Annotated in this window: 33 protein-coding genes (2 of these 33 cut by a window edge); 17 read left to right on the top strand and 16 right to left on the bottom strand. The window is 42.6% G+C overall.

The window, feature by feature from the left end:
- The 6 genes from H8S63_RS13435 to lpxA form a co-directional block, all read left to right on the top strand.
- Positions 1-277, top strand: partial view of a DsbA family protein gene (locus tag H8S63_RS13435; RefSeq protein WP_007756315.1) — the end only. It extends 341 nt beyond the left edge of the window; the window shows 277 of its 618 coding nt (coding positions 342-618); the start codon falls outside the window, past its left edge; the stop codon is at positions 275-277.
- Between the two features lie 152 nt (positions 278-429).
- A complete protein-coding gene (locus H8S63_RS13430; RefSeq protein WP_186927081.1) occupies positions 430-3,537 on the top strand; it encodes a glycoside hydrolase family 2 TIM barrel-domain containing protein in 3,108 nt (1,035 codons plus the stop codon).
- A gap of 182 nt (positions 3,538-3,719) precedes the next feature.
- Positions 3,720-4,895 carry an efflux RND transporter periplasmic adaptor subunit gene (locus H8S63_RS13425; RefSeq protein ID WP_007756311.1) on the top strand — a complete coding sequence of 392 codons (1,176 nt, stop codon included), beginning with the start codon at positions 3,720-3,722 and terminating at the stop codon, positions 4,893-4,895.
- A gap of 16 nt (positions 4,896-4,911) precedes the next feature.
- A complete protein-coding gene (locus H8S63_RS13420; RefSeq protein WP_186927080.1) occupies positions 4,912-8,340 on the top strand; it encodes an efflux RND transporter permease subunit in 3,429 nt (1,142 codons plus the stop codon).
- 11 nt (positions 8,341-8,351) lie between these two features.
- Entirely contained in the window at positions 8,352-9,737 is a 1,386-nt protein-coding gene (locus H8S63_RS13415; RefSeq protein ID WP_186927079.1) for a TolC family protein, read from the top strand.
- A gap of 27 nt (positions 9,738-9,764) precedes the next feature.
- Positions 9,765-10,535 (top strand): acyl-ACP--UDP-N-acetylglucosamine O-acyltransferase, encoded by a 771-nt coding sequence (gene lpxA, locus H8S63_RS13410; protein ID WP_007756305.1) that lies wholly within the window; start codon positions 9,765-9,767, stop codon positions 10,533-10,535.
- A gap of 198 nt (positions 10,536-10,733) precedes the next feature.
- On the opposite strand, the gene H8S63_RS13405 is transcribed toward lpxA, so the two are convergent.
- Positions 10,734-11,375, bottom strand: a complete 642-nt coding sequence (locus H8S63_RS13405) for a carbohydrate-binding family 9-like protein (RefSeq protein ID WP_007749764.1) — start codon at positions 11,373-11,375, stop codon at positions 10,734-10,736.
- A 111-nt stretch (positions 11,376-11,486) separates the two neighbouring features.
- Between H8S63_RS13405 and H8S63_RS13400 the strand changes: the two genes are divergently transcribed.
- Complete coding sequence (locus H8S63_RS13400; protein WP_186927078.1) at positions 11,487-15,548, top strand: two-component regulator propeller domain-containing protein; 4,062 nt, start codon at positions 11,487-11,489, stop codon at positions 15,546-15,548.
- A 118-nt stretch (positions 15,549-15,666) separates the two neighbouring features.
- On the top strand, positions 15,667-17,202 hold the full coding sequence (locus H8S63_RS13395; protein WP_186927077.1) for a sulfatase-like hydrolase/transferase: 1,536 nt from the start codon (positions 15,667-15,669) through the stop codon (positions 17,200-17,202).
- Positions 17,203-17,496: 294 nt separating this feature from the next.
- On the opposite strand, the gene H8S63_RS13390 is transcribed toward H8S63_RS13395, so the two are convergent.
- The 10 genes from H8S63_RS13390 to H8S63_RS13345 all read right to left on the bottom strand — a co-directional run bounded on the left by H8S63_RS13390 (position 17,497) and on the right by H8S63_RS13345 (position 37,494).
- Positions 17,497-19,293 carry an alpha-L-fucosidase gene (locus H8S63_RS13390; RefSeq protein WP_255467664.1) on the bottom strand — a complete coding sequence of 599 codons (1,797 nt, stop codon included), beginning with the start codon at positions 19,291-19,293 and terminating at the stop codon, positions 17,497-17,499.
- 25 nt (positions 19,294-19,318) lie between these two features.
- Positions 19,319-21,742: a polysaccharide lyase family 8 super-sandwich domain-containing protein gene (locus tag H8S63_RS13385; RefSeq protein WP_255467663.1), complete on the bottom strand. Its 2,424-nt coding sequence runs from the start codon at positions 21,740-21,742 to the stop codon at positions 19,319-19,321.
- Positions 21,743-21,776: 34 nt separating this feature from the next.
- A complete protein-coding gene (locus tag H8S63_RS13380) occupies positions 21,777-24,065 on the bottom strand; it encodes a DUF4955 domain-containing protein (protein WP_186927075.1) in 2,289 nt (762 codons plus the stop codon).
- A 14-nt stretch (positions 24,066-24,079) separates the two neighbouring features.
- Complete coding sequence (locus tag H8S63_RS13375) at positions 24,080-26,362, bottom strand: DUF4955 domain-containing protein (protein ID WP_255467662.1); 2,283 nt, start codon at positions 26,360-26,362, stop codon at positions 24,080-24,082.
- A 99-nt stretch (positions 26,363-26,461) separates the two neighbouring features.
- Positions 26,462-28,390: a PL29 family lyase N-terminal domain-containing protein gene (locus tag H8S63_RS13370; RefSeq protein ID WP_186927073.1), complete on the bottom strand. Its 1,929-nt coding sequence runs from the start codon at positions 28,388-28,390 to the stop codon at positions 26,462-26,464.
- Between the two features lie 28 nt (positions 28,391-28,418).
- Positions 28,419-29,279 carry a PL29 family lyase N-terminal domain-containing protein gene (locus H8S63_RS13365; RefSeq protein ID WP_186927072.1) on the bottom strand — a complete coding sequence of 287 codons (861 nt, stop codon included), beginning with the start codon at positions 29,277-29,279 and terminating at the stop codon, positions 28,419-28,421.
- Between the two features lie 12 nt (positions 29,280-29,291).
- On the bottom strand, positions 29,292-31,253 hold the full coding sequence (locus tag H8S63_RS13360; RefSeq protein WP_186927071.1) for a PL29 family lyase N-terminal domain-containing protein: 1,962 nt from the start codon (positions 31,251-31,253) through the stop codon (positions 29,292-29,294).
- A gap of 20 nt (positions 31,254-31,273) precedes the next feature.
- The gene (locus H8S63_RS13355) at positions 31,274-32,425 is read right to left on the bottom strand and encodes a DUF5017 domain-containing protein (protein ID WP_186927070.1); all 1,152 of its coding nucleotides are present in this window, start codon (positions 32,423-32,425) and stop codon (positions 31,274-31,276) included.
- A gap of 43 nt (positions 32,426-32,468) precedes the next feature.
- A complete protein-coding gene (locus H8S63_RS13350; protein WP_186927069.1) occupies positions 32,469-34,277 on the bottom strand; it encodes a RagB/SusD family nutrient uptake outer membrane protein in 1,809 nt (602 codons plus the stop codon).
- 37 nt (positions 34,278-34,314) lie between these two features.
- Complete coding sequence (locus H8S63_RS13345; protein ID WP_186927068.1) at positions 34,315-37,494, bottom strand: TonB-dependent receptor; 3,180 nt, start codon at positions 37,492-37,494, stop codon at positions 34,315-34,317.
- 143 nt (positions 37,495-37,637) lie between these two features.
- Here H8S63_RS13345 and H8S63_RS13340 point away from each other — a divergent pair, with 143 nt between their 5' ends.
- Together H8S63_RS13340 and H8S63_RS13335 are read left to right on the top strand one after the other, a co-directional pair.
- A complete protein-coding gene (locus H8S63_RS13340; protein WP_186927103.1) occupies positions 37,638-38,582 on the top strand; it encodes a tRNA-dihydrouridine synthase family protein in 945 nt (314 codons plus the stop codon).
- Positions 38,583-38,636: 54 nt separating this feature from the next.
- Positions 38,637-39,893, top strand: a complete 1,257-nt coding sequence (locus H8S63_RS13335; protein ID WP_186927067.1) for a DcaP family trimeric outer membrane transporter — start codon at positions 38,637-38,639, stop codon at positions 39,891-39,893.
- 305 nt (positions 39,894-40,198) lie between these two features.
- Here H8S63_RS13335 and H8S63_RS13330 read toward each other — a convergent pair whose 3' ends face one another.
- The 3 genes from H8S63_RS13330 to H8S63_RS13320 all read right to left on the bottom strand — a co-directional run bounded on the left by H8S63_RS13330 (position 40,199) and on the right by H8S63_RS13320 (position 45,451).
- On the bottom strand, positions 40,199-43,276 hold the full coding sequence (locus H8S63_RS13330; RefSeq protein WP_186927066.1) for a chondroitinase family polysaccharide lyase: 3,078 nt from the start codon (positions 43,274-43,276) through the stop codon (positions 40,199-40,201).
- A gap of 46 nt (positions 43,277-43,322) precedes the next feature.
- Entirely contained in the window at positions 43,323-44,015 is a 693-nt protein-coding gene (locus H8S63_RS13325; protein ID WP_186927102.1) for a DUF6250 domain-containing protein, read from the bottom strand.
- A 116-nt stretch (positions 44,016-44,131) separates the two neighbouring features.
- The gene (locus tag H8S63_RS13320; protein WP_255467661.1) at positions 44,132-45,451 is read right to left on the bottom strand and encodes a DUF4842 domain-containing protein; all 1,320 of its coding nucleotides are present in this window, start codon (positions 45,449-45,451) and stop codon (positions 44,132-44,134) included.
- Positions 45,452-45,774: 323 nt separating this feature from the next.
- Between H8S63_RS13320 and H8S63_RS13315 the strand changes: the two genes are divergently transcribed.
- Genes H8S63_RS13315 through H8S63_RS13295 form a run of 5 tightly spaced genes read left to right on the top strand, consistent with a single transcriptional unit; the run spans position 45,775 to position 54,100 of the window.
- Positions 45,775-46,947: a HEAT repeat domain-containing protein gene (locus tag H8S63_RS13315; protein WP_186927065.1), complete on the top strand. Its 1,173-nt coding sequence runs from the start codon at positions 45,775-45,777 to the stop codon at positions 46,945-46,947.
- Between the two features lie 7 nt (positions 46,948-46,954).
- Positions 46,955-48,427 carry a glycosyltransferase gene (locus H8S63_RS13310; protein WP_186927064.1) on the top strand — a complete coding sequence of 491 codons (1,473 nt, stop codon included), beginning with the start codon at positions 46,955-46,957 and terminating at the stop codon, positions 48,425-48,427.
- Positions 48,428-48,450: 23 nt separating this feature from the next.
- A complete protein-coding gene (locus tag H8S63_RS13305; RefSeq protein ID WP_186927063.1) occupies positions 48,451-51,417 on the top strand; it encodes a hypothetical protein in 2,967 nt (988 codons plus the stop codon).
- Positions 51,392-53,545 (top strand): DUF4838 domain-containing protein, encoded by a 2,154-nt coding sequence (locus H8S63_RS13300; protein WP_186927062.1) that lies wholly within the window; start codon positions 51,392-51,394, stop codon positions 53,543-53,545. Before H8S63_RS13305 ends, H8S63_RS13300 begins: the two co-directional genes overlap by 26 nt.
- Positions 53,546-53,584: 39 nt before the next feature.
- Positions 53,585-54,100: a DUF1573 domain-containing protein gene (locus tag H8S63_RS13295; protein ID WP_186927061.1), complete on the top strand. Its 516-nt coding sequence runs from the start codon at positions 53,585-53,587 to the stop codon at positions 54,098-54,100.
- Between the two features lie 23 nt (positions 54,101-54,123).
- Here H8S63_RS13295 and H8S63_RS13290 read toward each other — a convergent pair whose 3' ends face one another.
- Together H8S63_RS13290 and H8S63_RS13285 are read right to left on the bottom strand one after the other, a co-directional pair.
- Positions 54,124-54,648 (bottom strand): hypothetical protein, encoded by a 525-nt coding sequence (locus H8S63_RS13290; protein WP_022274974.1) that lies wholly within the window; start codon positions 54,646-54,648, stop codon positions 54,124-54,126.
- A gap of 63 nt (positions 54,649-54,711) precedes the next feature.
- Positions 54,712-55,995 carry a DUF2851 family protein gene (locus H8S63_RS13285; RefSeq protein ID WP_186927060.1) on the bottom strand — a complete coding sequence of 428 codons (1,284 nt, stop codon included), beginning with the start codon at positions 55,993-55,995 and terminating at the stop codon, positions 54,712-54,714.
- 83 nt (positions 55,996-56,078) lie between these two features.
- On the opposite strand from H8S63_RS13285, the gene dapB reads away from it, so the two are divergent.
- Positions 56,079-56,843: a 4-hydroxy-tetrahydrodipicolinate reductase gene (dapB, locus tag H8S63_RS13280; RefSeq protein WP_186927059.1), complete on the top strand. Its 765-nt coding sequence runs from the start codon at positions 56,079-56,081 to the stop codon at positions 56,841-56,843.
- Between the two features lie 35 nt (positions 56,844-56,878).
- Positions 56,879-57,671 carry the 5' portion of a S26 family signal peptidase gene (locus H8S63_RS13275; RefSeq protein ID WP_186927058.1) on the top strand. 692 nt of this gene lie beyond the right edge of the window, so only the first 793 of its 1,485 coding nucleotides appear in the window; the start codon lies at positions 56,879-56,881; its stop codon lies off the right edge, out of view.

Genomic DNA, 57,671 nt, shown 5'->3' with positions numbered 1-57,671 from the left:
CAAAAAGGAAGTGGGCTGGCAAATGAGATTGGAACGCGGGGAGTCTTTCACCCGTCCGCATGGAAAAGGACACAGTGAAGAGGAATGTCTGACTATAGTCAATGACCATCTTGGGAAATATCCCTGTCTTACGCGTGCCGATTATTGTCGGTTGACAGGACATGACAAGCAGCGGGCGCTCAATGAACTGAATGCTTTTATCGAACAAGGGGTGTTGATGCGCTACGGGGCGGGGAAACAGGTGGTTTATACGAAGAAGTATCCATGTTCGGTATGATTCCCGGGAATGATGGCGTTTCGTCAGGTAAAAAGTTTATAATACAGTCAATTTATTAAAAACCATCCCTAATTGAATGATTTTTTGCCCTTCATTGAATAAAATAATCCTTATCTTTGGCTCCCGAAATTCAAACCTAATACAAAAAACCCATGAAGAAACAACTACTATCTTGCTGTCTGGCGGCATTGGGACTGACGGCAATTCAAGCACAAAGCTTCAACGAGTGGAAAGACCCGGAAGTGAATTCCGTAAACCGCTCTGCCATGCACACTAATTATTTTGCTTACGCATCGGCTGATGAAGCTAAAGCCGGCATCAAAGAAAACTCAGCGAATTTTATGACTTTAAACGGTCTTTGGAAATTCAACTGGGTGAGACACGCGGAAGCACGTCCGACAGACTTTTATCAGACTAATTTCAACGACAAGGGCTGGGATGACCTTCAGGTTCCCGGTGTATGGGAATTGAACGGCTACGGCGACCCTATCTACGTAAATGTAGGATATGCATGGAGAAACCAGTTCAAGAACAACCCACCGTACGTTCCGACAGAAAACAATCACGTAGGTTCTTACCGGAAAGAAATCATCGTTCCTGCCAACTGGAAAGGAAAAGAGATTTTCGCCCATTTCGGTTCGGTAACTTCCAATATGTATCTTTGGGTGAACGGACGCTACGTAGGATATAGCGAGGACAGCAAACTGGAAGCTGAATTCAATCTGACCAACTATCTGAAACCAGGTAAGAATGTGATTGCTTTCCAAGTATTCCGCTGGTGTGACGGCAGTTACCTGGAAGATCAGGACTTCTTCCGCTACTCCGGTGTAGGACGCGACTGCTATCTCTACGCACGCGACAAGAAATACATTCAGGATATTCGTGTTACTCCTGATCTGGACAGCCAGTACAAAGACGGTACGCTGAATATCGCTGTTGACCTGAAAGGAAGCGGTACAGTTGCCTTAGACCTGACAGATGCTCTAGGCAACAGTGTGGCTACTGCTGATTTAAAAGGTTCAGGTAAGTTAAACACCACTTTGAACATTTCCAATCCTGCTAAATGGACGGCTGAAACACCTAATCTTTATACACTGACCGCTACATTGAAAAACGGTAACAATACAATAGAAGTAATCCCCGTTAAAGTAGGTTTCCGCAAAATTGAACTGAAAGGCGGACAGATACTCGTCAACGGACAACCGGTACTCTTCAAGGGAGCCAACCGTCACGAAATGGATCCGGACGGCGGATATGTAGTTTCTATCGAGCGCATGTTGCAGGACATCAAAGTAATGAAAGAGCTTAATATCAATGCCGTACGTACCTGTCACTATCCGGACGACAACCGTTGGTATGACCTCTGCGACCAATATGGCATCTACGTGGTAGCTGAAGCGAATGTAGAGTCTCACGGAATGGGATATGGTGACAAGACATTGGCCAAGAACCCGATCTATGCCAAAGCACATTTGGAACGCAACCAACGCAATGTACAACGTAGCTACAACCATCCGTCCATCATTTTCTGGTCATTAGGCAATGAGGCCGGTATGGGACCTAATTTCGAAAAATGTTATACATGGATTAAAAATGAGGACAAGACCCGTGCCGTACAATATGAGCAGGCACGTACCAGTGAATTTACAGATATTTTCTGCCCGATGTACTATGGTTATCAGGACTGTATCAAATATTGTGAAGGAGATATCCAAAAACCTCTGATCCAGTGTGAATACGCACATGCGATGGGAAATTCGCAAGGAGGATTCAAGGAATATTGGGACATCATCCGCAAATATCCGAAATATCAAGGCGGCTTCATCTGGGACTTCGTAGACCAGTCTTGCCATTGGAAAAATAAAGACGGAGTGGCCATCTACGGTTATGGAGGTGACTTCAACAAATATGACGCTTCGGACAATAACTTTAACAATAACGGTTTAATCAGCCCGGATCGCATACCGAATCCACATGCTTACGAAGTGGCTTATTTCTATCAGGATATATGGACAACTCCTGCCGATCTCGCCAAAGGTGAAATCAATATTTTCAATGAGAATTTCTTCCGTGACCTGTCTTCATATTATCTAGAATGGCAATTGCTGGCAGACGGGGAAGTTGTGCAAACAGGCATTGTGCCGGATCTGAAAGTGGCACCCCAGCAAACCGTCAAAGTGCAGATTCCGTTTGACACAAAAAACATCTGTCCGTGTAAAGAGTTACTGCTCAATGTCAACTATAAACTGAAAACAGCCGAAACATTGTTACCCGCAGGAACAACCATCGCATACGAGCAACTGAGCATTCGTGACTATAAAGCTCCGGAGCTCAAGCAGGAAAACCGACAGGCTTCCAATCAGGCAATCACCGTACCCGGTATTCTGGATAACGACCAAAATTACCTGACCGTCAAAGGCGAAAACTTCTCTATGGATTTCAACAGACACAACGGCTATCTCTGCCGCTACGATGTGAACGGAATGCAAATGATGGAAGACGGTAGCGAATTGACTCCCAACTTCTGGCGTGCACCGACCGATAATGATTTCGGAGCAGGCTTGCAACGCAAATATGCAGTCTGGAAGAATCCGACATTGAAGCTTACTTCCCTGAAACATGCTATTGAGAATGATCAGGCCGTGATTCGTGCAGAATATGACATGAAGTCGATAGGAGGAAAATTATTCCTGACTTATATCGTCAACAACAAAGGAGCAATGAAAGTTACCCAAAAGATGGTAGCAGACAAGAGCAAGAAAGTGTCTGAAATGTTCCGTTTCGGCATGCAGATGCGTATGCCTGCCAACTTTAACGAAATAGAGTATTACGGACGCGGACCGATAGAGAATTATGCCGACCGCAACAATGCAGCCAAACTTGGCAAATACCGTCAAACGGTAGAGGAACAATTCTATCCGTATATCCGCCCACAGGAAACCGGAACGAAGACGGACATCCGTTGGTGGAGACTCTTGAATATCAGCGGAAACGGTTTGCAGTTTGTTTCCGAAGCTCCGTTCTCTGCTTCCGCACTGAACTATACCATTGAATCATTGGATGACGGTGAAGGCAAAGACCAGCGCCATTCCCCCGAAGTGGAAAAAGCAAACTTTACAAACTTCTGTATTGACAAGGCACAAACGGGACTAGCATGCGTCAATAGTTGGGGAGCTATACCATTAGAAAAATATCGTCTTCCATATCAAGATTATGAGTTCAGTTTCATAATGTCTCCCGTATCTCATAAACTAAAGTAAAAAACATAGTTAAAAAACACGGTATCAAAGAACAAGAATAGCGAAATTACTGTACTTTTGCAGCCGGAAACTGATTATTAATAATTAGTTTCCGGCTTTTTTGGCCTTTAAATCACTTATCGACATGAATGATGACACACCGGTAACAAACGCATTACATTAAAAACAGATAATTATTAAGTATGAAAAGTAGAATTGTTTTATTTGCATTTTGCGTAGCCCTTTTGTCTAGTTGTGGCAATAAGGGCAACGGAACGGGACAAGTCCCAGAATATGCAGTACAAGAGTTACAAAAGACCACTGCTAATTTAACGACTGCCTATCCGGCGACAATCAAAGGTAAACAAGACGTAGAAATCCGTCCACAGGTATCAGGCTTCATCACGAAACTATGTGTAGACGAAGGAGCAACTGTACGCAAAGGTCAAGTTCTATTCATCGTTGATCCGACACAATATGAAGCAGCAGTACGTACGGCTGAAGCAGCAGTCGCAACAGCAGAAGCGGCAGTGCGTACCCAACAGATAACAGTGGATAACAAACGTGAGCTGAACAAAAAGCAAATTATCAGTGACTACGATCTGTCAATGGCAGAAAACACATTGGCACAGTCTCAGGCACAATTGGCACAAGCGAAAGCACAGCTTATCACAGCCAGACAAAACCTCTCTTTCACACAAGTGAAGAGTCCTTCCGATGGTGTAATCAATGATATCCCCTATCGTTTAGGAGCACTGGTGAGCCCTTCTATCGCTACTCCGATGACTACAGTTTCTGAGATAGAAGAAGTATATGTATATTTCTCCATGACAGAAAAAGAATTGTTGGCGATGACTAAAACAGGCGGTACCATCAAAGAAGAAATCGAAAAAATACCGTCTATCAGGCTTCAGTTGATTGATGGTACAGAGTACAGCATCGAAGGTAAAGTGGACGCAATCACAGGAGTAATCGACCAATCAACCGGTTCTGTAAGTATGCGTGCCCTCTTCCCGAACAAAGAACACATCCTACGTAGTGGTGGAACAGCAAACGTACTGATTCCTTACACAATGGAGAATGTAATTACTATACCGCAATCAGCAACAGTAGAAATCCAGGATAAGAAATTCGTTTATGTCCTGCAGCCGGATAACACGGTGAAATATACAGAAATCACCATCTTCAATCTGGACAACGGAAAAGAATATCTCGTTACTTCCGGTTTGAACTCCGGAGATAAAATCGTCATCGAAGGCGTGCAGAATCTGAAAGATGGTGAAACCATACAACCAATCACACCTGCTCAAAAAGAAGCAAACTATCAACAGCATTTGAAAGACCAGCACGATGGTAATTTAGCTACTGCTTTCAATTAATAACTTAGATAATCGTATGAAGTTAGATAATTTTATTAACCGTCCGGTACTATCAACAGTTATTTCTATTTTGATAGTCATTCTGGGTGCTATCGGATTGGCAACATTGCCTATCACCCAATATCCGGACATTGCTCCCCCTACCGTGTCGGTAAGGGCCACTTATACGGGTGCCAGCGCATCAACCGTATTGAACTCCGTCATCGCTCCGTTGGAGGAACAGATCAATGGTGTAGAAAACATGATGTATATGACATCAACTGCATCCAATACGGGTTCCGGTGAGATATCCATATATTTCAAACAAGGAACAGACCCGGATATGGCCGCCGTCAATGTACAAAACCGTGTTTCTATGGCACAAGGTCTGTTGCCGGCCGAAGTAACCAAAGTCGGTGTAACCACTCAAAAACGCCAGACTTCCATGCTGGTAGTATTCTCTCTCTATGACGAGACAGATACATATAGCGAATCGTTTATTGAAAACTATGCTAAGATCAACTTGATTCCTCAAGTACAACGTGTACCGGGTGTGGGTGACGCCAACGTTTTGGGTCAGGACTATTCTATGCGTATCTGGTTACGACCGGACGTCATGGCACAGTACAAACTTGTTCCCGGTGATGTATCTGCAGCCTTGGCAGAACAGAATGTCGAAGCTGCTCCAGGACAGTTCGGTGAACGCAGTAATCAGACATTCCAATATACCATCCGCTACAAAGGACGTCTGCAACAACCGGAAGAATTTGAAAACATCGTTATCAAATCTCTGCCTGACGGTGAGGTACTCCGCTTGAAAGATATAGCAGAAATTCAATTGGATCGTTTGGGTTATAACTTTACAAACCGTGTAGACGGCCACAAGTCAGTAACCTGTATCGTATACCAGATGGCAGGAACCAATGCAACACAGACCATCAGTGATATTGAGCAACTGCTGGATGAAGCATCAAAAACCTTGCCTACCGGATTGAAGCTTAACATTTCCATGAATGCCAATGACTTCTTGTTCGCTTCTATTCACGAGGTGTTGAAGACATTGATCGAGGCATTTATCCTGGTGTTTATTGTGGTATATATCTTCTTGCAGGATTTACGTTCTACGTTGATTCCAACCATTGCCATTCCGGTAGCTCTTATCGGTACTTTCTTCATTCTGTCTTTGGTAGGATTCAGTTTGAACTTGCTGACATTATGTGCGCTCGTCCTAGCCATTGCGATTGTGGTCGACGATGCCATTGTGGTCGTGGAGGGTGTGCATGCCAAGCTCGACCAGGGTTATACTTCTGCCCGTCTGGCTTCTATCGACGCTATGAATGAACTGGGTGGTGCTATCGTATCTATTACGTTAGTCATGATGGCCGTGTTCGTCCCGGTAAGTTTCATGGGAGGTACGGCAGGAACATTCTATCGCCAATTCGGTATGACTATGGCTATCGCTATCGGTTTGTCTGCATTGAACGCTTTGACATTGAGTCCGGCTTTGTGTGCTATTCTTCTAAAACCGCATAAGAAGGAAGATGGAACGGAAGATTCGACATTGAAGGAACGTATGAAAGTAGCTTATACGGCGGCTCATACAACCATGATCAACAGATACACCGAAGCTATCGGAAAAATGCTACATCCGGGAATCACACTTACCTTCACGATTATTGCTATTCTCGGTATGATTTTCGGTTTCTTCAGTTTCAATCCGGTGGTTACCGCAATCTTTGTACTTCTTAGTATCCTGGCACTGATCGGAATGAGTACAAAGAAGTTCAAGAACAGATTCAACGATACATACGAGTCTATCCTGAAACGTTACAAAAAACGTGTATTGTTCTTTATTCAGAAGAAATGGCTGTCTATGGGATTAGTTACCGCCTCTATCGTACTGCTTATATTCTTCATGAACACCACTCCGACAGGTATGGTACCGAACGAAGATACCGGAACCTTGATGGGAGCAGTAACATTGCCGCCGGGTACATCACAAGACCGTTCTGAGAAAATCTTAGCACGCGTAGACAGTCTGATCGCTTCTGACCCTGCTGTATTATCACGAACCATGATTTCCGGATTTAGCTTCATCGGTGGTCAGGGACCTTCTTACGGTTCTTTCATTATCAAGCTAAAGGACTGGGATGAACGTTCTATGATACAGAACTCGGACGTTGTAGTCGGCTCCTTATATATGCGCGCACAGAAGATTATCAAAGAAGCACAGGTATTGTTCTTCGCTCCTCCTATGATCCCGGGATATTCGGCATCTACAGATATCGAGGTGAATATGCAGGATAAGACCGGTGGTGATTTGAACAAGTTCTTTGATGTAGTAAATGATTACACGGCAGCCTTGGAAGCACGTCCGGAAATCAACTCGGCAAAAACATCTTTTAACCCGAACTTCCCGCAATATATGATCGACATCGATGCGGCGGCTTGTAAGAAAGCTGGTATCAGTCCGAGCGATATCCTTACAACTATGCAAGGATATTATGGAGGTCTGTATGCATCTAACTTCAACCGTTTCGGTAAGATGTATCGTGTAATGATTCAGTCTGATCCATTGTCACGTAAGAATCTGGAATCTCTGAAGAATATCAAGGTACGCAACAGTGCAGGTGAAATGGCTCCGATCGCCCAGTTCATCTCTGTAGAGAAGGTATATGGTCCGGATATTATCAGCCGCTTCAACCTTTATACTTCCATGAAGGTGATGGTAGCTCCTGCCAGTGGTTATACCTCCGGTCAGGCACTGGCTGCTCTTGCAGAGGTTGCTCAAGAAAACCTGCCTACCGGTTATACCTATGAATTAGGAGGTATGGCACGTGAAGAGGCTCAGAGTAGCGGAAGTGCTACCGGGCTGATATTTGTGCTCTGTTTCGTATTCGTTTACTTATTATTGAGTGCGCAGTACGAAAGTTACATACTTCCATTAGCCGTATTGCTATCCGTTCCGTTCGGTCTGTTAGGTAGCTTCCTGTTTGTCAACGGTGTAAGTGCACTCGGTAATATCTCAGCGTTGAAGATGATTCTCGGTACGATGTCCAACAATATCTATATGCAGATTGCATTGATCATGTTGATGGGTCTGTTGGCAAAGAATGCCATCTTGATTGTAGAGTTTGCCCTCGACCGTCGTAAAATGGGTATGAGTATCACTTGGGCAGCCGTATTGGGTGCCGGTGCCCGTCTCCGCCCGATTTTGATGACATCCTTGGCTATGGTAGTCGGTTTGCTTCCGTTGATGTTTGCTTTCGGTGTAGGTGCTCACGGTAACCGTACACTGGGTACTGCTTCTATCGGAGGTATGTTAATCGGTATGATCTGCCAGATCTTTATCGTTCCTGTTTTATTCGTTATCTTCCAGTATCTGCAAGAGAAAGTTAAACCGATGGAATGGGAAGATATTGACAATACAGATGCTGTAACAGAGATTGAACAATACGCTAAATAATGAAATTCGATATGAAGAAACAGATTCTATATATGTTGTGTGCAACTGCTCTCCTGAGCAGCTGCCACATCTATAAGTCGTATGACAGACCCGAAGATATCACAACTTCCGGCCTGTATCGCGATCCGGTAGCGGATAACGATACACTGGTTTCGGATACGACCAACTTCGGTAATCTGCCGTGGAGAGAAGTCTTCACCGACCCGCAACTACAGTCTCTCATCGAAGCGGGACTGAACCAAAATACTGACCTCTTGTCTGCTGCGCAGAATGTGAAAGCCGCACAAGCCTCCCTGATGTCTGCACGTCTGGCTTATGCCCCATCTTTGGGATTGTCTCCGCAAGGAACAATCAGCAGCTTTGACAAGAATGCAGCTACAAAAACTTATTCATTACCGGTTATAGCCAGTTGGCAAGTCGATTTGTTCGGTCAGTTACTGAACTCAAAACGGAATGCACAAGTTACTTTGAAACAGGTTAAGGCATACCGTCAGGCTGTACAAACTCAAGTAATCTCAAATGTAGCCAATATGTACTACACGTTGTTAATGCTTGACCGCCAACTGGAAATAACTAAAGAGACGGCCGAAATTCTGAAGCGCAATGCCGAAACAATGGAAGCGATGAAAGATGCAGCAATGTACAACATCAATTCAGCCGGTGTTGAACAAAGTAAAGCTGCTTATGCACAAGTACTTGCTACCATTCCTGATATCGAACAAAGTATCCGTGAAACGGAGAACGCCCTGTCTACTTTTTTAGGAGAAGCTCCTCATGCCATCAAGCGTGGCGTATTGGAAGCACAAGTACTTCCGACCGAGCTTTCTGCAGGCATACCTATTCAATTGTTATCCAACCGTCCGGATGTAAAAGCAGCCGAAATGTCACTGGCAAGTTGCTACTATGACACCAACTCCGCACGTGCCGCTTTCTATCCGCAAATCACACTCAGCGGTTCGGCAGGATGGACAAACAATTCAGGAGCAGGGATCGTTAATCCCGGTAAATTATTGGCTTCCGTTGTTGGTTCACTGACACAGCCTTTGTTCTATCGGGGACAGAACATCGCTCGCTTGAAAGCTGCCAAAGCGCAGGAGGAACAGGCTAAATTATCTTTCCAACAGGCCTTATTGAATGCCGGTAGTGAGGTTAGCAATGCGTTAAGTCTATACCAAAAGACCAGCGAAAAGGTAGAATCCAGAAAAATGCAGGTAGAATCTGCCCAGAAAGCTTCGGAAGATACAAAAGAATTGTTTAACTTAGGAACCTCAACCTATCTGGAAGTACTGTCTGCACAACAATCCTATTTGAGTGCACAGCTCTCTCAGGTGTCCGACTGCTTTGATCAGATGCAAGCTGTAGTAAGCCTCTATCAGGCACTGGGTGGTGGAAGATAAGAATAACTTTAAATATATAATACTATTATGATTAGTCCGTTAGCTTACGTAGACCCCGAAGCAAAATTAGGCAAGAATGTAACAGTTCTGCCTTTTGCCTACATTGAAAAGAATGTAGAGATCGGAGATGATTGCATCATCATGTCTTACGCTAGTATCCTGAAAGGTACTAAAATGGGAAAAGGGAACAAGGTACATCAGAATGCCGTTCTCGGAGCGGAACCGCAAGATTTCCACTTTACGGGAGAAGAGAGCAGCCTGATTATCGGTGACAACAATGATATTCGCGAGAACGTAGTCATCAGCCGTGCTACATTTGCCGGCAATGCTACTAAAATAGGAAATGGCAATTATCTGATGGATAAAGTACATCTTTGCCATGACGTACAGATCAACAACAACTGTGTAGTTGGTATTGGTAGCACCATTGCCGGAGAGTGTACATTGGACGATTGCGTTATCCTAAGTGGTAATGTAACGTTACATCAATATTGTCATATCGGTAGCTGGACGCTCGTACAGAGTGGTTGCCGCATATCCAAGGATGTACCTCCATACGTTATCATGTCTGGAAATCCGGTGGCATATCACGGAGTAAATGCCGTGGTTCTGTCACAACACCGCAATACATCGGAAAGAATCCTCCGGCACATTGCCAATGCATATCGCTTGATTTACCAAGGTAACTTCAGTGTGCAGGATGCAGTGCAGAAAATTATCGATCAAGTGCCAATGAGTGAGGAGATCGAGAATATCGTAAACTTCGTGAAGAACTCGGAAAGAGGTATCGTGAAATAATACTCACCACAGAGGACGCAGAGGACACAGAGGTTTTAAAATAAAGATAGTAAAACCTAAGATACCAAAAAGCAGATTCATGTAGATTGCATAAGTATTAATCATTGCAATATCTACATGAATCTGCTTTTATTATATCCGGATTATGTACTTTTATCTTCCTTTTTCCGTGTCCTCTGCATCCTCTGTGGTGAGAAATTATTCAAACTCCAGTGTTCCGAAAAAGTCGGGACGATGGAAATCCGGTTTCTCTATTTCTATCGGATTCCATGACAGGAAATGGGGAGTCTGCAACTCATCACCACATTTATAGAAGTTAGCTTTTATCTCTTTTCCATCAAGGGAATCAATCTGATGTTTGAAGAACACTTTATAAGGGATAATCAAGGCTACTTCCCAACCGGATTCGTCAGCCTGCTCTTCAAAAGGCACATTACCCAAACTGGACCAGCGTTGCACAAGGGCGGTTATTTCTTTCGGAGCATGTTCACGGCCATTGCGTGCAGGACCTGCACCAATCAGAATCGTTCCGATACAATTACATTCGATATTATAATACACCCCGTCATCTGCCGGTATAGAAAAGAATTCTACACAGGAGTCGGTCCATACAGAACCATTATCTTCTCCATATCTGGCACGTATACTCTCTTCCTTTACCTTAAAATGCAACAAAATAGAGTCCTGCGTGTGAGCTATGCGAAAATTTACTTTAGGCTTGTAGGGATACTCAGCCCAATTAACACATTGAATGGGTTGGAAATCAATCTTTTCTTCATCGAACAATTTCGGAAGCGAACAAGCCTCTACGTTAGCCGCACTAATTTTCTTTACTTTCATATTTCTTTCGTTTGGATGATACAAATATAGTTACTTTCTTCTAATAAGGTTCACAGAAATCAAATAAAAACGATATATTTGCCAATAGTAATACCTTAAAAGAACGAATTAGTGAAAAAAGTAACCCTTTTATTTCTGCTGTTTTTAAGCATCTCTGCAGTCCATACACAAGGTCAAAACATCACTTTCAGTCATTTGACCACGGATGACGGCCTTTCACAGTTCTCTGTCAATAGCATGTATATTGACGAAAGAGGAATTATATGGATCGGCACACGCGAGGGACTGAACCGGTATAACGGTAACGATATCAAAAGTTTTAAACTCAAAAAAAATGATCCGAACAGCCTGTTCAGCAACACAGTATTGCGTATCACCGGAAATAAGAAGGGGAAAGTGTACCTGCTTTGTACCGACGGTATCGCAGAATTTGACCTGACTACTCAGCGGTTTAAAACACTACTGCAAGGGAATGTAGACGCCATCTACTATAATGAGAAACTATATATAGGTAAAAGAGAGGAAGTTTTCGTGTATAACGAAAGTACGGGCAACTTCGACCTTTATTATCATTTGGCGGGAAAGGATATCACTTTATCCTGCCTGCATCTGGACGATAAAAAGAACCTCTGGATGGGGACAACCGGCAACGGAGTTTACTGCCTGTCGGAGAACAAAACAGTATCCCAACCTATCACAAAAGGCAATATCACAAGTATCTATGAAGACTCCTCTAAAGAGTTATGGATAGGTAGTTGGGAGGAAGGACTATACCACATAACGACAGACGGTAACATCAAAAATCTTCGGCATGACCCCCAAAACCCGAACAGTCTATGTTCCGACTTTGTCAGGAGCTGTTGTGAAGACAATGCCGGTAATTTATGGATAGGAACATTCTACGGTTTGAACCGTTATGACAAAAGTAGCGGTCAGTTCCAGGTTTACACAGCCGATGACAGCAGACCGGACGGACTCACTCACTCTTCTATCTGGTGTATTGTAAAAGACGGTCAGGGAACCATCTGGCTGGGAACTTATTTCGGAGGTGTCAATTACTTTAACCCGGAGTACGAAATATACACTCGCTACAAAGTAGGAAACACAGAAAAAGAAGGTTTAAGCAGTCCGATTGTAGGAAGAATGACAGAAGACAAAGACGGTAATCTGTGGATTTGCACCGAAGGGGGAGGTGTCAATGTCTACAACCGGAAAAGCAATACCTACCGTTGGTATCGACATGAAGAAGGGGAAAATAGTATTTCGCACAATAACGTAAAAGCGATCTATTACGACCGGAACAACGACATCATGTGGATTGGTACACATCTGGGAGGATTAAATAAACTCGACTTGCGAACCAATCGCTTTACCATATATAGGATGAAAGCAGGAGATCCTGCTTCACTGCCATCGGATATTGTACGCGATATCGTACCCTACAAAGACAAGCTGGTCATCGCCACACAAAACGGAGTCTGCCTTTTCAGCCCGTCCACAGGTAGTTGCCGACAACTTTTTAAAGAGACCAAAGAAGGAAGAAATATCGGCATGGTGGCCAGCCTTTGCTTCGATAAAAATGGTACTTTATGGATTGCGGCCACCGGAGAAGGAGTTTACTCTTATCGCTTTGATAGCGGGGAGCTGACCAATTATTCACATAATCCGGCTACTCCGAATAGCCTCAGCAATAATAACATCAACAATATTACGCTGGATAGTAGTGGCAACCTGTGGTTCTCCACTTCCGGAAGCGGTCTTGACCGTTATCGTGAAGAGAGCAATGACTTCGAGAATTTCGATGTACAAAAAGATGGTTTATCCAGCGATTGCATCTATGAAGTATTCGAATCATCTATCCAAAAAGGAAGTTTATTATTAATCACCAATCAAGGATTCTCACAGTTCGACTATCCGCACAAGAAGTTCTACAATTATGGTACGGAAAACGGATTCCCGTTAACAGCCGTCAATGAGAATGCCCTATTCGTAACCCACGATGGAGAAGTATTTTTGGGAGGTATTCAGGGAATGATCTCTTTCTGGGAGAAGAAGTTGCATTTCACACCGAAATCATATAGTATTATTCTTTCACGCCTGTTAGTCAACGGTAAAGAAGTACTTCCCGGAGATGAGACGGGAATTCTCAAACAATCCATCTGTCATACTCCCAAAATCAGTCTGAAATCAGATCAATCCATGTTCAGTCTGGAGTATGCAACATCCAATTTCATTCCCGCCAATAGAGACGAGATAGTCTACCGCCTTGAAGGTTTCTCCGACGAGTGGAACCATACATACCGCCAACAGACGCTTATCACATATACCAACCTGAATCCGGGCAAGTATACATTAATCATCAAATCGCAACGGGACGGCATCGAAGAGGCACGGCTCCAGATTCTGGTACTTCCTTCCTGGTACGAGACATGGTGGGCTTATCTGATCTATACAGTCATTACAATCAGCCTGTTCTGGTTCCTTATCCAGAACTACAATTCACGTATCAAGCTGCGGGAATCATTGAAATACGAAAAGAAGCATATCGAAGACCTGGAAGCACTGAACCAGTCCAAACTTCGTTTCTTTACCAATATCTCCCATGAGTTCCGTACCCCGCTTACCCTGATTGTAGGACAAGTGGAAACGTTGTTACAAGTACAGACATTTACTCCTAATATATATAATAAGGTATTAGGAATCTATAAGAACAGTCTACAGTTGCGGGAACTGATTACAGAATTACTTGATTTCCGTAAACAGGAACAGGGACACATGAAAATAAAGACGAGCAAGCATAATTTGGTGGAGTTCCTCTACGAGAATTATTTGCTCTTCTTAGAGTATGCAAGCAGCAAGCAGATAAACTTCAACTTCATCAAGCAAACAGATGACATTGAAGTATGGTATGACCAGAAACAGATGCAGAAAGTAATCAATAACCTTCTATCCAATGCTCTGAAACATACCAAAGCAGAAGATACGATAACAATCAAGGTGTCGCAGGAGCAAGACCATGCCATCATAGAAATAAAAGATACCGGTTCGGGTATTGCTGCTGCCGAAATCGATAAGATATTCGACCGTTTCTACCAGACCGAACATCTGAACTCATTGAACACCGGAGCCGGAACAGGCATTGGTCTGGCGCTGACAAAGGGAATCGTAGAACTGCATCACGGCACTATCCGTGTGGAAAGTGAACCCGGCAAGGGAAGCAGCTTCATCATCACCCTCAAGCTTGGGAACCAACACTTTACGGAAGAGCAGATCGTCAGGGAAGATGTAGAATCCACCATTCAGCAACCAACAGACGTGTTCGTTCCTTCGGTTGAGGTATTGCCCGATACCGAATGGAAAGAAGAAGAGAGCAACAAGCGTATTGAGGATGCCAAGATGTTGATTGTGGAAGACAATGAATCTATCAAGCAAATGCTAGTCAGCATTTTCGAAACATTCTATCAGGTCACAACCGCATCCGACGGTGAAGAGGCTTTGGAAAAAGTGAGGGAAGAGATGCCTAGCATTATATTAAGTGATGTCGTCATGCCCCGTATGTCCGGAACAGAACTTTGCAAACGAATCAAGACAGACTTTAATACCTGCCATATTCCGGTGGTACTGTTGACAGCCCGTACTGCGATAGAACATAATATTGAGGGACTGAAAATCGGTGCGGACGACTATATCACCAAGCCGTTCAATACGAACCTGCTGATTTCCCGTTGCAACAACTTGGTTAATTCCCGCAGACTGTTACAGGAGAAATTCAGCAAGCAACCGCAGGCTTTCGCACAAATGCTGGCTACCAACCCGATGGATAAGGAAATGCTGGACCGTGCTATGGCTATTATTGAACGCCATTTGGACAACCCGGATTTCAACGTCAACATTTTCGCCCGCGAAATGGGTATGGCACGTACTAATCTGTTTACCAAGTTGAAAGCCGTTACCGGACAGACTCCGAACGACTTCATCCTAAGTATACGTCTCAAGAAAGGAGCCGTCATGCTCCGGAACAATCCGGAACTGAATATCACGGAAATCTCCGACCGAATCGGCTTCTCTTCTTCGCGCTATTTCAGTAAGTGCTTCAAAGAGATTTATCACGTCAGTCCGTTGGCCTACCGTAAAGGGGAAGAGAAAGAAGAAGGGGAAGAAGAAACAGCGTAATATCCGGTATTATCAAGAGTGTACTATTTTGTACTTCAGTTGTACATTACTAGTCATCCTTGTTTTCTCAATTGTTTATCTTTGTATCAGTAACATTACCCCCTAAAAGATAAACATTATGAGAAACGTTTCACGCCTATTCCCGTTATTGCCCGGCATTGCCATGCTAACCGGCTGCAATCACGCATCTCAAAAGAACAACGGACAAAACGTTCAGAAGCCGAACATCATTTATATATTTGCGGATGATCTTGGTATCGGTGACTTGAGCTGTTACGGAGCGAGTAAAGTTAGTACTCCCAATATTGACCGTCTGGCAGGACAAGGAGTACAATTTACCAATGCTTACGCCACTTCAGCTACCAGTACCCCTTCCCGTTTCGGGCTCTTGACGGGTATGTATCCCTGGCGGCAGGAAAACACGGGTATTGCTCCCGGAAACTCGGAACTTATCATCGACACTGCCTGCGTTACAATGGCCGATATGCTGAAAGACGCCGGATACGCTACCGGTGCTGTCGGCAAATGGCATTTGGGACTGGGACCGAAAGGCGGAACAGACTTCAACAGCCAAATCAGTCCGAATGCGCAAAGTATCGGTTTCGATTATGAGTTCATCATTCCGGCAACCGTAGACCGTGTTCCTTGTGTATTCGTTGAAAACGGACGTGTAGTGAATCTTGATCCGAACGATCCCATCACCGTCAGCTACGACCACAAAGTAGGTGACTGGCCTACGGGAGAAGAAAATCCGGAACTTGTGAAATTAAAGCCCAGTCAAGGACACAACAATACCATTATTAACGGTATTCCCCGTATCGGCTGGATGACCGGAGGAAAATCCGCTCTTTGGCAAGATGAAGACATAGCCGACATTATCACTGACAAGGCTAAGAACTTCATTGCCTCACACCAGGAAGAGCCCTTCTTCTTATATATGGGTACGCAAGACGTGCATGTGCCCCGTATCCCCCACCCTCGTTTTGCAGGAAAAAGCGGACTTGGAACACGTGGCGATGTCATTCTTCAGTTAGACTGGACTATCGGTGAAATCATGCACACATTGGACAGCCTCAACATAGCGGACAACACTATCCTGATCTTTACCAGCGACAACGGTCCCGTGATTGACGACGGTTATCAGGACTATGCCTACGAGAATCTCAATGGTCATACTCCAATGGGAATCTATCGCGGTGGCAAATACAGTGCTTACGAAGCCGGTACCCGCATTCCTTTTATCATTCGCTGGCCTGCTAAAATACAGCCTTCCAAACAACAAGCGCTTTTCTCGCAGATCGACACTTACGCATCATTTGCTTCGCTTCTGAATCAGCCCTTGCGCAAGGGTGCAGCCCCCGACAGCCAGGAACATCTGGATGTACTTTTAGGCAAAAACAATACAGGTCGTGAGTATGTAGTCCAACAAAACCTGAATAACACACTTGCCATTGTTAAGGGAGAATGGAAATATATTGAACCAAGCGATGGTCCTGCTATTGAATTCTGGACAAAGATGGAACTGGGTAATGACAAGCAGCCTCAGCTATATGATCTCTCATCCGACCCATCGGAGAAAACAAATGTAGCGAAGTCACATCCCGAAATTGTAAAAGAGTTATCCGCATTATTGGAAAGTGTAAAAGAAGAATAGAAATATGAGAATAATAGATTTGTATGATTTTGCACCTATCTTGAATAATAACACCCACTACACCCATGCAAAATCCATACATTTGTAGAAAATATAAAACAGTGAATATGCGTTACAACAAAAGCAATATATCACACGATTTTTCTAACCTTATTGAAAACGTATAATAAAATCGGACTTTAATCAATTTAACCCCCTAAAAAAGAGAGGAACCGTGAGGCTCCTCTCTTTTACTTTGACCTCTGTTGAAAAAAGTTATTTCATAAAAGTAAAGAATTGTCTGCTCTTTGAACATCAGTAGGCTTCTTTGATTAGCTCTATTCTCATAAAGCGAATGTTTTTCTCACTCTCATTCTGGATATCCTCCCCAAAGAATCCCAAACGGCTAAACGTGCCTGTTGCATTCACAGAAAGTTCCAACCCTTTTGCGCCTTTCTGCTTGAAGTGTACCGTACCGATATCACTCCATGTTTCCGGGTAGGAGTTCTGGCGTACATTGGACAACTCCCCGTCTTTCTTCATCAATACGGAATTGAACGGAGTATTATCATCCACTTTCAATGTAATTCTAGCTCCCTCAGCAAATGATCTTCTCCAATGGCGACTGGTGAATACACGTACTTTGTAAGTACCCGGCTCATCAATCACACATTTCAGCTGCAACTTACCAGTACCTGCATGGAAGTTTTGTGTATTTCCACCCTCAGCAATCGTCAGACTTCCCTCTTTGCCCGGAATAATCTTACCATTTGCCACCGGAATACTGACTACATTCTCGTTCATGTAATTATCCTCGCTAAAACGTACCGGAGACTTACATACCAACTTCAGCACCGGAATTTCATCATAATTCAGATGAGCAGGCACTGTCAATACTGGATACGATTGATCAGTCACCGTCACTTTCTTACCGGAAGCAAGTATTTCTGCCTTTGTAATGGATGTCGACAAACCCTTCAATGCAATACAACGGTTCAGAGGTTCCCTCAAAAGATGCAGATAAATCACATTACCCTTATGTGTAACATACCCCCAAGGGAAGTTATCATTAAAAGGATTTCCGGTTGTTCCGTAGACAGCTTCCGAATTCTTCTGCATCCACCTTCCGATGAAATCCATTATATCAATGCTCGGTTGTGGTACGGTTCCATCCTCCTTCGGACCGATATTCACCATATAGTTCACTCCACGACTCGCACATTCTATCAATGAGCAAAGAATATCTTTCGGGCTCTTCCAGTTTTGGTCGTTCTTTTTGTATCCCCAAGTATGATTCATGGTAGCCACCATTTCCAAATCCATATTCACACGCGAACAAGGCATTTCATTGTCTCCCAATGCTCCATAATCTCCCAGATTATAACCCACACGACCATTCACAATACATTCCGGCTGTAATTCTCTGACTACATTTACAAATGTCCGACTCTGTTCTTTCGTCAAGTCAAACGGAGTGTCATACCATAACAAATCAATTTTACCGTATCGGGTAAGCAATTCCCGCATTTGCGGTAAAGCCTTTTCCCTGATATAACGGTCCAGATTCGGTTTTACTTCCGATTTCGGCTTACCATAATGCCCGTCATATTCATTCTGCATCACAGCAGCGTCTTCTTCCCGCCAATCTTGCCGATGAGAATAGTAGAATCCGACTTTTACCCCATGCTTACGGCAAGCTTCTACCAGTTCTTTCAAAGGATCTCTTTTATAAGGAGTACGCTCAATATCAAAATCAGACACCTCGCTCGGATACATACAAAAGCCTTCATGGTGTTTAGTCGTAAATACAATATAACGAGCTCCGGCTTGCTTTGCTAATTTCACCCATTCTTCCGGATTATATTTAGCTAACGTGAGTTTATCAGCCAGTTTCTCATATTCATTGTTAGGGACCTTGGCAAAATTCTGTATCCACTCACCGATGCCATCCACCGGCTTTCCATTCCATTCACCGGCAGCAACTGAATACAATCCCCAATGAATAAACATACCAAAGCGACCTTCACGCCACCAGTCCATATCTACCGACTGTTGTGCCTGTCCGCAAACAAACGCCCAACCCAACATTAATATACTTAACAACTTCTTCATATTCATACCATTCTTTCTTGATCTACTATTTCACTAACGACACATAAACAGGCATTCCCTCGGACAATACAGTCTTCAATACTGTATTTCCCGCTGCATTCTCTTCCAACATAATCTTTTGGCTTTCATCACCGCTTTTCACAGTCCATTTACCCTTCAGCTCTATTGAAGCTTGTGTAGGTGTAGTCCGCCAATTATTTTTGCCAATCGTTTTCGGACGAAGATTAGGATTACACAACGCCAGTTCCAGTCCGCTTCCACTTTTATCCAGACGTTCCATTACCAGTAACTCCGTTTTAGAAGCACATACCACTCCCGCCGATAAATTAGAGACCGGAGCAAACAGAGCGTATGCAATGGTAGATGTAGGAAGATACTTCACTATATGCACAGAATCTTGTGCAGTGATGACCTTAAACAGTTTCTCCTGCTCTTGCTTCTTGGCAAGTTCCTTCATCCGTTCGGAAGTAGTACCCGGAACAACCATAAACTGATAACTTTTCTTTTCCGGCTTCACCCCATGATGAAGATAAGCCTTTGCAGCAGTCTCCTTTCCCATTCCGGCAGCCATACCCGCTGATGAAGGAGTAGTCTGTTCACCGTACTTAATCACCAACCGGTCGTGTCCTTTCGGAACAAAATACCCGGTAGTGGTAGGAGTAACCATCCAAGCGGCAACCTGTGGTTCTATAATCTGTTCTTTTCCTGCTTTCATTATCTGTCCGTTTACAGTCATATCTCCGGATTCTTTAGATACAATAGATTGGAAAAGATTTGTAGCAGTAATCCATTCATCCGAATAGTCGCCTTTCGCCTCTATATCAGTACCAAGACTATACAACATTCCATCAACGGCAAATACAGACTTGCAGAAAGAAAGGTTAGTCGGTTCAAAACGACGACTTCCCCAACGATCATCCTGATCGAAAGCAGCCGCAAAAAGGCCACAGTCTTTCCAAGCCAATGCTCCTGCAAAATTAGTCGTTGTTGATTTTTGGTCGAAACGGTCAGCATCATTTTTATTAGGCGTCATTTCCTTCCAATCCGTATAATGTACAGTAGTACTTCCGGGCATCATATTCCAGTCCCAACCGGCACTCTTCTTTTCTTTATCAGCGGGATAACCACACTTGGCAAGTCCACCTTCATAAAGTATTTCCAGCGTTCCATGACTTTGGTATCTGCCGAACCGGTTGGTTTTATTATATATCTCTCCACCCCAGAAGTTAGTAGTCGGACAACGCATCACTGCCAGCCAATTACCCTGTCTGTAAACTCCTGCCGGGCTGAAATTAAACTGATAAAAGCCATCCGCATTCAGTTCGGGAGCATTCTTATACTTTTTCGTCTTATAGAAATAATTGTAGTAAGAAGCTAATTCCTGATCATACGGAATCCCTAGCACATCTCCTCCCACTTCAATCAATGTCTCAAACAATTGTCGCGAGAAATTAATCCCCAAACCGGTAAAAGGGTGTCTGCCCGCCATACTATTCGCAAAATAACGGTCTTTATCCGATTCAGAACGTACCGCCATCAAATAAATACTAACCAAAGCTTTGCTCATCCGTTGATACGCCTCCTTCTCAATACGGAAGGAAGTGCCTTTCAGCCGTCCCATATATTCCACCCAAGTGCGATATGAATACATATACCCGTTATAATGGGTATTATGATGAAATCCTGTTCCGTCAGGTTTCAGTATATCATACCCGCTAGGGCTGTACTGGGTACATCCCGACAGGAAATGAGAGAAAGCGGTTAAGTCCTTGATAGCTTGTTCATCATTCGGGTTATGAACCGCACAAATAAACAAATGCGGAAGAACATTATAAATATAGTCTGAGTTCACCTTCAGTCTCAACTCTTCCGCACTGAGATATAATCGGTCCGCCTCCAGCAAATTCCACACAGCAGCAATTAACCGACTTTTACGTACATCGTCACATACAGACAAGGCACTCAAGAAATCTGCCGGAACTCTGCGTACATCATTATAGTTACTATATTTATATTTGGGCATACGCTCTATAACTTTCTCCGTAAAGAGAAAATCCAAATAGAGATTGAAACTTTCTTCCGCATCTCCTCCGTCACGTTCAGCAGCAAAGGCCAACACACGTACCGTTTTGGCAATATCCCGTCCTTGCTGAAGAGTCACTTTTTCTTTAAACGGTGAGACTCCGGTAACAGTCTTTTCATCGTCCCGTTCCAACTGCCATAGCTGTACTTGCATCAAAGCGGCATCTATTTCCCTTTGATTCGCTTTCGGAGCAGGCAGTTTATATTTCTTCCTAAACTCCTTTAACTCTTTTTTCTTCACTTCCACATCAGACACAGACACTTCCGTCTGTGCCGAATAGTTTGTGCGGACATTACTCATAGCATAAGGAGACATAAATATCCCTGCACAAAATGGCAATAGACCGACCCAGTTCTTCAATTTCATAATCATTTATTTTTTATAGTAGCTTTCTTTATACCTATTTCAATGCTTTCAGCCAATCAGGTACAAAACCTAAACGATGTTCCAATTGTGCCTCATACAATGATTCCGGCTCTACCGGAGTGCCATGACTTTCATCAAGCTTCACCTGCTCCTGTACAAAATTCAACGGATCGCCATGAAAACCGACAATCGTCGGAGGCAAGAATTTCCATCCTTTAAAACCGATGCGCCACCAGTCGAATACTCCGGAAGGAGCAGAATTACCACTCGCCGTTCGGGATCTCTCCGAATACATATTCCAGATAGTAAGATCATCCAAATGATTGGGCAACTGATCATAATCACCTCCTTGACGGAATTGCATGAACCCACCCTTACAAGCATCTATCAATGTGGCACGAGGTTGTGTGGCATGAGACTCGAAGCAAGCGTCTTTCCCCCAATGCACACGCCAAATAACAGCTCCCATACTTGGTTTGGAAACACCGCAAGCGTGATATTGCCCAACACCCTCTTCACGGGTATTTCTATCGTCAATCAACAATCCATCCGTACGGTCCGTCACCTTACCGATAAACACACGCGAAGAACCTGCGGAACGGATAGCGGAATGTCCGCGATTACCATCTATCGTGATATCATAAGCCGACACATTGGCACTATTGATAATGGAAGTAGCTTCACTCACACTTGTAAATTTCACACGTCGCATCCATGAATTAGTCAATCGAACCATGTTCAATGGCTTGTATGCACCATCGTCCTCCCAAGTGCCATGATGTTTGAAATCATCTTTTGCCTGTCCCACAAAAGACAAATCCTCCACTCCCACTTCTTCATAATGCGGATACCGATGAATCTCCCATTTCCAACGTGCTTCCACTTCATGCATAATCGGCTCTTTAAAAGTAATACGATTACCACTTTTAGCTATAATCTGATGGAAATCCTGTACCTGCACCCCCTTCTCTATTATATTAGTCATCGTTGCCTCCGCCTTATATGGAGACAATTCTTTATCTACCAGTTCAGGAGTATTATCCTTTAAATACAGACACACCCAATCACCCTTGTTCAAACCGGTCGCATCATCTACTTCTACCACATAGGTACCTTTTTTTGCGTCAGAGGCTACTGTGCACATCTTGCGGGTATCCGAATTATGTTTCAGTTCAAGCATACATGGAGATGAATACATCACCTCTGTACTTCCGGGCAAATTAGGAGTCGCCATAATCAACTTAGTCTTATCCGGACCGTCACCTTTAATAACCAAATGTCCGCCAGTAATAGGAATACTATAACTTGTATTATTCCCTTTACTATCTGTTGCATACGTTTTTCCCGCTTCCGGCTCTCTCATACCATTATCGTCCTCATTATGCAACACATACTCTCCTTCAGGGAAATAGATCACAACACGGGCATTCGGATTATTGCCATTTGTATCATTCTTGCGGGTCAGATTCTTCTCTTGCAAAATATCAATCAATGCAGCCCGAGCTGTCAGATTTTTCGCATCCATCCGTTCTTTCACATTCATCACCTCATATCCCAAAGAGAAGCCATCTGAAGGAGCTACTTCCCCATGATGATATCCGGCATACGAAAAATCGAGCAGAACATTATCCGAAGTTCCTAACACAAATTTATTCCAAGCTTCAGTAGTACCTTTTCCCAGCACAACAGAAGTTATTATCAACTCTCCACAACACAAAGACAAACCGACAGTCTTATTTTTTTCATCAGCGACAAGTCCATTCATTAAAGAATAAGCAGCCGATGTAGTAGATATAACATCTACCGGTCTACTAGTCAGTTGCTTCCATTGCATCCCGTTGAATGACACTTCCCAATAGTTCTTTTCATTTAGCCTCAACCGTGGTACAAATGTCCCTTTTCCCGTTTTGGCAAGGGCAGCTACCGGCTCACCGTTCACGTCAGTCAGTATGTCCTCCGTATTATAGAACTCGTATATCCAATATCCTTCTTCATTAATCCCCAATATGGGAATTTCCTTTTTTTCGTTTTTCTCTACCTCTGGATAGATCCTTAGAATATGACCGTTCTCCAACTCCATTACCCAAACGTTGTCCTGTTCTTGGAAATAAGTGAACACCCTCAACTTTCCATCTGCCAACTGCTGCATATCAGCAATATCCTGATTCATTTGTGCAATATACGCAGCAACCTCCGTCTCCGGAATCTGCCCTTCGATATATTCTTTTGAGTCTTCATCCTTACATCCAAGCAACAGCACCTGTGATATAATCATACTTATCACAGGTGCCATTTGCCGGAATTTCTTTACGAAATTATTCATTTATTCCAGTATTATTATTTCAAAGCCCTTAACCAAGCTGGTACTGCTCCCAGACGTTTCTCCAACTGTGCCTCATAAAGAGACTCGGGAGTAACCCTCGTTCCAGTACTTTCTTCATAAGTAAGCTGTTTTTCCTCTTGTGAGAATGTCACGGCCTGGCCATGAGTACCGACTACGATAGGCGGATAAATCTTCCACCACTTATCTGTATTATTCCACCAAGTGAAATTAGTAGAAAAGTCTCGCTTCTGTTCATCAATTGTTCCGGTCACATTCAGATTCCATATAGTCAAATCACTCAAATGATTCGGCGCTTCATCTTCTGCGCCACCTGCATGATAACGAACCAACCCACCACTACAATTATCAAATAGAGTAGCACGAGGTTGTGTGGCATGAGATTCGAAACAAGCATTACTACCCCAGTTCGAATTCCAAATCACATTACCAATACTTGGTTTGGAAACACCACATCCATGCCACTGACCTTGACCGATAACTCCGTATTTATTAGCCGTTCCATCTTTGCTTTGATCATTTATCTTACCAATGAATATACGTGTCGAACCGGCAGCACGTACTGCTCCATGCCCACGATTACCTCTGATTTCAATATTATAGGCAGAGCAATTGGCTGATTCGGAAATAGTCAATGCCTCACTTACACTCTCAAAATCTACATTACGTACCCAGGAATTAACTAATCGTACCATAGCGATCGGTCTATATTCTTGATCATATCGCCATGCATCTACGTTACTCGGTGCACCATCACCGTGATGATAATAGGGAGTGATTGCCTGGCCTACGAAAGTTAAATCCTCTATTCCCACATTTTCGTAATACTTATATTCGCGAATTTCCCAACCCAAACAATCGTCATACTGGGTGTCAATATCATGCATAATCGGTTCATAGAAAACAACGCGATTACCACCGACTGATTTTATTTGATGAAATTCCGTAACTTTAATTCCGTAATTATCATTAGATTTCTCTGCCGTAATAGGAACAGGCTGTTGTTCTATTGACCACGAGCCGGTCGGGGTAATAGGACCAAGTTCTTTTGCCAATAAATCTTTATTACCACTCCGCAAACGTAACTGTACCCATTTACCCGGCTTCAATCCGGTAGTTGAAGAAACCACAAGATTAGACTCACCTTTCTTCGCATTTTCTACAACATTCGCCAATAACGGAGAATGTCCTGCATTATTCGGGCTATTAGTATGTTTGATACTTAACATAGGAACATTAGTAGCCTCCGTATCTCCATTCGGCGTTTTCATCACCAGCCGAGTCAATTGAGGACCATCCCCCTTGATAATGAAGTTTCCTCCTAAAATATCATAAGGGAAGTTCTTTCCAGCTTCTTCATGCAGAACATACTCACCTGCAGGAAAGTAAATCACAATCTTGGCATTCGCATTAGTAGCATTCGAAGTCGTTTTACGAATAAGTTTATTTTCATCCAATATACGAATAAAAGCTTCTAAAGCAGTAATATTCTCCTGTTCCATGCGTTGTTTCACATTACAAACCTTATACCCCCAAGCAAAACCATCCTTAGGAGCAGTTTCACCGTGATCATATCCGGCATACGAATAATCCAGCAACACATTATCATCACTATTCATTAAAAATTTCTTCCATGCCTGTGCCGTACCATTATTAACCGTATTCAGTTTAAGTATACCGTTACCCGCACGAGATTCTAAAGTAATAGTATTGGTTACTTCATCTAAAATAACGGAACGATAAAGAGAAAAGTTAGCAGCCGTTTTCTCAGCCAACGATGGAGCAATATTATTACCTAAACGTTTCCATTGAGTTCCATTGTAAGAAACCTGCCAATAACCGTCTTTACCTAATGCAATTTGAGGAGTAAATATACCTTTCCCCGTCTTGCTTAAAGCAGGAGCAGGATTTCCTTGCAGGTCAGTAAGGACAGCTGAAGTCCCGCCTAACAGATAATTCCAATAACCATCTTCGTCAATACTCAGAAGAGGAATATCTTTATCTTCAGTAGTCTGAGCATTAGCGTCTACAATCTGTTGATTGCTAAGTTGCAATTTATAGAAGCCTTTACTATCAGTGATATAATCAACAATCTCCGCTTTATTATCCATCATGGCCTGATAGGCGGAAATATTAGTGTTGTATTGAGCAATAAGTTCCGTTAACTGTTCAGGTTGCTCTGGAATAGGTTGATTACTTATTACTTCATCATCTGAACAAGATATAAATGACATAGCAATAAATAAACAAGTAGCCAAATAGTGTAAACGATATTTCATGTTTTTCGAATTTAAGTGGTACAATAAGAAAAGAAGAATCTGCCAGCTTCTATTCATGCCAACAGACTCTCCTTTATTTATTCTAATCTGTTGCAACAACTATTCGATTGTTGCACCTATGCCTTGATATTCAGGCTTAAGAGTGTATTTACCTTCGGTATCAACAAGTGTGCCATCAACAAACGGAGTTGTTAACTCTGGGATTATGACATTATCCTCAAAAACCTTATTATCTCTAAAAATACCCCATATCAACGGATTGTCTTCAATAGTTGTGAATACTTTGTTATTGGAGATATCTTCAATATCAAAAGTCTCCATACTTCCTAATTCTGATAAGAAGCTAGCCGTTGCATTTTTATTTGCTATAAGAGCTACATCATACCAAACTAAATTATTCTTCATCTTCCATCCTTTCCTATAAGGTATCTTCATAAGACCAGAAGTAGAGTTATCATGATTCAATAATGTATTTATCAAGGTATTATTCTCAATACAAACATCTATTCCATCCAGCACAGTGGCTTTAGCTGTTGTCATTAATGGAGTTAATGAAACGGCTTTATTTTCTGTTGTACAGTAAAATACATTATTACGTATCGTCATATTGCCATATTGTCCTTGATCATATCTTAAAAACAAGGCTGTCCGATCTTCTTTAGCTTGCTGTGCCGGTATCGCTATATGGCAAGATTCTATCAATAAATTCTTTATACCAGATTTAGCGTTATTGAAATTTGAGAAATTTTTGTCTACCATAAACTCGATTCTACAATGATCAAAATACAATCTCTCAATTATATTCCCAGATAGATTAAACCAATAGACACTACTAGTTCCTTCTGATGACAAAGAAACACCTTTACATAAGAAGCCTATGCCTTCTGCTAAATTTCCTAAAGAGATATTACCTGTGGTAGATATTTTAGAAGAATATTTATTATCTTTCCTTTCTGCAATCAAAACTAAATCAGTAACAGGACCACTTTTTTTCACAGTAGCACCATCTGCAATAAAATAAACACCTGTGGCAGGAACAGTTTCACCATCTTGAAGTAGTTTCGCATCCGGATAATCAAACTTATTAATCACCACATCCCCAATCTTGATATCAAATCCAGCCTGATACTCTGCCCAGTAACTGTCCGAAATCGTTTTAGCCTTTATTTGATCAGTAGCTGTATTTACTCCATGAGTGACTTCTACCCTAATTGTACATTCACTCGGAGTGGAAGGAGGAGTTACGGTTACGGTAACTTCCGTAGTACCGGCTGAATACTCTGAAACTTTCGCATTCCAATCTGCCGGAGCATTTACCCTAACCAAATCACCATCTGCCAGATTCACTTTTACCGTAAAAGAAGATTGACCACCGCCTGCTACACTCCAAAGCCCATCTGTTGTTCCTTCAGGTATATTAATCACACATTCCAAACCTTTCACAACAGGAATCTGGTAAACTTGATCGCCAATCATAATATTGAAATAGCCATCTTTCACCTCTACTCTATTTATCAACGGAGTATTTTCATTTACTCCTTCCGCTAAGCCATTTTCCAATACTTTCCAAGTAGAGCCATTGTCATAGCTGACGTACCAATACTTTTTATTTCCCGCATCCGAATTGGCTCTGATTTCAAATTTGGGGGTAATCGTTGCATCTTCACCGTTTTCCGCTTTAGCACGCCATTCGGTTTTATTTCCGGCGATTACCCAATAACCGTCCTCACTAATTTCAATAGACGGATAATTACCTCCTACCTCGCCCTGCGTCAATGTCAATGTCTCACCATTGCTTAAAGTCAACGTATAGGTGTCACCATCAATGGAATAATCTGTAATCGTTTTATTGCCATCCAATGCTACACGCAAGATATTCATCTCATCGTTCAACCGTTGTACTTGTGCTTCCACACTCGCCACACGGTCTTTCAAGGCATCAATGTCCTTTTCCAAATCGTCTGTGTCACACGCAACAAAGACTAGTGCCAACAAACTGAATAATATGAATGATTTATAGTATCTCATAATAATTTCTTTACTTTATTGATTCCACTTATTCACTAACTGTCACTTTCAACGATTTAATCAAACGATAGCCCTCTTTAGAGAATATCTGAAAATGAACATCATACACTCCCGGATCTACCCCTGTCGTCTGAATAGTCAATGACGTATCGGTCAAATCTATCGTCAGCGGTGTAGGATCAATGATTATCTTATCCACATTAATCTGTTCTACTTTCAACTCTTTCAGAGTATTCTTCGCAATCGTTACAGAAGTCAGACTAGTTGCTCCATCTGCAAAAGTCATATTCAGTCCTCCCAACAGAGGAATATCTGTTATACCTCCTCCTGCAAAAGAAAAAGTCATTACATTATCCTTGACTACCACATCCGCAAATATACTTCCGGGAATCTTTGTAATATCCGCAATGTTATAAGGTCCTCCGATACGCTGTGTTTCGCCACCTGCAATGGTATAACACCAATAGCCCTCTTCATCAATTGAGATCGTCGGCGTTTCACCGTCTTTTCCGTCTTCAGGCTTTGCTTTACTCGGTAACGTTATTGTTTCGCCATTGAAAGTATAAGTCCAATAACCGTCTTCACTGACTCCCAACACCGGTATATCCTCGTTAGGCAATCCGCTATAAACGGTCAATTCCGTACCGTCACTCATTTTCAAGGTATAGTTACCTTTCTCATCCATAGAATATCCAGTGATAAGAACAAGCCCCTGCATAGCGTCTTGGAAAGAGCTAATGCTTGTATTCAGACTTTCCAAATCATTGGTTAACGCATCTAGGCGAGCATTCAGTTCATCAATGTTTTTACGTATATCATCCTTATCATCACACGCTGTAAAAGTAATGACAGGCAATAGGATTAATAGTAGTATTAATATCTTTTTCATATTATCTTAGTTTTAACGTTGAGCACCGTAGGCTTTATATTCGTCTTTAGGAATAAATGTGCCGGTTGATTTATCAAAAGTCACAAACATATCTTTAACAACGATCAACTCAGTCATTGTTGCTGGGCGTTCGCTTCCAAAACATAACTGGAATGTCTTCATCGTTGCATTGCCATTATACCCATAATTAGAACTTCCTTCTGCTACATAATCCTCCTTCTTAGGAATTCCTCTAAGTAAAACTGTAGTAGTAATAGGAGCTGGTTTAATAAACTGTGTAGCAGGATAACTTTGCCAATACAGATTTTTATTAAATGTTACTTTTCCTATACTGCTTGCCCAAACAAGTCCAGTAACGCCACTCGTACCTGTAGATTCCACATCGACAAATGTATTGGAATTCATTATTAGTTCTTTAATTATTTTATTTTGACCACTAAATACTTTAAAATTTGTCATATGATTTGCATATTCTTGTGTCTTTGGAACATCTCCCGAATAATAAACTATATTATTTTCAAACGTAAGAAGATCACAATCCATATTGAACATTATATTCATTCCAGCTCCAGATTGTTCTATTTTTATTTCAGAGTTCCTCATTTCAAAAGAAACTAAATGATCAGTACTTGCTACATCCGGAATCATCAGACCTTTTCCTATTGACAAATTATTTACTTTACAATTATCAAGTGTTATTTTACCAACAGTTCCTTTCGCACGTAATGGATATTGGTTCTCAATAGAATTATTTAGATTCACATTTTGAAAAGCCAATGTATTCGTAAAGTATATTTGGGAAGTAATTATTAACTTTATATCAGAAACTTCCTCCGTATTTGGCAATATAACAAGGCTTTCAACACCAGAAATACCCAAACTATAAGTCAACCTCTTGCCACTTTCTGAAATGAAATAAACGCCACCTTCAGTCAATTTACCATCAGCAGGAACAGCTTTAACATCACCGTATAATTCTCTTGTTATTTCCAATCCACCTACACGGATCGTTTGACCATCATTATATCTTTCTTCATTTGTGTTCAGTTCTTTCGGTGTCTTCACCTTTATCTTATCTACCGCCCACAATGAACCTTTCTGTACTTGAACAGTAATATCGGAAGTGTTATTCGCAGCAGCACGAGTATTCATAGTCTTGATTGCAGCGGCAGGAGCATAGATATACAATTTATAATTGTTACCTTTATCATCCGCAGTTTCCAGCTCACTCAATGTCGCCCTCCAACCTTGTGGATAAGTAACTTGCGGATTTTCACCAGTTATCTTCACAGGCACTTCTCCTCTTGCACCTTTTTCAATTACCCAGAAGCCCTCTGCATCTAAAGTTATATCAGTCTTATCAATAGCGCAAGCTAAATCGGCAACAATAGGAAGTGTATGTACCGTGCCATCTGTCATTGTTACCACAAAATTATCATCTACCACTTCGGCTTTCACAAAAAACTGATCGCCCAAAGAACCGTCAGCCACATTTTCACCGCCAAATACAGGCTCCCAAGCACCGTCACCAAAGCGTACCTGCCAATTGCCATCCTGCACACGGAACTCAGGATAACCTTCACCATTCTTTCCCGGCTCACCTACGGCTATCACACCGGTAGGTTCTCCATTGATGTACCACATTTTATCTTCTCCTACTGTAACTTCAGGCTCATTTATAGTTCCCGGTTTACCAATAGTCAGTGTCAATTCCGTACCATCACTCAGAACAATCTTCTTCTGCGTAACCTCTCCATTATCAGTTACATTCTTCACCTCACTGATTGTCTTATTCTGAGGATCAAGAATATAAGCTATCACCGCCAAATTATCATTTAATAATTTCACCTGTTCCTCAATAAGCGTCACCCTATCTTTCAGGCCGTTCACATCATCTTTCAAGTCATCCGTTGTACAACCTGTTACGGCAAAGACCATCAAGAAGAAAAGTATATACGATTTTATGTACTTCATAATCTGTATAGTATTTAAAGTTATTCTGTTACATTGATTATCAACTCACAAATCTTAGATGCCTCATGTGCATAACTAAAATTATTCATCAGGAATGTAGCGGTATAAGTACCCACCTGATCGTATGTATAACTATAAGTATCCACATCCAAAGAAACATCTTTTACTTTCACGGATGAATCCACTTCCGGACATTCTACTAAGTTAATATAGTCGGAAACAAGCCAACTGTACTTCCATGGATTACCGGCTGAAGTTCCATTGATAACCATTCCGCCACTTGCTATACCGGTCAAGTTCCACAAACCATTTACACCACCGGTAGTGACAGAACCATATTCACGATCTGTTGGCATATAATCCTTATTTTGGTCCTTAAACTCTGTCTTATTTTTCATATTTAGTGGAGTAAAGCCAAATGAGCTTGCGTAAAGCTTTGTTACACGACCATTTTTCCATTTAGTTTCTACGTGCATATCCTGCACATGAAAAGTGGACTGAATAATTGTACTTCCGTCTGGATATGCAGCAGAACCTTTAGGATCGAATGGAGCTTCTTTTTCATCCTTATTCACAACAAAAGCTACAGTTAACTTTTTACCAATATAATCTTTTACAGATCTCTCACAAGGAGTAGCTTGTGTAGCATTCGATACCGGTTTTTGCGGCAACTCAGCTCTAGGAATAAGTACTTCCCAAGGTGTTTGTTTTTCTACTAAAATAGAATCCGCTTCAAAATTAGTCTTACTCAAACCAGGAAAGACTATTGTTTGTCCAGGATTTGCCGGGTCTTCTTTTTCAGCTAAATACAAAACATCAAACATATCTCTGCAAGAATTGAGTTCACCTGATTCGCCTTTTCCATACTGTGCCCAAACGGAAAACTTCAAAATACAGGATTCAATATCATCCACATTAATCTCTTTACGGTCACGATAAATATATTGGTGACCTATCTCCCCACTAAAGAAAGATACATAATCCGGATCTCCATGCAAAAGGAATTCTATTGGTGTTCCCTTCTTTACTGTCAGGATATTCCCTTCATATCTTACATTTTCGTTGGTAGCCACACTTACGCTGACATCGGTCAGATCCCGATCCAATTCTTTCTCACATGAAGTGAACCAAAGAGCTCCCAAACCTAACAATAATAATTTATATGTTTTCATCGTCATATTCTCTTCTTAAGTTATTAATGAAAATAAAAGCGGATTACCAACCCGGATTATTAGTCGTTATCAATTTGTTCACAGCACGCTCTGCATCCGGAATCGGGAAATACCTATAAGCAGAAGTCACACGGAAGAACTGTACCACCTGCGAAGCCTGATTCCAAAGATTCCCGACTTGAGCCTCCTCAGCCTGTTCGTTCATTCTTTCTACAAACTCTCCCCAACGAATTAAGTCAAAACGACGTGTATACTCAAAACACAATTCCATTGCACGTTCATCTTTAATGGCTTCACGGAATTTTGACTGTGTAGCCAGTGAAGGAATATAACGATCGACATTTACCCCAGCACGCTCACGCACCTCCTTCAAACAATCTTGAGCCAACTGTGTAGGGTAACCATAATACTCATTCTCAGCCTCAGCAACCATTAATAATACATCTGAGTAACGAAGAATCGGGAAATTAATAGAAGTAAGATTCTTATTTCTTTTTGCAGCAGGTTCATATTCACGACGGAACTTAGCACAACAGAGATCTCTTCGCTCCAAACCTGCCGTTTGTTTTTTATAAACGTCTCCCCTCTGACTTCCTTTACTAACAAATTGAGTACCGTCATCCGCACCTTCATAATCATAAGATTCATACCAATCAGAACCTGTTACTACTTTATACAATTCCTCAGTTTCAAAGGTTCTTCCCACAATACCAACCTTACCCTTAATATCTTTATCAGCATCAGAATCAAGAGCACGATAAGTAAAAGGTGCTATATTCCATGTGAAACGTTTCATATCACCATGACTCTTATACAAGTTATAAAGTTTCGGAGTAGACCAAAGGAATCCGTAAGAGTATCCCGGATCTGCTTTTCCCACCAAACTAGATTGAGAAGAAAAGTCCGAACATTGAAGCCCGATTGTATTACCAATACGTCCTTCCGAGCGAACATCACCCGTACCGTCACCGGCAAACTCAGCTTCCCAAATACTTTCATTCTTACCGGATGTATTATATTTATTAGAACACATATCAATAAATACATCCCAATAATTAGTAGAAAGATCGTGACCCTCACCCATTACCAACTGTCCGAAATGACTGGCACGTTCAAAGTAAGATTTCGCTTCCGCAGGTTCCGGTTGGTCATCACGATTATGCTCACCTGCCCAGAACAAATAGACACGCGCCAGAATTCCCCATGCGGCAGACTTTGAAATACGATTAGGCTTATATCCCAGATCTTTGGCTGAAAGTAAACCTTCATCGGCTGCCTCTTCCATCTCTTTCACTATAAACTTATAAATCACATTTTTGTCGGTACGGGCAATATCTTTGTCAGTTACAGTACCGGATGAATAAGTAGATTCCAATTTCAAAGGAACATCTCCCCAACATTGAACCAGATTAAAGTAATAGAATGCACGCAGGAAACGAGCCTCCGATTTATATTGGGCTGTTTTTTCCGCACTCATACTCGGTACATTGTCAATATGTTCAAGTAGCATATTCGCACGTTCGATACCACTATACAAATCCGCCCAGAACTGTGTAACAGCAGCGTCACTGGTTGTCGTATTGTTACAAATCAAACCTGTATTAGAAATACGTCCGGTAGACCCGCCATAAAATTCCAAGTCGTCACCGCCTGCAAGAACCATGTAATCATTACCATAAAAAGAGGTCTGCGATAGATTTGCATAAATACCGGTCAGGAAATTGGAAACTTCCGTTTCATTTTGGAAGTAATTTTCCGGAGTAATCTTATAAGGCTCCTTTTCCAAAAAGTCACATGAGGCCATCGTACATGCGGCTACCAAAGAAAGGAATGTTATTTTTATCGTTTTCATAAATTCTTCTTTATATCTATTATCTGATCAAATAATATTAAAATCCTAAATTGACTCCGAAGTTGATTGCATAAGCTCTCGGATAAGCAGAGTAGTCAAGTCCCGGCGTTAAAGCACCGTTACGGATAGACACTTCAGGATCATAACCGGAATAGCCGGAGATTGTCCAAAGATTCTGCCCTGCCACATATACACGGGCATTGCCGATTCCCCACTTCTTAATTACTTTCTTCGGCAGAGTATAACCTAATGTCAGAGTTTTCAGACGCAGGAAAGAACCGTCTTCAATCACACGCGAAGAAACCACTTTATTAGAACTTGAGTTCTTGGCAACCGGAATATCACTATACGGATTTTCCGGAGTCCAACGGTTGGCATAACTTGCATATTGGTTCAAATTACGTGAGTTGTTCACGTTTTCAAAGAACAAACGGTTGGCATTCAAAATATCGTTTCCATAAGACCATTGGAAGAAAATACTCAAGTCGAAGCCTTTGTACTCAAAATCATTCGTGAAACCACCCGTATGAATAGGCAAGCCACGTCCGATCATCGTACGGTCGTTGGTATCTATCACACCATCACCATTCAGATCTTTATATTTCGGCATACCCGGCTGTGTATTACTTTCGCTGGAGAAGTAAGGAACACCCGGACGCAACACATACGTATCACCTGATTTGTAGAAATCCTCGTATTTATAAGTACCTTCATACTGATAACCGTACATCATACCCATTGAATAACCCTTCTTGGCAATATAAGTAGGTTGCGTATTGTAGGCCTGGTCGAAATAAGCGGCAGTCAGCAATGATGTCTGGTTTTCAGCCAGCTCCAGCACCTCATTCTTATTGAATGCAATATTGAAGTTAGTACTCCATTTAAAACCGTTTTTCTGGATGTTTACTGTATTCAAAGTAAATTCCACACCCGAGTTACGTACTTTACCCACATTTTTCATTGCACTCTTGAAGCCTGTCGTGTAAGACAAATCGGCATCCAACAGCAGGTCACGGGTAGTCTTCATATACCAGTCAACATTGATCCCGATGCGTTCGTTAAAGAAGCCCAGATCCAAACCGACATTCCATTGTTCTGTTGTTTCCCATTTCAGATCCTTATTTAACAAGGAGATAGGCACCATACCGATACTGTTCAAGTTATTCTCAAACGGATATACACCTGTCTGAACATTATTTGAAGTTGCCTTCAACATTTTCAATAAAGCATACGTTTCATACTCGCCTACACGGTTGTTACCTGTCAACCCCCAGCTTGCACGCAACTTACCGCTAGAGATGACGGATTTATATTTGCTCATGAAATTTTCTTCAGTAAAGTTCCATGCCAAAGAGCCTGAAGGGAAGAAACCGTAACGGTTCTTTTTAGCAAACTTAGAAGAACCATCGACACGGAAAGACGCTGTCGCATAGTACTTCGATTTATAATTATAATTCACACGTCCCAAATAAGACATCATAGACCATGAAGACTTCTCCGAACTTGTAGTAGCGGGAATACCTTCGCTCATACCTGCCATTCCCATCGATTCATTCGGGATGTTGGTTGTTTTGAAAGAGTAGTATTCATAATCCGAATTCTGCAAGGTAACACCCAGCAAAGAATTAAAGAAGTGTTTCTTCTTTATATTAGTCTGATAAGTCAAGACATTCTCGTTCAACCAAGTCAGCCGTTGATTGCGAACCACCTGCGCATTTACCTTATCTGTAGAAATAGGGCTACCGTAACGTGTCTTCGAGTTATTGAAGGTATCATTGTTACGGGCGTCGTATGTATAGCCTCCCGACACTTTCAACTTCAGACCTTTAATGAATTCATATTCCACAAATCCGTTCAACTGAAGATTGTTCGTATAATTCTTACGGTATTCATTCTTTAATGACATAATCGGATTGAAACGATAGTCATTCGTCGGCTCTACCGATGAATCGAGTGCGTTATCCATCAATGTGCTCAATGGAACATCCGGTTCAGTCACAGGACGATATCCCCATACACTATAAAACAAGTTATTCATACCACTGGATGAATATAAAGAGGTAGAACTACCTGTCTGGATAGCACGTGAATAGTTAGCTGTTATGCTCATATTCAGTTTACCGCGACGGACTACCGTATTCATACGTGTCTGGAAGCGTTTGTAGTTTGAGTTCAGCACGATACCGTCCTGGTCAAAATAAGAAGCGGAAGCATTATAACGGACGCCTTCCGTTCCTCCCATCAAGCTGACGTTATGACTCTGCTGCCAAGCGGTACGGAAAATTTCATCCTGCCAGTCATATTGTGCAACATTGCGATAATCTTCCAATGTCCATTGCTTACCTTCATATTCTTTCAGATAATTTTTCTTAGTATCTGCCGGAAACATTTCGTTCTGCAACTTTACAAACTCGTAGGCATCCATCATAGGAATGGTATTGGTAACTTTTTGCACACCGAAACTTCCATCGTACTTAAGCTGCGGCTTTCCAATCTTACCTTTCTTTGTAGTCATGATAACAACACCGTTAGCACCACGTGCTCCATAAATAGCCGTAGCCGAAGCATCCTTCAGCACATCTACTGATTCTACATCGGAGGGGTTAATGGTAGCTGCGATAGTCGGATCTTCTACAGGGAAACCATCAATGACATACAACGGAGAGTTGTCTTGAGTCAAGGAGTTATTACCACGGATAACGATATTCATCGTTCCACCCGGCATACCTTCGCCTGAACTCACATTTACTCCGGCGATACGTCCTCCCAATGTCTGATCGAATGAAGAGGAAGGGGTTTTAAGCAAATCTTCCATATTTACCTTTGCCACAGCACCGGTCAGGTCTTTCTTCTTGACCTCCTGATAACCAACGACAACGACTTCGTCCAACGTTTTTGTATCTTCTTTCAATACAACAGACATAGGTTTCGATACATCAACCGGCAACTCCTGCGTCGTGTATCCGATAAAAGAGATAACAAGAACAGACTTCTTGTTGGGAACATTAAGTGAGAATTTACCGTCGAGATCGGAAATCGTACCTTGTGTGCCTCCTTTTACTTGGATGCTTGCACCAGGAACCGATTCTCCTGTTTGATCGATGACAGTACCCCGTACCAGTACTTGGGCCACTGCAAGAGAGAATGAAAATAAGGTTAACAGTAACACACTGAGACCTCTCTTCCATGATAACTTAAATTGGAATTCGGTTTGCATACTATTCGTTTTACATTTAAAATTAGATTAGTCAATGCGCAAATTTAAAGATACATCCACAATTTTACCAACCAAAATTATTCAATTATGGTACAAAAACATACATATCAAAGATATTCGATATATCTTTGTGCAAAAAGAGCATTATGCAACAGCTACCCATTCATTTCGCCCCACTACAAGGCTATACAGAAGCATTTTACCGCAATGCGCATGCTGCCGTTTTCGGTGGTATAGACACTTATTATACCCCGTTTGTACGAATTGAGAAGGAAAGTTTCAGGAATAAAGATATCAGAGAGATTGATTCCGCAAACAATCATGTGCCACATTTAGTTCCTCAGCTGATTGCTCCGTCCGCAGAAAAAGCGGAGACCATTCTTTCCCTTTTCATTGAAAAAGGATATGGCGAAGCAGACATCAATCTGGGATGTCCTTTCCCTATTTTAGCCAAACGGCATAACGGCTCGGGAATACTTCCTTATCCGGAAGAGGTCAAGACATTATTAGGTATAGTCGTAAAGTACCCGCAAATCCGCTTTTCCGTAAAAATGAGATTAGGCTGGGAAAATCCGGAGGAGTGTCTCGCCATCGCTCCCCTATTAAACGACCTTCCTCTAAGACAGGTAACGATGCATCCCCGCTTGGGCAAACAGCAATATAAAGGAGACGTAGACCTCGAAGGCTTTGCCGCTTTTCAAAGCGTTTGCAAACATCCGCTTATTTATAACGGTGATATAAAAAGACGGGAAGATATCCTGCGCATCCAAGAGCAGTTTCCCATGCTGGCCGGAGTAATGATCGGACGGGGATTACTAGCCAATCCGGCATTGGCACTGGAATACAAAGAGAACCGTACACTATCCGCCGATGAAATGAGGAACAAGCTACACTCCATGCACACATCCGTATACAGCCAATATGCCGCACAATTGGAAGGAGGGGAAGGGCAACTGCTCAATAAAATGAAAACCTTCTGGGAATACCTGGCACCTGGAGCAGACCGGAAATTGCTAAAAGCAATCCATAAAAGCGGCACATTCCAGAAGTACAACCAAGCCGTTCTTAGCTTTTTTGGTCAACGATAAGTTAATTGACGGTTATTTTTTGTAATTTTGCGCCCGTCTATAAACAAACACATGATGAAAAAATACATTCTAATCTTTCTTTGCCAAATGATGGTATCGGGCAGTTTTGCTCAAATAAAGGACTTCAAGTTTAAATTTTACGGACAGATTCGCACCGACCTCTACTACAACAGTCGCGCCAATGAAGAAACCGTAGACGGATTATTTTATATGTATCCGAAAGATAAAGTACGTGACGAAGACGGAAATGACTTGAATGGAACGCCAAGCAGCAACTTCTATACTTTATATTCACGTCTGGGAGTAGACGTGGCCGGTCCTAAACTGGGGACAGCCAAGACTTCCGCCAAAATAGAAGCCGACTTTCGGGGTACCGGTACTTCTTATTCGGTAGTCCGCCTGCGCCATGCTTATCTCAATCTGGATTGGGGAAAATCGGCCTTATTGCTCGGTCAAACTTGGCATCCACTATTTGGAGATGTTTCTCCGCAGATTCTGAATCTTTCTGTCGGAGCACCTTTCCAGCCATTCAGCCGTGCACCACAAATTCGTTACCGCTATACTAATAAGAACTTCCAACTGACAGGAGCTGCCGTATGGCAATCCCAATATACCTCTCAAGGTATCGATTTAGATAACCCCACTAAGAGTAAAAAGAGCCACGAATACTTGAAAAACGGCTGTATTCCGGAAATTTACGTAGGAGCCGATTATAAAAACGGAGGATTCCTGATTGGGGCGGGAATCGAAATGCTATCAATGAAACCACGAAAGGAAGCTATCGGTGGAAATGGGAAGAGATTCAAGGTAGACGAACGAATCACTACTTTATCCTATGAGGCTCACATGAAATATACCAATAAAGATTGGTTTATCGGAGCCAAAAGCGTTTTGGGCTCCAACCTTACACAGGCTTCCGGACTCGGTGGATTCGGTATCGAATCTATCGATGAACGTACAGGAGAACAGAAGTACACTCCAATTCGTGTTTCCAGCTCGTGGTTCAACCTTGTCTATGGAAAGAAGTGGAAACCGGGAATTTTCGTCGGATACGCCAAGAACTTGGGAACAAGCGACGAATTATATGCTCCAAATGGAAAGGCACAACTTTACGGAACAGGTACAAATCTCGACCAATTGGTAACGGCGGGTGCAGAACTGACTTATAATGTTCCTCACTGGAAGTTCGGACTGGAGTATACGTTAAGCACAGCATGGTATGGTTCTCTCAACCCAATGAACGGGAAAATTAAAAATGCGCATGCTGTATGCAATAACCGTATCGTAGCGGTTGCCATGTTCATGTTCTAACCTCTCTCATAAAGTTAAACTCATCCATCTGCTGTCATCCGTCACATAAAAGGGGATAAAACATTGATAATAAACCTGTAAGACTGTGACAGCAGTGTATGATGGCAATGTGACAGAAGGAACTGCTGTCACACGTTGCCAGCTTATTACAGTCAATCTTATGCGGAAGGAGTTATACAGTTTCAGTCGTTAGAAACTTTAGTTTCCATACGCGGAAACTTTGGTTTCATCGGTGAGAAACTTCAGTTTCATGCGCTTGAAACTAAAGTTGCAAGGCAGGAAACCAAAGTTTTCAATGTAGGGAACTACCGCTTCTCCAGCATGACTTCAAGACTTGCGCCATCTTTGCAAGTGAAGCGGAGTACTGTTTGTTTCTTGTCAACGGAGAGTACTTTACAGAACGGAGTTTCCTTTATATTCCACTGTCCTTTCAACGTTACAGTTACCGGAATCTCACCACTCTCGTTATCAATCCACGGGCGGGAATAGATACTGCGCTCTACCCGCTTTCCGTCTTTATCAAAAGCCTCGTCGCTTACACCGCGATACAATGCCAAATCCGGTTGCGATACGGTCAACAACATCTTTTCCGGAGATTCTTTGCGAATCATAACCAGGCACGAAGTATCCGTCCGTTGCAATAATCCGCCGGGAAGCAACGCTTGTGGAGTTTCAAACAGTACATAAGAATAGATATTGTCCGATAAAGACTGTACGATGTGGGCATTACGGTCTTGTTGGAGAACTTTATATGCAGGCTTCTTGGCGAACGCTTGTAAGGTAGCCGTACTTGTCTGCGGAAGAACAGCATACTCATAACTTCCACCTTTAGGGGCTTTTCCATGATCGACAACCAATGATACCCAATCCCCTTTCGTCTCCTTACCGGTATCCTGCATACGGGAATGTTGCGGGAACTTCTTCTCAAAACGAGCCGTAACAGGTACATAATATCCGGTTCCGAGATGATCCATCCATAATTCACCTTCACCTTGATAACCTTTCCAATAATCATGTCCCGCTTTGTCGGTTACCGCCAATTGGAATATAGTGGTTTCAGTAGGATATTCCGCATTGGCGTTTTCAATATCCGATCCTAGACAAACGATTGTTTCACCGATGAAATGGAAAGATTTACGTGCCCGGTGAGTTCCGTTATACTTATCATGTTCATGCAACTTCATACCGAAGTTCCCATTCTCTTTCTGTTGTGACAGTCCGCCGGCAAAAGCTTCATCGGAATAGAGCATCTCTTCCATACCGGAGAACCTGTCCACATTCATAACTTTCGCTTTCAACTGTTCGAGGGGAAGATGAATGGAAGTCACACCCGGAATACGGTTCCAGTCGAAACCTTCCTGTTGCCATCCGCTGGTAGCAGGCGTCACAGTCTGTCCCTGAGCTGCGGTAAGAATCTGCAAACTTCCATGCGCAAAGTAACGGCCATAGAGATTACGTCCCAAATAATGCTCGGCCGCCCAAAGATAGCGGGAATGTCCGCGAGCCACTGCCGACCAGTTACTGCGACGTTGCACAGAGGCACAACCATACCCCAACGCCAGATTTCCCTGCGGATCAGGTTCGGGCCGGAAACCTTTCTCTACGAGCCGCTTTGCAATCTTTTTCTCTTGTGCATTGGATACCTTCGGCATATACTCCGGTTCTTGACCATCGGAAGAAGCACCGGACACCAAGCGCAAATAAGCGGCTGCCATTTCTTCGTCAAATTGCCCCTTTCCATCGGGAGTTCCCGCCATAGCCATCATTGCATAATGCATCGGCACCAATTTCCCCTTTCCATCGGGATGACGCCCGGACAAAGCCAATGGGAAGTTCAGCTTATTGCAGTAAAAACGCATGGCAAGTAGCACATTCCTCACTGTTTCATGCGCCAGCTCAGAGACAGCAAACTCTGTCCGGTTGAGAAGATAAATCATATTAGTCGCCCCATCCAAACCACCGACGGCATAAGCCGGATAAAGGTTGCGATGATGAAAAGCAGCGCCATCCACCTTAAACGAACCGGCCAATCCCGGAGCCGGACGACACCCGTAATCTATCCAACGGGAAAATGACCGCAAGTATTGTAACTTTTCAGGAGTATCTTCCATCATCAGAATGCTTGCTATACGGCCGGTAGTCTGTGTATTGAATGAATCCATATCAATACCGTTACCTTCCGGCTTCGGATATACTTCATTAGTGATGGCATACCAACGCAAGGTACGTTCGGCTTCCTGCAATTTACCAGCCTCACGCAACACATCTTTCATCAGGAAATAAGCCAGATACAGACCACGGACACTATACCCGTAATGATGAATATTTCCCCAACAACTACCGTACGTCACTCCCTGATCGGTAATATGGTCATACATTGCCAGGAATTTCTCCTTCATTTCATTCTGGACTTCCGGATTCGCCGTACTATTATTATAGGCAACAGCAATTCTCTTCATCAAGTCGAAATAAGCACGCATCTCCACACCCATCTTGGTCAGCATATCTTTGTCCCAATTCGGTATAATGCGTTCATAAGCTTCCGAAGCACGTACCATAAAAATAGGTACCCCCGAAACCTTGCCATTCTTATAGGTAATCTGATAGAAATCATATTTCTTGCGGATAGTCTGTATCTCTTTATCCGATACTTTACCTTTTGTATAGTTCATGTCACGGAAACGCTTCTCCAGCAATTTCATCTCTTTCTTTTGCGCCTCGCTCACCGGAGTCAGTTCGATATCCGGCTGCAACAATGAATGTTTATAGACAACCAACCAATGATTATTAGTTCCGGCATTGACAAAAGGAACTTGTAAGTCGGCTGTTTGCTGACGGGCATCCACCTTCGTCGCAGTGATCAAATGATCGATGAAAAGGCTTCCTTTTTCATTCGGAGCAACAATACGAAGCTCATTCATCCCTTCTTCCGGAGTACCCTGCATATCCCGTTCGTAGCAAACCCATGCAGCACGCCAACCGCTGAAATTGATTCCGAAAGGAAACGAAGTACATTTCTTGCCATCTTTCAAAAACTCAAACTCAATTGTTGCGTCCTGAGGCTCCTCATTGTACACCCATATTATAAAAGCAGAAAGATATAAATCTTTACCCGTCGGATCTTTCTTTTCAAACTTTAAATCCTTCTTCAATTCCAATACCCCTCCAGGCTCAAAGACCCATTTCAGCGAATGTTTTCCGTCTTTATAATGTGTATCGGAAATAGAGAGTTGCGAATTGACACCTGTTATGTAATCCGGAATCTTCGATTCCTCAAAAGAGAACATCCGCTCGTCGGTCACGACTTGCGCATGAAGAAATGCCGAATACAAAAATGAGAATAGGGTAATCACCCGTAGTCTGGTAAAGAGTTGTTTCATCATGGGTATTTATATCTTATTTAGGTTTCTATATGCGGTATAAACAGTCTCAAAAAGAAGTCACTTTAAAGCCGGTAAACAACACGTGGTTTTGCAAAAGGCGCAGGCCGAAATGTCCGTCTCCTTCGTTTCCGGTGAGGGTATAGCGGAATAATTCTTCACCATTCACCGCGTAAGTAGTCATTCCTTTTTCTACCCGAATCCGGATTTCATACCATTTATTGGGTACAAGCAAATGCGGCGTATCAGTATACTCCTTCAATAACGGTTTGACTTTATCATCTGCAATACCATAATATTCTCCTCTGTAACGTCGAAAACGGGTGGTAGAATTATCATTTCCCCCGTATCCAACGTAAAAAAGGTTCAATGTATTATAGTTCTTAAAGACACCGTTGCGCCACTGGCTGCGAGCAAAAAGATCGTCGGGATGTTTAGGATCATTGGCAGCCCAAAAGCAATTCAAATCACTCAGACGATCGTGCCTTCCCCCTTTCATCACCATACAGATATGGTAACTGATTTCATAATCACCCGTCAGACGCTGTGAGGACCATAGAGTCAACCCACCCGGTACAATCAGTTCCAATGTATCGGCATGTTCTATTATCTGTAAAGCACGGGATTCATCTTCTATTTTCCACTGTTTTACAAAAGAGCTAGTATGTTGCGCAAAAAGCACCACACTATCCAAAAGAAGAAAAGTAATCAGACTGTAGCTAATAAAAAATTGCTTCATTATTTATGGTATTAGTTTAAAGATCATTCTTTCGGATACAAAGAAACCCCTCTTTTCGAAAAAAGAGGGGTTCAAATTGTACAAAATACCTCAAATAACGTATTGGGTATGCATTTGTATTACCAAGCTTCTACTACTTTTCCATATAATGGTGCCAAATACCAATCTTTATTCTGAGCTCCATTACTTTGTACCCATTCAGTAAACTGAGGATAAGCTTCGGCAAAAGGCACTCTTTCGTATGTATGCTTCACACCCACAGGTACTTTTACCCCCCAAACGAAGCCGTTCTTATTACAATATGGAATACCATTTATCATTTCAACATCAGCTTTTGCTGCATCAACATCATAATTTGTATAGAAACGGGTTGGCTCATATCCTTTCATGTGAATCTCTTTATTATCATTCGTCACAATAAAGAAATTTTGTTTCTTTGTATCCAAAATCAAATTTCTATAAGCTTCCAGTTGATTTTTCCCTTCATTATCAGTGATTTCAGAACGATTCTTACCGGCAAACTTAATTTCAGCACGTAACATCGGTTTTCCTATGACAATATAACCTTCTGTTGTTTGAAAGAAATTCTGTTTATCACCAAGTGCGGACAATCCATCCAACATAATCACCGGATTACCTGTCTTTGCATCGACAGTCAGTTTATAAGTATTCATATTTACCTCTACAAAATCACCCCCAGTTTCTTCTCTGACCATTTCTTCTTCCATACCTTGTCCGCCTTTCCAAAGAATACGAGAAGTAATCTCATTAATATACTTCTTATCAAGTCCAATCAACTCCACACCCAACTTTGTCGGATAATATCCTCCTTTGGCACGAAGATCCAAAGTAAGCAAAAGCCCTTCTTTATAGCCATGTGCAGGTAACAAGTTTTCTACTTGGCATTCGGTAACCTTTAGGTCATACTCGATGACAACATCATTCAAATCGTTGTCAGGACCATTAGATTGCTTCGGCCAGTTGTCTTCAAACATAGCAACTCCTGTGTTATGATAAAAACGAAAATCTGCATCCTCTTCACTTGTTGGCGCTACTGCATCCTCCAAATTAATAGAGCCATCTGCCCGAGTAACCGCTTTCAAATTAATTGTCCGTACTTGGGAACCTGACATAGCAGTATATTTAGCATATACAGCCTGAGAATGCATCGGAATATTCAAATCCACAGTTGTTTCACCTTCTACAAGAGCATTCTCCAACAAAGGAATTTTACATTCCGCATCAGAATATAAAGAAACAAGTGTCTTGTTAGCCGATGTTATAGATACCGAGACTGTACGGCTTGTCGCCCAGTCAAATCCCGTAGAGATCTTGTCCGTAGGACTATCTCCCGTTGTTGCTTCATTGTCACTGTTTGTACAGGCAACAATGGTAAATGTTCCCATAAGGACATACATCAAACTTCTAATTTTCATCATAATTCTCAAATTTAATAACTGTTCATCTTCCTTTTCTCAATTGAAACCACGCTTTATGCCATCCATATGCGAGCCTTTTCTGTTAACTAATCACAAAAATATTTAACACAAAATCATATAACAGCCTTCCTTGTCTTTAATTTCTTCCCTTTCCATCGAAAATAACAAGTAGCTATAAAACTTACCGCAAAAGCCTTGTTCATCGGTGATGGATAATATATACAAGTTATTTCTTATATTTGCATAAGACAAGACATTCCATACAACAAATGTAAGGATTCCGTTTTGAATATACAAGTTTTTGGCTAAATATATCAAAAGAAATGGAGCAAGTATTATATGGCATAGATTACATAGAATATTATTTCTACTGGATATATTACAAGTTTATTGGCTATCCTTTAATAATAAGAATATGTTCGATTGCTGTAATGTTCTGCATCATTGCGTACCTATTTCTTTTATTACATATCATATATGGTATATTCAACAGAAAGAAAGAAAAACGTAGATACCAAAAGGTTTACGACAAATACTATGAAGATATGCTATCTATCTCTTTAGATTCCAGCACAATAAGTGAGGGAGAGATAGCTGACAGACTGAAGTATGATACCAAAAAGCGTCCTAAACCCAATGAGCTTCGCATCATTACTCAACTGCTGACCGAGATAAAGACTGCACATGAGAATGAAATCAATGAAGTGAACTACCATTCGATACAAACTGTATTCCAAATAACCCGTTTCCTCGAACATGAACTTCAATTCGGAGCTAAGAGAGCCAAGATACAAGCCCTGAAAATCATTCAATCCATCAATGGATATGCCTCTGAAGCAGTATTGGTGCGTTTCCTTTATCACCGTAAAATAGAGCTAAGGAATTCGGCACGCTATACATATATGTGGCTAAGTCAGGGAAACCCGTTCCGTTTCTTCGATGAAGACATCAGCATGAAGCTAAGGCAATGGGATATGATGGAATTACATGCTATCCTCGAACACCGCCGGAAAGTAGGCTACAATACGCCTAGTTTCATTAAATGGGTAAATACTTCGGCTGAAGAAAATGTGAAGATATTCTTCATTAATGAAATCAGACTTTATAATGAAACAGAAAGTGCTCCGACTCTCGCCAAGCAAATCAATGCCCGTTCTGTAGAAATACGAAGCGAGGCAATAAAGACGTTAGGCAAACTTAAGTACAAAGAGGTAGAACCGAAGCTAATTGAGATGTACAATGTGCAGCCCGAAGAAGTCAAACGGCAGATTATCACAGCTATTGCAGACTTGAAAACTGATAAGGCTTTAGGATTCCTGTACAATGCTTACGATGACGCTGACAATTGGGGAACAAAGCGAGTGATTCTGAAAGCCCTTTACGATTACAGTGCTATGGGCAGGAAAACATTCGAACAATTGGAGAGAAAAGCCGATTCTCATACAGCGATCTTATTCGCTCATACAAAACACCCGCTTATTAACCAGTTAATATAAAAAGAATATGAAAGATATACTATTTACCTTCTTCAATTATTTCGTATTCTTTTATACGAGTATGCTGGCGATATCTTTTATCGTATTCGCTTTCCTCTCTTTCATTTCTTTGAAACGGAGAAAAGACTACTATGTGGAAAGTTATGTACGGAAAATTATCAAAGAATCTCCCTATACACCGGGTGTTTCGGTCATTGCCCCTGCCTACAACGAAGAAAAGACTATTATCGATAATGTTAACTCGATGCTTGCCCTCGAATATCCAGTTTTCGAAGTTATTATCGTGAATGACGGTAGCACGGACAAGACTTTGGAGAAAATTACCGAATATTATGAACTGATAGAAGTACCATACGCATACATCGAACGAATCAAGACCAAACCGTTCAAAAGGCTTCTGAAGTCTACAAATCCGAAATACAGCCGCCTCATCGTTGTCGATAAAGAGAACGGAGGAACGAAAGCGGACGCTTCCAACGCAGGTATCAACGCCTCTTCCTATCCTTATTTTATCTGTACAGATGTGGACTGTATTCTGGAGAAGTATGCATTGTATCGTTGTATTTCACCGATCATATCTTCTGACAAACAAGTGATTGCCGTGAGCGGAACTATGCTGATGGCTAACGGTTGCGTAGTGAAGGACGGGCAGATTGTTGATGTCAAGACTCCGCGTACCCCTATTCCGCTTTTCCAGAATTTGGAATATATGCGTTCCTATCTGATAGGTAAGATGGGATGGTCGGCCATCAACGGGATGCCGAATGTATCCGGTGGATTCGGGCTTTTTGACCGTTCCGTAGCTATTGCGGCCGGAGGTTATGACGGCACTTCCTTTGCGGAAGACATGGACATGATTACCCGCATGGTAGGATATATGTGCGACTTCTCCCGGCCTTACAAGATAGTGCAGATACCGGACACCTGCTGTTGGACGGAAGGACCTCCCAACCTGGCAATGCTTTACCGCCAACGTACCCGTTGGGCACGGGGATTATTCCAAACATTGAGCGTCCATCACAAGATGATTTTCAAGAAAACCTATAAACAGATGGGGCTGTTAACCCTACCTTATATGTTTATCTTTGAATTCTTGGCACCCATCATTGAGGTTACAGGATTCAGCGTTTTCATTTACCTGGCTTTCACAGGGGCTGTCAACTGGAATACGGCATGGATGATTTACCTGACCATTTACGTATTCTGCCAATTCCTGTCCATCGTGGTTATCACTTACGATTACTACGTCGGAATGCTTTATAAAAGAGGATACGAATATTTATGGATTATCATTGCCTCCATATTGGAACCGATTTTCTATCATCCCATCATTACATTCTGTTCCCTAAGGGGATACCTCAGTTATTTGACCAAGAGAGACTTCAAGTGGAAGAAGATGGAACGGACAGGATTCAAACAGAAGAAAGGAAATGCCAATGAGGAAGATACCAAAGTCAATCCTGAACCCGCAACAATATAAGAATGTATAAATAACAAGATAAGATGAACAGAGTATTTCTCCATAAGATCACCATATTAGCTTGTTTGCTCCTGCTGATAACCTCTTCCATCGGAAGCGACAAAGGTTTCCAGACGCCGGAGCAATATGCCCAGATCATACAGGAGCATTTTGCCAATGAAGAGTGGGAAGCGGGGAAAGCACTGTTGGATGAAGGACTTCAGAAATACCCGAAAGTCTCCGATCTTCAATGGCTCATGGGTAAATACTGGTTCCATGAGAAAGACTACGATCAGTCTCGTTATCATCTTGTCAAAGCGGTGGAGGATAATTATAATAATGTCAATGCCAAACATTTACTGGTGGATGTCGAAGACATCACAGAAAATTACTCCAGTGCGATTTGCTATGTAAATGAGTTGCTGGAAGTAAATCCGTATTGGCGTGGATTGTGGCGCAGAAAGATTGAGTTGTACCGCAAACAGAACAACGATGTGGAAGCCGACCGTTTGCTGAGACGTATCAATCAGATTTATCCGAACGATACCATTTTACGGAAGGATTATGTATATAGTCTGGAAATGGGATATCGCCAGATGAAAAAAGGCGGTAACCGGAAGGAAGCAATCGAAAGACTGACCGAGCTCATCAAGATATCTCCCGATAATGAAGAGTTTTATCTGGACATTATCAATCTGCACTTGCAGGAGGGTAACCGGGAAGCCGCTTTAGGCTGGTCGTCCAATGGATTGGCGGCTATTCCCGGAAGTTCCGCACTTATCATCAAAAGAGCCGGAATTCTCGGTGAATTGGCACGTTTTCCGGAAGCATTGGTATTTGTACAGGAACAGATGAGAAGAAATAACAGTCCGGCAATACGGCGTATGTATAACAATCTGTTGCTGGAAGCCGCCCGCTCCGAAAAGCAACGGGATCCTTATGTACTCTACGGAATGGCTTATGAAGGCGGAAACAAGGATAAGGAAGCATTGGATTATCTGCTGAATACCTCCGTGACAAGAGGATACACCGATGACGCGCTCTTCTATATCAGAGAGGCGAAGAAACAATACGGTAACACAGACAAGGGAATCTTGTATAAGGAATATATGCTTTATCGTCAAATGAATGAGGACGATCTCGCTTACTCGGCTTTAAAGAAGCTGTATGATATGTATCCCGATGATTACGATATTGCTTTGGCCATGTCTTCCCTTCACATGAAAAAAGCCGAAAGACTTATGGAACTCGGCCTGTATTCGGAGGCATTGCCTCATGTATTATTCGTTTCACAAAGGCATATAGACAACGAAGTAAACGGTGCCGCATGGGAAAAAGCACTGAGTTGCTATATCAATATGAAGCGTTACAACGAAGCGCTCGCCACATTGGATACCATCACACTTCATTTCCCCGATTACGAAAACGGCACGTTGAAAAGGGCATTTATCCTCGATAAAATGGATAAAACAGAAGAAGCTTTGCAACTTTATCTGTCTGCCATCGAACAGAGTGATGAGGATATGCGCATTTTCTACGTGATAGGATACGAGGAACTGGCAATTCCTTACATCAAGAAATGTATGGAAGCGGGGGCTACGCAGAAAGCATACGATGAAGCCGTCAAACTCGTCAGCCTGAATCCATCGAGTGATTTAGGACTACGCTATGCCATCAACTCGTCTGGATTATTGGGAAAATACGATGAATTCGAGAAATATACGGCACAAGGTATCAATTTCTATCCGGAAGAGCCATTCTATCAAGCCAAAAGGGCTACCGTATTGGACCGTGACAAAAAATACGAAGCTTCGCTGGAATTCTTGAAGCCGATACTCAATAAATATCCGAGTAATAAGGAGATTATAGGCGCTTTCTCGCAAAGCAGTGAATACCGCGCTTTGCAACTGACAAAAGCGAAAGAACCTGAGCAAGCCCTTGCGGTGCTTGACACAGCGTTACTTTTCGACAGTCAGAACAAATCTTTGAAATACACAAAGGGAGTGGTGTATGAGGCTAACAGACAAGCTGATTCCGCATACTATTATCAGAAGTTCTACGAGCCTTCAATCATGGAATATCGCTCTTTCCAACGGCATTTATCGGGCTTACGAAGCATGACGCTTAAAAATGAGATAGCCCTGACTTATCTGCGTGCCCGCTATGGTGAAGAGGATATTATCACCTCTGTCGCCACCGCCGAATATACCCGTAAAAACCGGAAAAATACTTATACCGGACGTATCAACTATGCTGGAAGAAGCGGATCGGCAAGCGATAATATGGAGGCGGAGGAACAGACGCCGGGCGGAGTCGGCATTCAGGTACAAAGCGAATGGACGCATCACTTCTCACCGAAATGGAGCACTACGATCAATGCCGCTTTTGCCACCAAATACTTCCCGGACATTACTGCCGATGTAGCATTGCGCCATTATCTCAAGAATGATTGGGAAATAGCGGGACATGTCGGCTACAGACGGGTAACTGCCTACAACAAGCATTATGAGTGGAATAACGAATTCTTTGCCGGCAGTAACGGAGAAAACGGATACATATTCACCGGATGGGATGAGTCGAAAACAAACCTGCTCACCGTTGGCGGAGAGGTAGCCAAGACCATCGAAGAGGTCCGGCTTAATGCCAAACTCGACCTTCATTTCTTTAACTCCAAATTCTATTACAATGCGCAGGTCGGTGCGAAATATTTCCCTGCCAGCGATGGAAAGACAAATATCAATGCCATGGCAAGTATCGGTTCGGCACCGGAAACGGCCGTATTAGACTATGCGTTGCCCGGTTCCTTCTCACATACCAACACAATGGTAGGTTTGGGAGGCCAATATATGGTCAGTCCCAACATTACCATCGGCCTGATGGGGACTTGGAATACCTATTATAACCAGACGAATACAGTGCGGGGAACGGATCCGATCCATCGAATAGAAACGGTATCGACACGCTATAAAAACCTATATAATATCTATGCACAGATCTATATTTCATTCTGATAAGCTATGCCCCCTACTGGCAGGAATGATATGCGTTTGCTGCCTTTTATCCGGCTGCCATATGCAGGCGCGCACCGAGATATTTGCCTCCAAGGAAGGCTACCTCATCACAATCGGCGAAGACCCGACGGACAAAGATACCCGATGGGCCAAATACCTGTACGAGCACCTCAAAAAGCGTGCAAATGACGATGAAATGGTCGCTTTCGGGGTATCAGAGAAGGAAATGTGGCGTGTTATCATACGCATAGATCCGACCTTGCAGGAAGGGTTCAGGATCGCCATCAAAGGATCGGAAATAGAACTCACAGCAGCCGATGACAGACAAATGTTGTGGCTGCAATACCAATTGATAAAAAAGATAAGCAAGGAAGACCCGCGTATCGACGGTTCCGACCTTCCTCCCGCCATCATCAATCTGACAGATACTTGCGGTACGTTTGCTTTTGATTATCAAAGTATCTATTCCCCTTCCGGTCTGAATCCCGATTATACGGGAGTAATGGGACTCAATAACTTTGACGACAGTTGGGGTATATGGGGACACAACCTGAGAAAAGTATTGGGAGACAATGTAGATAAGGTATATGCTACCATCCACGGTAAGACAGACGACTCACAACTTTGTTTCTCTTCCGAAGAGATGTATCGGCAAATTGAGAGCTATATCGTAGATAATATCGGTGAAAAGGGAAGTTCTCGTTTTGTCATTGCTCCGGATGATACTCCGTACGCCTGTACTTGCGCCAGTTGCACAGCGATGGGAAATACGGAGAAGAACGCAACACCTGCCGTCACAGAACTGTTACTCCGGCTGTCGCAACGCTTTCCTAAACATTCCTTTTTTACCATATCCTATCTGAGCACCAAGCAGGTTACGGACAAACAGTTGCCGTCCAATGCAGGTATCATTGTCAGCGCCATAGACTTTCCACTCCGACGGATAGACGGCAAGAATGCACAGGAAAAAAAGTTTATGCAACAGCTGAATCAATGGAAGAAAGTTACGAAGAACATTTATATATGGGATTACATCAACAACTTCGATGACTATCTGACACCTTTCCCCATATTGAAGATAGCCCAGCAGAGACTCCGGTTCTTCAAGCAGAACGGAGCCAGTGGCATTTTTTTCAACGGAAGCGGATACAGCTATTCTTCTTTCGATGCAATGAGGACTTTTGTACTGTCGGCACTTCTCATCAACCCGGAACTTCCCGTTGAGGAACTGGTCAGAGACTATTTCAATCAAGAGTACCTCCTATCAAAGAAATGGCTGTACGACTATTACATTAATTTGGAAAACAGCGTCCAGTCCGGTAAGAAGTTAGGTATCTATGCCGGTATTGCAGAATTGGAGCAGTCATTCCTCAATCCGGAGAAGTTTATCAAATTCTATGATGAAATGGGCGATTATGTTTCCGATGCGAAAGGGAAAGAGCGTAAAAAGCTCCATGAACTCCAGACAGCCTTGTCTTATACACGTCTGGAGATGGGACGCAACCACAGTTATGATCCTTACGGATATGCCCAACGAAACGGAAAACAAATCCAACCGACTCCGCAAGCGCGGAAATGGCTTACCCAACTCAAAGAACATCATGCTTTCACGGGGATGGAGTACTATAATGAATCGGCCGATGAAATCGACTACTATATAAAAGAATGGGAACAGTATATACTTGCTTCCGACATTAAAAAGAACTTATTTCTCGGAATCATGCCTTCTTCAACTCCCCCAACGGACAAAGATGGGTTGAAGAGACTTACAGACAGCACGCACGGTTTACCCGGCAATTATCATTGCGGCTGGACAACTCTTCCGAAAGAAGAATATGAAATCAGTCTGCCTGTAAAAGGTATCAATAAGACAGGAAACATTTATATCAGTTTCTTGAATCTTCCCAGACATCGTTTCTACCCTCCCCGGCAAATCGAAATATCGAAGGACGGAGCAATCTATAAGACAATCAATCTGGAGACGGATGATTCCGTTGAAAAGGGCGAATTAGTAAAAATAATCACTCCGATAGATTTGAACAGGGCAGAACTGGTAAGTATAAAGGTCATGGGAGCTAAAAAGCCAAGAGCCCAGATCGGTATAGATGAAATTGTATTCGTTCCATAAAAAGTAAAAAAAGGTAACCCCTAACATAAAACATCCACTATGAACAAATCGGTACTTTATATCCTCTTATTAACAGTATTTCCCTTTTTCCTCTCAGGGTGTAAGAAGAAAGTACGTCCTACAACTATGGTCATAAAAGACTCGGTAAGGCACTATTATCCTATCAAACAAGGGCAACAACTAGATATCATGTTCACAATCACCAACACCGGTGACGCTCCTCTGGTCATTTCGGATATCCAGCCTTCTTGTGGCTGTATCATTCTGGATAAAAGTTCACATATCATCATTCCGGAAGAGGGTATCAGACAATTCAAGGCAACCTACAACAGTATTAAAAATATAGGCGAGGTTGTTCACCGCATCCGGATTTTCGGGAATATGCTTCCCAACGGGAAAGCGGAATTGACCTTTGATGTCAATGTAGTACCGGACGCCGACTATACACGTGACTATGAGGAACTCTTCCAAGAGTTCAATGCCAAAAACGGTATTGTCAAAGAGATGGTGGACGGAAAAGAGTCCGAACTGGGGTATTATGTAGGGACGCCATAAACAAAGTTCCTACCGGCTATTCGCTAGGGATGTATTTCCTTGAAAGCTGCATTCTCTTCCTTTACCTGTTGTATTGTCTGTTTCAATTCAGCAATAGGCAGGTCGTAGCCGTACCATCCTGTATAACAATCTACTACATACCATTTTCCATCAGGCAAGAGTTGGAATTCGACACGCAAGTCGACTTCCGATTCCTCATAACCGGCTTCAAACACTTTGCGATCAGGCTCGTTCAATGTGAATTTGGAAACATAAATTCCCCCCTCTTCTTGCGCGATACGTTCTTCTTTCATCGTCTCGCTATCCAATAAAGGCCATTTTTCCTTAGTAAAAGGGAATGTCTTCTCTGTTTCACCATCATCCGCCAATAAGGTAATCGGAGTTTTCAACGGGAACTTAATGCGAGTGTACTGGAATGCTGCACTGGAAGTAAACTTATCCAAAAACGGTTTGAAGTCCTCACCGGATTGTGCCACCGCCTTACCGGTGGGAATACCAGCAAACAACACTATCATCAGCAAGCAGTATACAAACTTTTCAGCTCTCATAACACGATATAAATTAAGAGTTTGATTGACACTGCAAAGATAATGACTAGTTTGATATCTTGATTATTTGTGCCGCAAATATTCATAACCAAAACGGCAATACAGGCATTTTCTCCGGTCGCAATACTCTTTCTGCAACTGTATCAACGCCTGACTGTCCGCCGCACTGACCACCGGAAGACCTGCCGCACTCCACGAACGGATAATATGATTGTCTTCCGCTTTCAATTCTTCCAGAAAGCGCCCGGCACGTTCGCACATTCCCTCGTTTGCCTTATGCAGTCCGTAGGTATAAAGAAAAGGCACTACTGTATTGATAATAATCAGGTCTTTTGACCGTTCTCCCATCGTTTTCTTCTTTTGCGAGGAAGTCCGACCGAACAGATAATGACTTTCCCAATAAGAAGAAGTGCCGACCTCAAGAAGTGTCCTCACCTCCGCCAGTGTCCCTGCTTCCAGCAACCGCGAGAACAGCTTACCCCCTCTTTGATAAAGGTAGGCCAACTGAGCCAGACGAACAGTAGGAAAGTTTTCGGGACGAAGCCGGAGAAAACGCCAAAGAGTAGCATTCATCACTTGGGTGAATTCAAACTTCCGCTGCAAGTAACGGAACTCCTTGATAAGACGTAGACTATACTCATCCTCCTGCCCTTTTTTAAGAAACGAATCTTCCAACAATCCTGCCAAGCCGTAAAAGAAAGCCTCTATCTGGAACAAATCATTGCGATGTTTATCTATCGCACGGAAAGGCAACATTCCTGCCCACGTTTCAAAAGCGTCTCCATTCAAGCCGAAACCGAAATTGCGGGCAAGAGTGACGAAGAAGGCATCCTCCCAATTATGATTGCAATGCTTAAGGCGCTCCGTTATCAAGCGGGCTTTTTGTTCCAAACGTTCCGTTTGCAAAGCTGTCAGCCAAGAATGGACGGTAAGTTTGGGAAGAGAGGCGAAGATAGGATAACAAGCCGGATACTGATCGGCTACACAGAGCTCATGATAGTGAGATTGCACATTTTCAGGACAAGTCAATATTAATTGCGGAATTCGCCCGCCGTCCGTGCGGGTTACCTCCATATCCGCCTCACCGACCACATGAAGAATGACCGAATCGTATGCTTTATCCTTATCGTGACCGTGACGGAGCCAATCCGAAGAGTGTGTATGTATTTCTATATTTCCCACCCATAGCGTACCGTCAATCTTTAGTTTCGCATTAAAAAAGTCGGGACCGGCGTTGGGGTTTTGCAGACCGGGGTCAATCACTTCTACCGGTAAGCCGTTGGTGGTTTGCAGTACTTTCAGGGGAAATAATTTATGCTTCCACACGTAGTGGAGAAGATGTTCCATGTTAACAAGACGTTAATGTGCGCTGCAAATGTAATAAAAATCTTATCTTTGCGACTATTATTTTGAATATAAGTCAGAAAACAATGAAAATAGCACTGATCGGTTACGGAAAGATGGGCAAAGAGATAGAAAAGGTTGCCCGTAGTCGCGGACATGAAATCGTCTGCATCATTGACATCAATAATCAGGATGACTTCGAATCGGAAGCATTCAAATCGGCCGATGTAGCCATTGAGTTTACCAATCCGATGGTAGCTTACAGCAATTATATGAAAGCGTTCAAAGCCGGTGTGAAACTGGTATCGGGCAGTACCGGATGGATGACCGAGCACGGCGAAGAAATCAAGAAGCTCTGCACGGAAGGGGGCAAAACACTCTTCTGGTCGTCCAACTTCAGCCTGGGAGTCAGCATCTTCTCCGCTCTCAACAAGTATCTGGCTAAAATCATGAATCAGTTCCCTGCATACGATGTCACCATGAGCGAGACACATCATATCCACAAGCTGGATGCCCCCAGCGGAACAGCTATTACACTGGCGGAAGGTATTCTGGAAAAGATAGACCGTAAGGACAAATGGGTGAAAGGGACTTTCCTTGCGCCGGACGGAGCCATTAGCGGAACCAACGATTGTGCTCCTAACGAACTTCCTATCAGCTCGATTCGTGAGGGTGAAGTTTTCGGACTTCATACCATCCGTTATGAGTCCGATGTAGACACCATTTCTATCACCCACGATGCCAAGAGCCGCGGCGGGTTTGTATTGGGAGCCGTATTGGCAGCCGAATATACTGCCACACACGAAGGTTTTTTGGGTATGAGTGATTTATTCCCGTTCTTAAATGACTAAAATATCAGAAGCTAGTTCTAAACAAATATAACATTATGAGACAAGCCACACGTGCACAATGGATTAAATGCGCCATTGCTATTCTTCTTTATCTTGCCTTCCTTATCTGGGTACGGAGTTGGTGGGGATTGATTGTTGTTCCTTTCATTTTCGATATTTATATCACAAAGAAAGTACCTTGGTCTTTCTGGAAAAAGTCGAAGAATCCGGTTGTCCGCAGCGTGATGAGCTGGATAGACGCCATTGTTTTCGCACTGGTCGCCGTTTACTTCGTCAACATCTACATCTTCCAGAACTACCAGATTCCCTCCTCCTCGTTGGAAAAATCATTGCTGGTAGGCGATTTTCTGTACGTAAGCAAGATGAGCTATGGTCCTCGTGTGCCGAATACACCGCTTTCTATGCCGTTGGCACAACATACACTGCCCGTCTTCAACTCTAAATCATACATAGAATGGCCACAGTGGAAATATAAACGAGTGCCGGGATTCGGCAAAGTGAAGTTGAACGATATTGTCGTATTCAATTTTCCGGCAGGTGACACGGTAGCGGTCAACTACCAACAGACTACAGATTTTTACACGCTGGCTTACGGTGAAGGACAACGTATCTATTCCAAACGGATCGATATGGACAGCTTAACCCGTGCACAGCAGCGTGCCGTATACAACCTGTACTACGCTGCCGGACGGAAACAGATTTTAAATAATCCACGTACTTACGGGGAAGTCCTCTGGCGTCCTGTAGACCGCAGAGAGAATTACGTTAAACGTTGTGTAGGTCTTCCCGGTGATACGCTCCAGATTGTCAACGGACAAGTGATGATTG

Origin of the sequence: Bacteroides sp. NSJ-39 (assembly GCF_014287315.1) — a bacterium.
GTDB classification, from domain to species: domain Bacteria; phylum Bacteroidota; class Bacteroidia; order Bacteroidales; family Bacteroidaceae; genus Bacteroides; species Bacteroides finegoldii.
The sequence above is the reverse complement of the archived record's forward strand: the minus strand, read 5'-3'. Positions and strand labels throughout refer to the sequence as shown.

Bases quoted from the DNA above. Each gene is read 5' to 3' on its own strand.
- H8S63_RS13345 (WP_186927068.1), bottom strand. From the start codon at position 37,494: ATGCAAACCGAATTCCAATTTAAGTTATCATGGAAGAGAGGTCTCAGT.
- H8S63_RS13365 (WP_186927072.1), bottom strand. From the start codon at position 29,279: ATGAAAAAGATATTAATACTACTATTAATCCTATTGCCTGTCATTACT.
- H8S63_RS13295 (WP_186927061.1), top strand. From the start codon at position 53,585: ATGAACAAATCGGTACTTTATATCCTCTTATTAACAGTATTTCCCTTT.
- H8S63_RS13315 (WP_186927065.1), top strand. From the start codon at position 45,775: ATGGAGCAAGTATTATATGGCATAGATTACATAGAATATTATTTCTAC.
- H8S63_RS13415 (WP_186927079.1), top strand. From the start codon at position 8,352: ATGAAGAAACAGATTCTATATATGTTGTGTGCAACTGCTCTCCTGAGC.
- H8S63_RS13360 (WP_186927071.1), bottom strand. From the start codon at position 31,253: ATGAAGTACATAAAATCGTATATACTTTTCTTCTTGATGGTCTTTGCC.
- H8S63_RS13430 (WP_186927081.1), top strand. From the start codon at position 430: ATGAAGAAACAACTACTATCTTGCTGTCTGGCGGCATTGGGACTGACG.
- H8S63_RS13375 (WP_255467662.1), bottom strand. From the start codon at position 26,362: ATGAAATATCGTTTACACTATTTGGCTACTTGTTTATTTATTGCTATG.
- H8S63_RS13310 (WP_186927064.1), top strand. From the start codon at position 46,955: ATGAAAGATATACTATTTACCTTCTTCAATTATTTCGTATTCTTTTAT.
- H8S63_RS13405 (WP_007749764.1), bottom strand. From the start codon at position 11,375: ATGAAAGTAAAGAAAATTAGTGCGGCTAACGTAGAGGCTTGTTCGCTT.
- H8S63_RS13355 (WP_186927070.1), bottom strand. From the start codon at position 32,425: ATGAAAACATATAAATTATTATTGTTAGGTTTGGGAGCTCTTTGGTTC.
- H8S63_RS13320 (WP_255467661.1), bottom strand. From the start codon at position 45,451: ATGATGAAAATTAGAAGTTTGATGTATGTCCTTATGGGAACATTTACC.
- H8S63_RS13335 (WP_186927067.1), top strand. From the start codon at position 38,637: ATGAAAAAATACATTCTAATCTTTCTTTGCCAAATGATGGTATCGGGC.
- H8S63_RS13395 (WP_186927077.1), top strand. From the start codon at position 15,667: ATGAGAAACGTTTCACGCCTATTCCCGTTATTGCCCGGCATTGCCATG.
- H8S63_RS13300 (WP_186927062.1), top strand. From the start codon at position 51,392: ATGCACAGATCTATATTTCATTCTGATAAGCTATGCCCCCTACTGGCA.
- H8S63_RS13290 (WP_022274974.1), bottom strand. From the start codon at position 54,648: ATGAGAGCTGAAAAGTTTGTATACTGCTTGCTGATGATAGTGTTGTTT.
- H8S63_RS13350 (WP_186927069.1), bottom strand. From the start codon at position 34,277: ATGAAAACGATAAAAATAACATTCCTTTCTTTGGTAGCCGCATGTACG.
- H8S63_RS13285 (WP_186927060.1), bottom strand. From the start codon at position 55,995: ATGGAACATCTTCTCCACTACGTGTGGAAGCATAAATTATTTCCCCTG.
- H8S63_RS13330 (WP_186927066.1), bottom strand. From the start codon at position 43,276: ATGATGAAACAACTCTTTACCAGACTACGGGTGATTACCCTATTCTCA.
- H8S63_RS13420 (WP_186927080.1), top strand. From the start codon at position 4,912: ATGAAGTTAGATAATTTTATTAACCGTCCGGTACTATCAACAGTTATT.
- lpxA (WP_007756305.1), top strand. From the start codon at position 9,765: ATGATTAGTCCGTTAGCTTACGTAGACCCCGAAGCAAAATTAGGCAAG.
- H8S63_RS13380 (WP_186927075.1), bottom strand. From the start codon at position 24,065: ATGAATAATTTCGTAAAGAAATTCCGGCAAATGGCACCTGTGATAAGT.
- H8S63_RS13370 (WP_186927073.1), bottom strand. From the start codon at position 28,390: ATGAGATACTATAAATCATTCATATTATTCAGTTTGTTGGCACTAGTC.
- dapB (WP_186927059.1), top strand. From the start codon at position 56,079: ATGAAAATAGCACTGATCGGTTACGGAAAGATGGGCAAAGAGATAGAA.
- H8S63_RS13385 (WP_255467663.1), bottom strand. From the start codon at position 21,742: ATGAAATTGAAGAACTGGGTCGGTCTATTGCCATTTTGTGCAGGGATA.
- H8S63_RS13305 (WP_186927063.1), top strand. From the start codon at position 48,451: ATGAACAGAGTATTTCTCCATAAGATCACCATATTAGCTTGTTTGCTC.
- H8S63_RS13425 (WP_007756311.1), top strand. From the start codon at position 3,720: ATGAAAAGTAGAATTGTTTTATTTGCATTTTGCGTAGCCCTTTTGTCT.
- H8S63_RS13390 (WP_255467664.1), bottom strand. From the start codon at position 19,293: ATGAAGAAGTTGTTAAGTATATTAATGTTGGGTTGGGCGTTTGTTTGC.